Raw genomic sequence first — 57,498 nt, forward strand, 5'->3', positions numbered from 1 at the left:
CCTGATCCTGATGGGTGCCTTTGTGCAGACACCGTGGATCAGCGCCATCGCCACGTCCGGCCTGGTGTTCGGTTCGGTCTACTCGCTGATCATGATCCACCGCGCCTATTTCGGCCCGGCCAAGTCCGACACCGTCCTGCAAGGCATGGACGCGCGCGAACTGATCATGGTGCTCGGCCTTGCGGTGCTGCTGATTTTCATCGGCGTGTACCCGCAACCGTTCCTGGACACTTCTGCCGCAACGATGCATGGCGTGCAGCAGTGGTTCGGCACCGCCTTCTCCCAACTCGCTTCGGCCCGGTAAGAGCGCTATGGAATTCACGATCCAACACTTTATCGCGCTTGCGCCGCTGCTGATTACCAGCCTCACCATCGTGGTGGTGATGCTGGCAATCGCCTGGCGCCGCAATCACTCGCAAACGTTCCTGCTGTCCTGCGCCGGGTTGAACCTGGCCCTGCTGTCGATCATCCCGGCCCTCAAGGTCGCGCCACTGGCGGTCACGCCATTGATGATGGTCGATGACTTCGCGTTGCTGTACATCGCCCTGATTCTGGTGGCGACCCTGGCCTGCGTCACCCTCGCCCACGCCTACCTCGGCGAAGGCGGCACCGGCTACCCGGGCAACAAGGAAGAGCTGTACCTGCTGATCCTGCTGGCTGCGGCCGGCGGTATCGTGCTGGTCAGCGCGCAGCACCTGGCGGGCCTGTTCATCGGCCTGGAACTGCTGTCGATCCCGACCTACGGCCTGGTGGCCTACGCCTTCTTCAACAAGCGCTCCCTGGAAGCCGGCATCAAGTACATGGTGCTGTCGGCTGCCGGTTCCGCGTTCCTGTTGTTTGGTATGGCCCTGCTCTACGCCGAAGCCGGCAGCCTGAGCTTCACCGGTATCGGCCACGCCCTGGCCGCCACCAACAGCCCGGCGCCGATTGCCCAACTGGGACTGGCGATGATGCTGATCGGCCTGGCGTTCAAGCTGTCGCTGGTGCCGTTCCACCTGTGGACCCCAGACGTGTACGAAGGCGCCCCGGCGCCGGTGGCCGCGTTCCTGGCCACTGCATCGAAAGTGGCGGTGTTTGCGGTGATGGTGCGTCTGTTCCAGATCTCCCCCGCCGCCAACACCGGCGTGCTGAGCAACGTACTGACCGTGATCGCCATCGCGTCGATCCTGTTCGGTAACCTGCTGGCCCTGACCCAGAACAACCTCAAGCGTCTGCTGGGTTATTCGTCCATCGCCCACTTCGGCTACCTGCTGATCGCCCTGGTGGCGAGCAAAGGCCTGGCCGTGGAAGCCATCGGCGTGTACCTGGTCACCTACGTGATCACAAGCCTGGGTGCGTTCGGCGTCATCACCTTGATGTCGTCGCCGTACAAAGGCCGTGACGCCGACGCGCTGTACGAATACCGCGGCCTGTTCTGGCGTCGTCCGTACCTGACCGCCGTACTCACCGTGATGATGCTGTCCCTGGCCGGTATTCCGCTGACGGCGGGCTTTATCGGTAAGTTCTACATCGTCGCGACCGGTGTTGAGGCCCACGAATGGTGGCTGGTCGCCTCGTTGGTACTGGGCAGCGCCATCGGCGTGTTCTACTACCTGCGCGTGATGGTCACCCTGTACCTGATCGAGCCAAACCTGCGCCGTGTGGATGCCGAGCTGCACTGGGAACAGAAAGCCGGTGGCGTGATGCTGCTGGCTATCGCCCTGCTCGCATTTTTCCTGGGCGTGTACCCACAACCGTTGCTCACCTTGGTGCAGCACGCGGTGCTGGGCGTTTGATCGCTTAGGTTGATGCAGTAAACAGAACGGCGCCTTTGGGCGCCGTTTTGCGTTTCTGTAGCCTGGCTTTTCCCTTCCCTACTCGCTGAAATTTCCTCTTCAATCTGCCTCCTAATCTGGCATCTTCCCCGCTGGATGCGCCCTTAAGGTGTTTGCGTTTTAAGAAAGTTCCCACAGCTTGGGCGCTTGACCCATAGCGAGTGGGCCACCAAACTATACGCAGGCTACGTACAGAACATGGATGCTCTATTTATCGAACTGCCGGCATTCGAACGGCATCGCAGGGACTATCTGAGCGATGAGCTTTTTCACGGTTTTCAGCAGGAGTTGATGAAAAATCCAGAAGCGGGAGACGTGATCGAAGGAACGGGCGGGTTGAGAAAGGTTCGCTTCGTCGATGAGCGACGAAACAAAGGCAAGCGCGGGGGCCTGCGGGTCATTTACTACTGGTGGTCAGGCGGTACGCAATTCTGGTTATTCACTTTGTACGGCAAACACGAACAGAACGACCTGACACCCCAACACAAGAAAGCCCTTAAACACATGCTGGACAGGGAAATCAAAGCGAGAACACACCATGAAACGTGAAATCTTTTCCGAACTGGTCGAAGGCTTCGACGCCCTGGCTGATGAACGCCAGGGCAAAATCACCCTGCGCACCCACAAAGCGCACCTCAACAAGCTGGCGCCACTGCGCGCTGAGGAGGTAATCGCCGTACGCCAGCAACTCAACCTGTCCCGCTCGGTATTCGCCATGTACCTGCGCACCAACACCCGCACCTTGGAGAACTGGGAGCAAGGCCGGGCCAAGCCGAATGCGCAGGCTGTCACGTTGATACGACTGGTGGCGCGCTTTCCGGAAACCGTGGCGCAACTTGCCGCATTGGGCTGACCGGCAATAGCCGCAAAAAAACGCCCCGAGCATTCGGGGCGTTTTTACAGCGTAAACAGTGTTAGAACGTGATACCCACCTTGAAACCATACTCATCACGCTTGAGCTTGGTGTTGTCGGCCACATAGGAATCGTTATCGAGCTTGTACTCGGTACGGGTGTAGTACAGGCCCGCCATCACTGGCAGGTCGCCCTTCTGGTTCATCAGCAGGCTGACTTCGGCGTAAGGGTTGGTGCGGTCCTTGAGGTCGACAGTGTCGCTGCCGACGCCGTCGACCTTGAGCTTGGCGCGGCCGTCGATGGTGTGGCGGGCGCCGGCTTCAACGCGCAGGGTCATGTCATCGAACTGGTGGTTGTAGCCCAAAGCGGCCTTGGCAAACGGCGACTTGTTGGTGAGCTTCATGTCGTAGCCATTGGTGTCCGGCTCGTAGCGGGTCCAGCTATAGCCACCACCCACGATCACGTCGACAAAATTGCGCGCATCCAGCGCGGCACGCCAGCCGAGGTCGAGGTCGGCCTGGCCTTCCTTGAGTTTGTTATCGCTTTTTTCGCCGTACTTGGCTTCGATACCGGCCTGGTAGATAAAGCCCGACTCGGCGGTGAGCTTATTGCCGAAGTTGTAGAACAGGCCGGCTTCGGGCATGTGGTCTTTGTCGCTTTCGCTACCGCCTTCAAGTTTGAAGTCGTTGTAGCTGCCCATGATCCCGAAGGTGGAAATCGGGTCAGTGGAAGGTGCTGCGAACACCACGCCAGGCGCAGCCACCAGGGCCAGCAACGAGGTGTTCTTGAGGAATTTTCCGAATAGTTTGGACATCGTTTTACATCTCCATTTTAAGGTGGGCAAAATATTCAGGAATCGGTTCGAACCTTGGCTTTTGCAAAAAGTTCGAACGGATTTGCACCAAAATGGAGGAAAAACGATTCAGCGAAGGCTCTATCTCAAGACTCTTCAGGATTCATGCGAATCAGGTGTTCAACGGCTTCGTGAAGTTGAGGCTGCTCCGGCAGCCGAATGCCGAAGGTGTCGCGCAACAGTTCCAGTAACTCATCGACACTCTCCAGCGTGCGCTTTTCGCTCGGTCGATCCAGATAATGAAGGGCATAGCGGGCGTTGGCCAAGGTATGACGTTTACCGGGCGCAAGCAGCGCGGCTTTCAACTGCCCTACGAACGGTGAGCCAGGGTGCGTGGAGACGTACCAGTTGCCGATTTCATAGTCGATGTCGGCCTGGGTTTGCAGGTCGAACACGTACAGGCCGCGCCACTCCTCGCCCACCTGGGCCCATAGTGTGTAGCTGCCTTGATTGAGCGTCAGTCGATAAGGCTCATGAGCGGTGACCTGGGGCGCGTCGGTATCCAGTTGCAACGGACTGCTGGGCACCATGCCGCCAAAACCGACATCGGTGATATAGCGCACGCCGTCGAGGGTCACCAGGCTCAAGCGATGGGTTCGCCCGGTGTGGGCGTCCGGTGGGCCGCCGATCACCACGCGCCCGGTGATGCCACGGGCCTCAAAGCCCAGTTCCAGCAACAGGGCCAAGAACAGCTGGTTCAACTCGTAGCAATAGCCGCCACGCCCCTCATGCAGCACCTTACGCTCGACGCTGGGCAGGTCGATCGGCACCGGTGCATGCATCAGGGTCGAGAGGCTTTCAAAGGCGAAGGTGCACACATGGCGCAGTTGCAGGTCCCGCAGGGTTTGCAGGGTGGGCGGCGGTGGCGAGGCATAGCCCAGGCGTTGCAGGTACAGGCGGCTATTGGCGAGTGTGTGCATGGCGCGATCCTTGGGCGCAGGGCGAGAGCGTCACTATGCCGCGCCTCTGTGTGCGTTGTCATTTTGAATGAACCTTTTGGAGCGCCGGCCTATCCATCTATAACAAGATTGGGAGGCAACATGAGTACCGCAAAAATCTACACCGTCCACTATCAGCTACACGGTAAACCCAAGTCTTTCGTGGTGCGCGCCGAGGTGATGAACAACGCCGAGGCCTGGCATTGGGCGGCCGTCGATGCCGACATTGCCCATGTCAGCCGCATCGGCCGCGTGGGTCACGAGCAGGTGAAAAAGACCACCCGGCCCTGGGCGGAAAAATACGGCATCAGCGACGTCAGCTGGTCCCCGCCCAGATAAACAAAGCCCCGCACATAGGCGGGGCTCGGTTCACTGCTTCAAGTCGCCCAACGGATCGTAGGGCGGCTTTTTTTTCGCTGTCTCCTCGTCCTTTTTGTCCAGCGGCGCAATAGCCGGGCCGATTGGATCGACCTGCGGGTCGGCCACGTCCGGCGAGTCCGGGTCGAAGCCCAGTTCATCCTTGCCACTGGCATGTTCGTTGGAATGGGGGCCATCGGTACGCTTGTTCATCAGGTTCTCCTGTTAAAGCGGGCGGGCTTTGTCGTGGAGGTTTTCCAGGTCTTCTTCGGCGCGCTGCACATCGTCGTCCGGGCCTCGTTCTTTCGGATCATTGGGGCGCAATGCATCATTGTCGCGCTCCTCTTCACCGGGGGTGCGGTGCGGGTCGGGTGTACCAGGCGGTGGCTGTTTATAGTCGGGCATGATGGCTGACCTCATGAAGGGTTCACCGTTTTAGAGAAATCGCCCGCAGCCATCGTTCAACTTCATTGCGCCAGGCATGAGAAGATGAGCGCCCTTTCTGGAGACCTGCCCCGGATGTTCGAGCTCAAACCCTGCGACCCCGCCACCTATCGCCAACAGACCCGCCGCAGCACGCTGATCGTCGCGGTGCTGTTCCTGGCCTTGGCCATGCTGCTGTCGAGCCTGGCGGTGATGCTGTTCGGTGAGCCTGGCGGTGATAATTTTCGCTTCAACGTCGGCGGCGTCTTTGCCGGCGTGTTGATCACCGTCGCGCTGGTACGTGGCCCGTTCTGGACCCAACCCTGGATGGCGTCGGCGGTGTATGGCTGGCAGCTCAAGCGCAGCCTGATGAGCGTGACCAATGTGATGCACAAGGTCAGCGAGCGGGTGCAGGCCAACGACCCGTCAGCCATCAAGCTGTTGCGCTTCTATCACCTGGGGCTGATTCAGATGCACGAACTGGACGCCAACTCCAGCGCCCAGGCGCAACTGGTGGGCGAGATCGAGGCCCACAAGGCAAAGATGCAGGCGCTGGGCATTGATATCGCACAAACCCGGCTGGACCCAGCCTGGCTGGACAGCCTGAAAAGCGCTTAACGCCCCAGGGACACGTCAGTGGGCAATCTGGCCCGCCAGCAAAACACTGCGCTCACGGCAATCGCCGCACCCGCCAGGCCAAACACCCAGGGCGCGGAGGCCACAGGCAGCAACAGGCCCGCCAGCAGCGGCCCGAGGCCGGCACCGATATCGCGCCATACGGCGTTGGACGCCAAGGCAGACACGCGCAGGGTGCCGGGGTTGCGCTCCGCCACCAGGGTGGTCACCAAGGGCAATTGCAGGGCACGCAGCACCAACACCGCTGCCGCGCCGACGATCACCCAATGGCTGCCGAACGCAGCCAGGGCCAGGGCGCTCAGGAACGAAAACCACAACAGCATCGACGTGGCGCCAAAACGCTGGGCCGCACGCCCGCCCAAGGGGCTCAGGAGCAATTCCGACAGGTAGCGCAGGCCCATCAAGCCCCCGGCGATCAGCACCGCATCCCCGCCCATGATTTTCTGCGCCTGGATCGACAGGCCAAAGATAAACAAGCCATCCAGGGCGACACCTTCGATAAACGACCACAGTGCCACTGTGTCCGGCCACTTGAAGCGACGCCCCGGGGTGCTGTGCAAGTCATGACCGGCGGTGGGTAAACCACGGGAGATCCATACCCCCACCAGGCAGCAGACGGCGAGAATCAGGAAGATCGGGCGCGGCCCGGCCCATAACGTCAGCAACCCGCCCAGAGGCAGGGCCAGCATCGGCCCAAAGGCGATCAATGCCCGTGAGCGCCCCGCCCTGCGCGCCGCCCCCTCAGGTTCAGAGGTCGCCAGTACCTGGGTCGACAGGTTCAACGCGGCAAAACACAGGCCCCACACCAGCCGCAAGCCCAGCAGCGCAGCGAAGCCCGACAGCACCGAGTTACCCAGTGCGCACAGCGCTGCCGCGCCGGCGGCGAGCGTGCAGGTCAGGCGGTCGCCGTTGCGTGCATAAAAATTCAGTACATGCCGGTAACCGAAGATGCGTACCAGACGGTTAGCCGCCAACAATACGCCGGCCTGGGCCAGCGTGATGCCGAACGCCTCGGACTCCATTGGCAGCAGCAGGTACAGCAACACATCACTGGGCAGGCAAAACCCGAGCGTCAGTGCCGCGCGGCGCGAGGTGGTATTGGCGGTGCGTTGGGCAAGGCTGGACATAAAACTGAAACATTCAGAAATATTCAGGCCGCCACACTAGCCTTCCCCAGGCCTGTTTTACAAGGGCTGAGTCTTATGTGGATCGGGCTCTGCGTCCACCGGGCAAGCCAAAAAAACGGATATTCCTTACATCTCTTTCGGTACGTCGTTCGCACCCTAGTGCTCTCAAACCCGCCTGAGAACCTTGCCCATGTGCGACCGCCCAGCTCACCTCAAAGACCGTCGAAACTTCCTGCGCCTGGCTGCCGTCAGTACAGGCGCAACGCTACTAGCCGGGGCGCTGCCCTCACTCGCGTACGCAACACCGGCGCCGGCAGAGCGCCCCAAGCCCGCCAACGACCTCAGCCCGCAGCTTGCCTTGCAGCGGTTGATGGAGGGCAACCAACGCTATACCAACGGTGTAACCAGCCGTCACAACTTCATGCACGAACGCGAATTGTTGGTGAACGGGCAAAATCCGTTCGTCGCGGTATTGAGCTGCGCCGATTCGCGGATCGCCCCTGAGTACACGTTCGACACTGCCCTTGGCGACCTCTTCGCGGTACGGGTCGCGGGCAATTTCGTCACCGATAACGGGCTCGCCAGCCTCGAATACGCGGTGGCGGTATTGGGCACGCCCCTGATCATGGTATTGGGGCACGACATGTGTGGCGCCGTCGCGGCGGGGGTCAAGGCCGTCAAGGATAACGCCCGCTTCCCGGGCAAGATCCAGGGCTTGGCCGATACTTTCAAACCCTCGGTGAACAAGGTATTGAAAGCGCCCGGCGACCTGCTGGAAAACGCCATTGCACAAAATGTCACCGACACCATGGCGCGGCTCATGGCTGAATCAAGCCTGCTGGCCGATGCGGTCGCGGCGGGAAAACTGCTGATAGTGGGCGGCGTGTACAAGCTGCACAGCGGCAAGGTGAAAATGCTCCGCTAGGCTTTCTGTAGGAGCGAGCTTGCTCGCGAAGAACGTCAACGATAACGCGGGCATTCTGGTTAACCGCGGTGTCATTGCGTTTTTCGCGAGCAAGCTCGCTCCTACAGGGGGCAATGATCGCTCAAGGCAAGCGGCGCGTCTCAAAAACCACGCCCAGGTCCAGGCGCCCGTCCTTCAGCGGCGGGCACCAGTAATAGCCCCCCGTCAACGGCTTGCTGATGCGATACAGGCCATCGACAATCCCATCTTCCAACCCACTCATGCGTCGCAGCTGCGCTTCGAATGCATCGAATGAATGACCAAACGCGAGGAACATCAACCCCGCCTGGCCATTTTCGGCCCAGGGCATGGAGCGGCGCACCACGAAGGCTTCCGGTGTGAAGCTTTCCTGGGCGGTACGCTTGGTATGGGCCGACTCGGGGGCATCGTCGAGCTCTTCGTTATCGCCATGGCGGCGGCCAATGATGTGGTCACGCTCCTGGGCAGGCAACGCGGCGAACCCGTCAAGGTCGTGCTGCCATTGCTGGATCGCCGCGAAGCTGGCGCCGCTGTCGGTCAGCGCGGCTTCCACAGCGGCATCGTCGTGAGGGTTTTCGGTGCCGTCTTCGTAGTCGGTCAGGTCAAAACCGGTCTTGTAGCGGAAGCCTTCAGTCGACTGCACCAGGCGAAACGCCGGGGCCAGGGCTTTTTCCACGGCCCGGCTGCGCAGCAGCAACTCACCGCGATCCACCCCATGCAGCCATACCCACAGCGCCTGTTGAGTCGACGGGTTTTGAGCGCCAGGGCCGCTGACGGCCGGGAATGAGCGCAGCCCTGGGATCTGGGCACCCAACGCCTTTACCAGCGGCTCACCGAAACCCACCACAGCCGCCGCATCCGTCAACTGCACCAGTGCGTCCAGCGCAGCGGGCACGGCTTGCAGCGAGTCGAGGGCAAAAAACAGATGGCGGGCCTGCAAAGGCACCGGTGCGGCAAGAATGCCCGGCTGGTACTGACTCATGTGAACTCCTTCTGAAAAGCCGCGCAGTTTACCCGGCGGACACCGCGCTGCGAACAAGAATGCGCGCAAGCCTTGCGTTAGAGCCGCTTGTTGGGTGACTCTCTAGTCATGTTTTGCAACTATTCCAGGGGTAGCGACATGACCACCAGCAACCTGCTCGCCCAGCTGTTTCCCACCTCCACCGCGCAGATTCCCGAGCAATTTCGCCTGGCGGCGCCCATTGAGCAACGTGAATACCTGGTCGATGGCCAGTTGCAGGTGTGGAACGGCCCGCTTGCCCGCGTGCAAAGCCCGGTGCAACTGGGTGACGAGCGCGTGCACATCGGCAGCACGCCGCTGCTGGATGCCGACACCGCCCTCACCGCCCTGGATGCTGCCGTGCGCGCCTACGACCGTGGCCAGGGTGCATGGCCGACGATGCGCGTGGTTGAGCGTATCCAGCACGTCGAGGCGTTCCTGCGGCGCATGCGCGAACAGCGCGATGCGGTGGTCAAGCTGCTGATGTGGGAGATCGGCAAAAACCTCAAAGACTCGCAGAAAGAATTCGACCGCACTTGCGACTACATCACCGACACCATCAATGCCCTCAAGGAACTCGACCGGCGCAGCAGCCGCTTTGAGCTGGAGCAGGACACCCTCGGCCAGATCCGCCGCGTGCCCCTGGGCGTGGCGTTGTGCATGGGGCCTTACAACTACCCTTTGAACGAGACCTTCACCACGCTGATCCCAGCGTTGATCATGGGCAATACCGTGGTGTTCAAGCCGGCCAAGCTGGGTGTGCTGTTGATCCGCCCCTTGCTGGAAGCCTTCCGCGACAGCTTCCCGGCCGGGGTGATCAACGTCATCTACGGCAGCGGTCGCGAGACCGTGAGCGCGTTGATGGCCAGCGGCAAGATCGATATCTTTGCGTTTATCGGCACCAACAAGGCCGCCAGTGATTTGAAAAAGCTGCACCCCAAGCCGCACCGTTTGCGCGCTGCACTGGGGCTGGATGCCAAAAACCCCGGCATCGTGCTGCCCGAAGTGGATCTGGACAATGCAGTGAACGAAGCCGTCACCGGCTCGCTGTCGTTCAACGGCCAGCGTTGCACCGCGTTGAAAATCCTGTTCGTGCATGAAGACGTGGTCGAGCGCTTTATCGAGAAATTCAACACCAAGCTGGCGACGCTCAAGCCCGGCATGCCCTGGGAAGACGGCGTAGCGCTGACGCCACTGCCGGAAGTGGGCAAGGTCGATTACCTCAATGAACTGGTGGCCGACGCGGCGCGCCATGGCGCCAAAGTGATGAACCCCGAGGGCGGCAGCAGCCGTGGTTCGTTCTTCTACCCGGCGGTGCTGTACCCGGTGAACCCACAGATGCGCGTCTACCACGAAGAGCAATTCGGCCCGGTGGTGCCGATCGTGCCCTACCGTGACCTGGACACCGTGATCGACTACGTACTGGACTCGGATTTCGGCCAGCAGTTGAGCCTCTTCGGCACCGACCCCGTGGAAGTCGGACGCCTGGTGGACACCTTCGCCAACCAGGTGGGCCGCATCAACATCAACGCCCAATGCCAGCGTGGCCCGGACACCTTCCCCTTCAATGGGCGCAAGAACTCGGCCGAGGGCACGCTGTCGGTACATGACGCCTTGCGCGTGTTCTCGATCCGCACCTTGGTGGCGACCAAGTTTCAGGAGAGTAACAAGGCGTTGGTCAGCGACATTTTGCGCAATCGCGATTCGAGTTTCCTGACCACCGATTACATCTTCTAAAATCACCCCCGTTCCAATGTGCAGACAGGTCAGTGTGGGAGATGGCTTGCCTGCGATGCCGGCACCTCGGTCTTTCAGTCAGGTCGCGGTGATGCTATCGCAGGCAAGCCAGCTCCCACATTTGATCGCGCGCACTCAGATAATCGAGGCCACTTTAATACTGATGAACCTGCCCTTCTTTGCCCGGCGCCTGCTGCGCCCTTTGCTCGACCCCTACCGCCGCTTTCGCCATGCCAAGCTGATCCACGCCGCGCGCGTATCAGTGGGTTTGCTGGCAACCATCCTGCTGACCACCGGCCTCAACCTGCCCCACGGTGAGTGGGCCTCGGTGACCATGCTGATCGTCATCGGCGGGCTGCAGCACCACGGCAATATCGGCAAGAAAGCCGTCGAGCGCGCCTACGGCACCTTGATCGGCGCCAGCGTCGGCTTGCTGCTGGTGGTGCAACAGGCTTACTTCGGCCTGCCGTTGCTCACCTACCTGTTGATGTCAGTGGTATGTGGGTTCTTTTCCTATCACGCCATCGGCAAGGGCGGTTACATCGCGCTGCTGTCGGCGATCACGGTATTTATCGTCGCCGGCCACGGCGACAACCCGATCTCCGATGGCCTGTGGCGCACCGTCGACATCCTGATCGGCATCGTGCTGGCCCTGGCGTTTTCCTTTGCCTTGCCGTTGTACGCCGTGTATTCGTGGCGCTACAACCTGGCCAGCGCTCTGCGTGACTGCGCGCAGATTTATAGCCGGATCATCAATGGCCAATCGGTAACCGACGACGAACACCTCAAGCTGCTCAACCGCTTGAACGGGGCCATGGTGCAGCTGCGTTCGTTGATGCCTTCGGTGTCCAAGGAAGTGCGGATTTCCATGACTGAACTGGATGCGATCCAGCGGCACCTGCGTATGTGCATCAGCACTTTGGAGATTCTGGGCAATACCCGACCGGACCCGCGCGATGAGCAAGCCACGGCAAGAATGCAGGTGATGTTGAAGGCCGAGCATCGGCAGATTCGGGTGCAACTGGTGGGGATGGCGCGGGCGTTGAAGTCGGGGGTGACGGAGCGGTTGGAGCGCACCGGTCATATGGATGGCAGTAAACCGATGCTGGATGCTCCAGTGTACAGTGCGCTAGATGGGTATCGGTTGTTGACAGTGCAATTGGCGGCGAATGTGGATGCGATGCGCGGACGGCTAGCCAAGCATTCATCGCACTGGAATATTTGAGGTTATAAGAATCGGGGGCGGATCCACCTGTGAAGTAGACCCGTCCACTTTTCATGAGTTTTAATTACACGAAATTAACGTTCTCTAATCCAGATATTATCGATATCAAAGTCGTTACCATCGCCACTACTTACATGATTATATAAACTAAGAACAACAACGCCACCAAACGAGCGGGAGTAGACCCCAGTGCCGTTTTTCCATGTCATCTGTCCCGCCGTATCGACACCGCCACCAATCGGCTGGCCATTTACACGCAAATCTATTATTGAACCGAAGGATCCACCCCCCCCTCTGGCACGAACAGAAAACCCTACATCGTACGTTTGACCACCTCGAATTGAAACAAGTTGGGTCATAATCGTATCGTTATAGTTTCTATTTTGATTAGTGAAACATTCGACCACACCATTTCTAACGCCATAATCCCCCACATAAGGCCCTTGAATCGTCCAGCCTTGAAGTGTGTTATCGTTAAAGTCCCAAGAAATATTGAGCTTACTGAGGCGTTCAATCGTTGTGGTGGCTGAAGACGGCTGAGTACCGTATAACCCCATAGCTCTATACCCATAGGTACGAACCTGGGTAAGACTGCGGGAATAGCTCCAATCACCATTTGAATTCACAGGACGGTCAATCAGAAAACTACCGTTCTCATAGATCCTTACTTGTTGATTGGCGGCGGCTTTGCCTAGTAGCCACACACTGCTATCGTACGTGGTGCCATTGTTGTAGAGTTGTCCTTTGGAATCATGAACCGTCAGCGTTACTGGAGTGGCAATTAAGCTTGTTATCGTGTAATTGGTTGTCGGAAACGCGACCGCATTATCCTTACTCTCGCTACCATTGAACTCCACCTCGGCGCTTACAATGATGTTCGCTTTATCCGCCAACCCGGTCAGCCAGCCACGTTGTACCGCTTTGTTCACAAGCCCATTGGCAGCCTCTGTTGATGTGATCAGTGCACCCTCCGCCGTGAGCACATGAAGGGGAGCAACTCCCGCACTGCTGCAGCTTATCCATATACGTTGATCCTTTGCGCTTAAGGCCCATTTAGTCAAAGAAGCCAACCCATTACCGGCAAAAGCGTTCAGGTCCAGCGTACCGCCAGGAACAACATCATTGATCCGTGGCTGCGGCAAACTGGCAGCAGGAATGGTAGTGACCCTCACCGTCTGCACCTGTGACGGAATCGGGTCCGCCACACCCGGCCGCACCACCGAATACTTCAAGCACACCGTACTGTTCACACTGCGATGCAAGACTTTACTCTCAGTCAGGTTGAATGCCACCGTGCCTCCATCCAATCCATTCTCGACCGCCGTATGGTGAGTTCCGTCGGCAAAAATCCATTCCAGCGTGATGCGGTCTTGACCACTCATACCGGTGTAGCGGACGGTCACCGTCGTATTGTGTTCAATCGGCAGCGGGTCCACCGTCACACTTGGCCCGGTATCGGTGGTGCCATTGATAAACGGATGGGGCAATATTCCCGGCAAGGCCTGAATGGTGTAATGGCGGACACCGAACAGCACGGCGGTGTTCTTGTCAGAGCGTTCCGCCAGGCTGACCCAGAACTTGATTGTCAAATCCGCACCGTCCTCCAGCAGCTTGATCTTATCCACGGGGGTGGGCGGGTTGATACCCTTCAACACGCCGTCGTTCGTGACCTCGTTGGCGGTATAGGTGTCTTCAAACACAACGCCTTTGCTTTCGTACGTCATCCACATCAATTGCTCGGCATGGATGAAGCTCCACACTGGGATGTAGGTCCGCGCGGTGGGGCTCAGTTGTGAAAAGTCCAGAATTGGCCCGCTGATACCTTCGATAGTCGGCGTCGGCAACCCTGTCAGCGGCAGCAGCCACAGGGGCACGATCACGGACTCGTACGGTAACGTGCCGCGATGGAAGTGATATTGCACATTGATGGTGTTGCCGCCCTCACGGATCCCGCGGGCGATGGTGCGAGCATCGATCCACACGCTGACTTCATGAGTACTTGGGTCGCCCGCGACATTATCTGCGAAGCTACCGTGATGATCGGCAGTGATCCAGTCCACGGTAATAAAGTCACTGGCCAACATCGGCCGGAATTTCACGATTACCCGTGTGCCGCTTATTGCCGCCAACGGGTTGAGTTCATCGGGAGAGGTGGAGGCGCCCTCGATGATCGGCCGGTCCAACTCCACACCTTTGCCCACGGTGAGCATCAGTACTTCTGAACGCAGCACGACTTTCGGCGGGCCAGTGCGCTCCAGACTGTAGGAAATGCGCAGGCTACCGTTAAGGTTTTTATCAAGAATGTCGCGGCTGACCGGATAGGGCAACTCTTTGCCGGCGGTTGCGTTATTGATCTCGATAGTGCCATCGGCCGAACCGTCAAGACTCGAGCCAATGCACGACCAGTGAAGCGTGTCGCCGTTTTGTGTTCCCAAGTAGGTAAAGGTCACCAGCACATCTTTGCCAGGCACGTCAGCCGGGTCCACGTTGTTACCCATAGCGCCTTGCAAGCGTGGCGCCGGCATGTCGGCGGTGCGCTCACCGACTTGCGCCCCGAGTATCGCCGATGAACGAACCGCCAACGCGCCGCCTCCCAGGATATGGGCGGCGCCGTCATTGGTGGTGTAATGAATCTGGATTGGACCCCGCCCGTTGAATTGCTCTAACTCAGCGGCCTTGACCGTGTAGGTGCCACCTTGCGAACCTGCAAATTGTTCTGTACGAAAGATAGTTGGGCTCCCCCCTCCCGGCGGTACATGGGTGATGTACAACGTTTCCAGCCAGCCGGGGTTATGCGGCTCGTAAGCCGGGATGGTGACCGTGATGTCCTCGCCTACGGGAATCAAACCCAACTCGATAGGGCTGACGCTGGGCACAGGCATTGAAACCTTGGTGCCAACCACGGTAATCGTGATGCTACCGGACTCGCGCGGTAGCGGCGCATCGGTTTCCCAGATAAATGATGCCCGAATTGAGCCCCCCACCAGCGGCTCAATGAGCTTGTTATCAATAGGAATATAGGTAAACCCTCGGTTCAAATCAGGCACAGGTCCCAACAGGATAGTCTCGCTGGTGCCGTCGTCTCGCGTGCAAAGCAAGGAAACGGTGATCTCATACTCGGGTTTAGGCGCTGGAAACTGCCGTTCTGTCAGAGCGATGAGTTCGAAGGTCGAGCCGCTCTGGGTGTCGAAGTCGATCTGTTGCGTGATGGGATCAAGCTCTTTGTCATCCACGAGAAAAATCGGCGCGTCCAACAGGTTGGGGTCTAGTTCGGCTTTGAGGAAATAGGGTTTGGAGTACTGATATTTTTCGCCGGAGAAATTCTCCACCACATCCCGCACACGAAAACGCAGGGTCAATATGCCCCGTTGCCCGCCCTGCGCGATGATCGATTTATCCACAAACACGCGGATCGGCCCCGCTCCGTCCGCTTCATCGGGAGTCACGGTATGCTCAACAAAAATGCCATCCCAGGACAATTCGATCACATCGTTCTTGCGGATGTGTTCGTACGGGTAAATCAGGCAATCGAGGCCTGGCCCGACATCTTTCCACTGCAGGGTAGCGCCTTCTGGTAACCCTTCGACTTCCATCTCCAGCCCGGTATGCCATGGGCTTCCCGGGTCGGTATCGGTGCCACCCGGCCGGGTGGTCTTGATCAGAATAATCTGCGGGGGGGATGTGCTTTCGTTGCCGCTGCCTGCCCGCCGTACTCGACCATAGGTCACCACCTCACCCTCGGGCATACGCTCCTCGGGAATGGCCAGGTTCTGGCGAACCAGGGTGGTATCCTCAACGACATCGTCAGCGGCCGCGTAAACCAAATCGTCAAAGTAGATGGCGAAGTAGTCATTGGAACTAAAAGTGGCCCACTTCTCAAAGGAATAGAGCGCGTAAGGGCGCACATGCCGGATGCCCAAGCCATAGACCGCAACCTCACCGGGCACATGCCGAAGAGGTATATGCGGATAGGCCGAGTAAGGATGGTCCAGGTCCTCCACGCGTTGTGGGCCGGCGGCAATGGATTCTCTCTGGCGAGGCAGGCAGGCGACCGGGGACGAAGCGTCGTCAGTGATAGACCGGTCGCTAGCACTGCCTGGATCAAGAGGGTAACCAGACATGAAGTGTTCTCCTGGCTGAAGGACACGCACAGGAAATTATGCGTGGGGGCCAGGAAGATCAAACAGCGGTGAGGGAAGCCGCGTCTAGCTGTGAGAATTGACAGTGGCGACAAATGGTATAGTGGGTCGAGTGAAAGCGCCGTTAATACAATGCCCGCACATTCACACCTTTTCTTACATATTTTTCACGTTTTATTCACAAGCCGAGACGTAGTGTGAAGCCTCATCCGTTACAAACGTTGCATATCAAGCCCGCCGCCCCAGCGGGCTTTTTTTTGCCTGCTTTTTGGTCAGGAAACGGCCTCATCCTGTAGGAGCGAGCTTGCTCGCGAAGAACGTCAACGATAACGCGGGCATTCTGGTTAACCGCGGTGTCATTACGTTATTCGCGAGCAAGCTCGCTCCTACAGGGGGTTGGGGATGGGTTTCAGCGTGTGGCTTGTTCGCGAATGGCGCGCTGGGTCTCCAGCACCTTGGCCAACGCCGTTTCAGCCTCGGCACTCTGCTGCGGCACCCGAATCGCTGCCGACACCAGCGTGATCAGCTTGGCCATCACCTCGGCATCCGTGGCCGGGCGGCCCAGGCTCATGGAGTTCATCAGCAGGCGCAGTTCGGTGCCGGCCATCACCCCGGAAATGGCCTTGAGGGCAAATTGCAGGCGCACCCCCAGTTCATTGCGCGGCAGATCCGGCAAGGCCAGGGCGAAGGCTTCGAAGAAACGCTGGAACACCGGTTGGTAATGCACCTTGAGGTATTCCTGGATGAACGGCGAAGTGTCGCTGTAGACCCGGCCCAGGAAGCGGATGAACGAGCGCCCTTCCCCGCTGGCCGGGTCGCTGCGCTCCAGGCCCATGGCCGGGGCAAACAGCACGCCCAGGAGCGTGTCGCAATCCAGTGGGCCGTCGGATTCAGCTTCACAGCGCGCCAGCAGTTCCAGGCGCTGCTCGTTGAGGGGCTCCAGGCGTTGCATCAGCAGGGTTTTCATCAGGGAGTCCTTGTCCCCGAAGTGGTAGTTCACCGCTGCCAGGTTGACCTGGGCGCGTTCGGTTATCTGCCGTAGCAACACGGCGTCATAGCCGTACTTGATGAAAAGAGCCTCTGTCGCATCCAGCAGTCGAGTCTTGGTAACGTTTGGAGCGCTGAGTTTCTTCGCGACCATATGGGTTCCACGGCGGAAATATTGTTTTAAAAAATAATTTGATTTTTTTATACCGGGGCGGCCCGTCGAAAGCAAGTAGTGACACTCCGCCATATCTTGCAAAGCCCGTATATTCGGGCTTTTGGGGCAAATCGAAGGTTTTTTAACTGCCTCTGACACCCAGCGAGAAAATCGTTTCAACCGGTAAAACCGCTCTACCTCCGCGGCTGGCGAAGCGTGAGGAAGGCAGTTACTATTCAAACAATATTTTAAAAACAAGAAATAAAACCAGTCCGTAACGCGTACAGGCAGCTTCCGAACTTGTTACAAAGGGTTTCCGGGAGCAAGACCGTACCGTCGAGACTGCAGGCGTAGTCATGATGACACAGACCCCCGCGCACCCAGGTTTGATTTCACTGCAAGGCATCGGCAAGCGCTATCAGCTCGCCGGGCAAGAGTTGAGCATTCTCAATGATGTGTGCCTGTCCATCGCCAGCGGGGACAGCTGCGGCATCCTCGGTGCCTCTGGTTCCGGCAAAAGCACCCTGCTTAATATCCTCGGCCTGCTGGACCTGCCCAACTGCGGCCAATACCACTTTGCCGGCCACGATATTTTCAACGCCACCCCCGATGAGCTGGCGGCGATCCGTAACCAGCAGATCGGTTTCGTGTTCCAGAGCTTCAACCTGCTGCCCCGCCTGAGTGCCCTGGACAACGTCGCGCTGCCCTTGAGTTATCGCGGCGTGTCGCGGCATGAATCGGTGGAACATGCCCAGCGCATGCTCGCACAGGTCGGCCTCGGCGAACGCGCCCATCACCGCCCTGCCGACCTCTCCGGCGGCCAGCGCCAGCGCGTGGCCATTGCCCGCGCCCTGGTTGGCAACCCCTCGGTGATTCTGGCCGACGAACCCACCGGCAACCTCGACAGCACCACCGCCCAAGAGATCATGGACCTGCTGTTGAACCTCAACCGTGAACAACAGGTGACGCTGATCATCGTCACCCACGACCCCCACATTGCCGAGCGCCTGGAGCGCAAGATCCTGGTGCGCAACGGCGTGGTGCATGAGGCCGAGCGCCCATGAGCCTGCGGGTCGAGCAGAGCCTCAGCCAGTTGCTGCACGAAGCTTTTATCAGCCTGCGTACCCTGGGCAAGCGTTCGATCCTGGCGCTCCTGGGGATCGTCATCGGCAGCTCCTCCGTGGTGGCGCTGATCAATATCGGCCACAACGCGGCGGTAGATGCGGCGATGATTTTCAAGGACATGGGCACCGACACCCTCATCGCCCAGTTCCCGCCCAAGGGCGCCAGCAACGTACCGATGCCCACCCAGCTGGACCTAGATGCGGTGCGCCAGGCAGTGCCAGGCATTGCCCATATTGGCGCGCTCAGCCTGTTCAGCGGGCCCATCGTGTTTCATGGGCGCACCACCAATGCCAGCTTTGTCGGCAGTACTGCGGGGATCCAAGACGCCATGCGCCTGGCGCTGCGTGAGGGGCGCTTCCTGTCACCCTTCGATGCCAACGAAACCTACGGGGTGATCGGCGACCAACTCGCCCAGGCCCTCGGCGCGCCGGGCGACCCGCTGCAACTGGGCGACCGTGTGCGTATCAACGACTACCTGTTTCTGGTGGTGGGCATTCTGCACAACCAACCCCGGGCCATGCTGATGCCGGTGCAAGCCAACGAATCGTTGTTTATCCCCGCCGAGGGCATGCGCCGCATCTACGCCACCCCGCAGATCAACAACCTGATCATTCGCGCAGCGCCAGGGCAAGACATGGAACGTATCGCCCGGGACACCGCCGCCGCGCTGCAGCCCCAACTCACCGACCATGACGTCGACATCACGGTGCCCCAGCAAATGATCGATGGCATGACCCGCCAAAGCCGCACCTTTGCCTATCTGCTGCTGGCCCTCGGCGCGATCTCCCTGGTGGGCGGCGGTGTCGGGGTGATGAACGTGATGCTGATGAACGTCTCGGAACGCCGTCGCGAGATTGGCATTCGCATGGCCCTGGGCGCGCGCCAGCGGGACATCCGCAACCTGTTTTTGCTCGAAGCGGTCACCCTCACCGCCGTAGGTGCACTGTGCGGCGCGGTGCTGGGCATGACCGCTGCCTGGCTGTATGCGTGGCTGTCGGGCTGGGCCTTTGCCCTGGCAGTAGCTGCCCTGCCCCTGGGCGTGGGCAGCACGTTGCTGGTGGGTTTGTTCTTTGGCATTTACCCGGCGGTGTCGGCCTCACGCTTGCAGCCGGTCGAGGCCCTGCGCGATGAATAAGTACCTGCTACTGCTGATGTTGATCAGCCTGCCGGGCATGGCCGCCGACGTGGTCATCAACCCCCAGGCACCGAGCACCACCCGCAGCGGCTACGAGCGCAGCGTCTCGCTCAATGCCCAGGCCACCACCATGACCCTGGGCGACGCGGTGTACCTGGGCCTGCGCAATAACCCGGCGATCCGCAGCGCCTACCTGCAACGGGTGGCGCAGAAGTTCGACCTGCGCGTGGCCGAAGACGTGTTCAACCCCAAGCTCACCCTCAACAGCTATTACCGCAGCACCCGCGGCTCCCAGGACAACGCGCGCAACGCCAACGTCGCGCCCACCAGCAGCCTGCTGGGTGAATACGGCACACGCTTGAGCATGGCCTGGACACAGCAGTTGAACAACGCCAACCGCGCCGGCCGCTACCGCAGCGACGGCCTGGACCTGGCGATCATCCAACCGCTGATGCGCGGCGCCGGCTGGGATGCCACCACCGCACCGCTGCGCCTGTCGCGCCTGGCCGAGCAGGCCAACCGCCTGAACCTCAAGGCCACCGTGGCGCAGACCATCAGCCAGATCATCGCCACCTACCGCGAATTGCTGCGCGCCCAGGAACAACTGGTGATCGTGCAGGAAGCCCTCAAGCGCTCCACGACCTTGCTGGAGGTGAACAAGGCGCTGATCAGCGCCGGGCGCATGGCCGAGTTCGAGATCGTGCAGACCGAGGCCGATATCGCCACCCAACAACTAGGCGTGGAAGAAGCCCGCAACCAACTCGACACCAGCCGCCTGGCCTTGCTGCGCCTGCTGGCCCTGGACCTGTCGACACCGGTGCGCGCCACCGAGGCCCTGGAAGCCAGCCCCATGGAGATCGACAAACGCCAGGCCTTCAACCTCGCGCAAAACCAGCAGCCGGAATACCTCGCCGCCCTGCTCGGCAGCCAGCAGGCCGACCTCAACCTGGTGATCGCCAAGGATTCCGGGCGCTGGCAGGTGGACCTGGTGGCCGGCGCCAACCAGATACGCGCCGCCACCAATAACGACGACGGCCATAACAATAACCGCACCTGGGACAGTTACGCCGGGGTGCAAGTGCAGATCCCCATCGGCGATATCAGCACACGCCAGGCCGAAGTACGTGCGCGGGTAAATGTGGAGGACCAGGAAATCCGCATTACCGACGCTCGCCAGGAACTGGAGCGCAACGTCAACAATGTGGTGCGTGACCTTGGCACCCGCTGGCGCCAATATGAAATATCCAAGCGCGCCGTGGAGTTGTCGCGGCGCAAGATCGAGATCGAGCGGGAAAAACTCAGCGCCGGGCGCTCCACCAACTTCCAGGTGCTGAGCTTCGAGACCGACCTGCGCAACGCCGAAAATGCCCAGCTCAATGCGCTGATCGCTTATTTGAACGCCCAGACCCAGCTCGATCTGACCCTGGGCATGACGCTGGAAAGTTGGGAAATCGCCCTCAATGACTACTAATAAAAAATCCCTGCTGGCCATTGCCTTGGCCCTGCTGTTGGCCGGGGCGGCAGTCAGCCTGCTCAGCCAACGCGGCGGCGCCGAGCCTGCGAGCACGGCCGAGCAGTGGCTGGCCGTGAAGCCCGACCCGCTGGTGCACCAGATCGGCCTGGTGGGCAAGATCGAGCCGCAGACCACCGTCACCCTGACGGCACCGTTCGACGGCAATGTGCTGGCCAACCTGGTCGAACAAGGCCAGCGCGTCGAGGCCGGCCAGGTCCTGTTGCGCATGGACCCGGCGACGCTGGAAGTGCAACTGCGCGACGCCCTCTCCGCGCAACTCAAAGCCCGGCGCACCGTGCAGGAAATGCAGGACTGGGGCAGCAGCCCCACCGTCAGCCGTGCCCGTCGCAGTTTACGCACCGCTGAAATGACCGCGGGCAACACCCAACGCAAACTCACCGAGAGCGAAAACCTGTTCAAGCGCGGCATCATCCCGCGCAACGAACTGGACGACCTCAAGCAACAGACTCAACAGCAGCAACTGGACCTGGCGGCGGCGCGCAGTGAGCTGCAACAAGCCCTGGACCAAGGCCAGGGCGAATACCGGCAGATCGCCGAAATGGAGCTGACCAATGCCACGGTGAAGTACGAAGCCCTGCAGAAACTGCTCGAAGGCAAGGAGGTCAAGGCGCCCTTCTCCGGCATCGTGGTACCGGCCCCCGGCAGCACCAACACGGCTCAAGCTGGCGGCAATAACAGCGCGCCGGTACAGGCCGGCAGCAAGGTCAGCCAGGGCCAGGTGCTGTTCGGCCTGGCCAATATCGAACAGTTGAAAATCGTCGCCAAGGTCTCAGAGCTGGATATCAACCAGTTACGTCAGGGCCAGGCCGTTGAAGTGATGGGCGATGGCTTTGACGGCGAGCGGCTGACGGGTTCGGTCAGCGTGGTCAGCGGCTTGGCCATCGCCAGCGACAGCCAGGGCAGCGCGCAGTTTCCGGTGACCTTGTCGATCCCAAAGCTGACACCGCAACAGTTGCAGCGGGTGCGCCTGGGCATGAGTGCTCGCTTGACTATCGTCACCTACAACAATGACCAAGCGATCGTGATTCCCAGCCAGGCGATCCAGGCGGACATGACGGTGGCGTATCGGGCGGCGATGGATCAGCCGGTGCAGCGGGTAAACGTGACCACGGGGCAATCGACGCCCCAGGGGGTTGAGGTGTTTGGGCTAGAGGCGGGGTTTGTGAGGGTCGGGGAAGTCAGTCACTGACACTCGATCCCGGGTGTGCCCTAACTGTAGGAGCGAGCTTGCTCGCGAAAAACGTCAACGATAACGCGTGTTTCCTGAACAAACGCGGTGCCCTCAGGCTCTTCGCAGGCAAGCCAGCTCCTACATCTGGCCCTGTGGCATCCGTTAGATAGTTGTAAGCCTGGCGGCCAGTGCCTTGGCCTGCAGCGCCACATCGGTCACCGCCGTACTTTCCCACCACATCCCCCGCAACGGCGGCCCCATGGCGAACAGTCGCTGGCTGACCTGGCCGCGAGCATCCAGCACCGCCCCTGTTGCATCCGCCGCAATCCCCAGCGCCAACGGCCCAGGCTGGACCAACCCGCGCTTGAGCAATTGCTGCGGCAAAGGCCGGGCCACCCGGCGCCAGTCGTATTCGATGCCGCTGGAATTGATCAGCGCAGCACCCCTAATCTCGGTGATCAGATCCTCGCCACGCAGGCGCACCGCAATGGCAACCCCCTCTTGCGACGGCATCAAGCCCATGAACGACGCCGCATGAATCCGCAGCCGCCCTTCCTCCTGCAAGCGCTCCACCAATTGCGCACTCATTGGCGGCGAACGGTGATGGTGGCTTTCCCACCAGGGGCGCACATGCCGCACAAACTGGCGTTTCTGAGCCTCAGTGGCCTGGCTCCACAGGCGTGCTATATGCACGCGCACCGTGTCCAGCGGTGCCTGCCAATCGATGCCTTGCCCCAACGCGAGCTGGCACTGGCGTCGCACCTCACGCAGCAATTGTCGGGGGCTGCTCAGGCGGTGGTCGGCGGCGAGGAAGTCGTCCCAACTCGGCGGTTGCCGGCGTACATGGGGCAACAAGCCATGGCGCGAAAAAACCTCGACAGGCCCACGATGCCCGGCCTGTTCCAGGGAGACCACGGCATCGACCATGGTCAGGCCCGAGCCGATGATCAGCACCGTCGATTGGGGGTCCAATTGGGTCATTGCGCGTACATCCCAAGGATCCAGCGCAGCGGCGTTTAAACCCGTGGATTCGGTTTGCGGGGTGCGTGCCGCGGGGAACATGCCGGTGGCCAATACCGCACAGGCGCCGCGCAGTTGCTCGCCAGTATCGAGAGTCAATAACGCTGAGGTTGCATCGACTTGAAGGTCCACGGCTTCGGCACGGATATGCTCGACGGTCGATGTGGACCGCGCCTTGGCTTGCGCCAAGCGCTGTTGGGCGTACAGGCCAAAAATCCCACGCGGCGGGAACAGCTCGCTGATGGGCACGTAGTGTTGATGCGACTCGGGCCATCCCCCGGCGCTGATGTAGTCGGTGAGCCACTGAGTGAGGTCGTCGGCATTGTCTGGGTCAACGCTCATGCGTGCGGCATTGCCGTTCAGCGTATGGCCCAATTCGACCGCGCTGTAGGCCTCGCCACGCCCCAGTTCAGCACGCGGTTCAATCACCAGGATGCGCCGCGTACCCCGCAGGCGCAGCAGTTGCACGGCCAGCATCGTACCGCTCAGGCCGCCGCCGATGATCAGTACATCAGCGTTCGGGGTGGATTCATTCATGCCTGCTCGCCCTTACTGCCTGCCCAGGTAAACGTCATGCACATCGCTGCGCGTCAACAACTGCGCAGCCCTGCCGCTCGGGACCGCCCGCCCAGTATCCAGCAAGTAACCCAGGGATGCATAGTTGAGTGCGACATTGATGTTCTGCTCGGTGATCAGGACGTTCACCTGCAAATCGCAGATTGGATCATAAAGGCAGGGTATTGAGGGTGAGCTACAACAGTGGCTTTTTCTATCTCACACCCCGTCAATACTCAAGGTGGCCACCCTGAGTATTGACGCTTAACCAATAAGAGATCGATAACTTACGGTCGATCCAGCACTGTATACTTACGACTTTCGGAAGAGCCAATTTCGTTCCCGTCAGCGTCCGTCACCCAATAACTGGCCACGACGAACTCTTCCTGGAATACCACATCAAACCTCAAAACAGCTTGGTATTCGGGCTCCAAGTGCTCAATCTCAATGACTGAGAACTCAGTTCCATTTCCCTCCACCTGCCAGTATAGCCTCTGCCCTAGAGCCAGCCCTGGATACCGTGCAATAACGATCCGACCTTGACGTCCGGTCACCTCGGGATATTTCACAGTTTCGCCGTGAGACGGTGTGATATTAGGAGCTGGAAACAGTTGATTCTTTGCTAGGTATTTTGATTCCATTAGCGTGCTCTCCATAACAAGATGAAAGCCACCCCATTGTTTATTCGGCATCAAGCAACTGAGCGGCAACACCGACTCTACCCCTCCCATTTAATGGGCATAAGCTGTCAAAGTTCACAGTTGACAAACATAGGTATCCCCTCGCTAAACCACCACATTTCTCACGAAACGTACCGCCGCATCCCCCTCGTTGCGATAAGCATGTGGCTGGTGACTAGGGAACATAAAGAACTCGCCAGCCCCGACAATGTATTCAGTGTCGCCTATGACCAGCGTCAGACTTCCCTCAAATACGAATAGCTGCTCGCTCCAGCCCTCAAGGTCAGGGTCCGGGCAATAGCGATCACCGGGCTCAAGCCGCCATTCCCATAGTTCGACCTCACGCCGTGCCGTGGCCTTGGCCAGCAACACAGCCTTACTACCGGCAATTTCGCCCGCCCAGGCCAGCTCATTGATACGGCTATGATCGCGCACATCCGGCGCCTGAATCAGGTCACTGAACGCCACATCCAACGCTTCGGCGACACGGTCCAGGGTCGACAGGCTGACATTCTTCTCCCCCGCTTCTATCGCCACCAGCATGCGCCGACTGACACCGGATTTTTCCGAGAGCGCGGTCTGGCTCAGGTCGGCGGCATGGCGCAGGCGACGAACGTTCTGGCTGACGTGCTGCAGGACCGAGGCCCGTTGCGGATTTTCTTTGTGCACTATATTGCTCAATAGGTAGGTGTGCGCAGTATACTGCCCAGCGTGCGGCGCATTGTGCGGTCCGTGCTTTCCCCTTGCAAGACCGAGCCGCCATGACTGCCCCGAACTCCCCGTCGCGTTTCAACCGTTTCAGTAAAGCCGAATGCATTCTGGTGGTGATCACCATGATCTGGGGCGGCACCTTTTTGCTGGTTCAGCACGCGATGGCCGTCAGCGGGCCAATGTTCTTTGTCGGCCTGCGCTTCGCGGCGGCGACGATTGTGGTGGGGCTCTTTTCCTTGCGCACCCTGCGCGACCTGACCCTGTTCGAATTGAAGGCCGGGGTGTTTATCGGGGTGGCGATCATGTTCGGCTATGGCTTGCAGACCATTGGCCTGCAAACCATCTTGAGCAGTCAGTCGGCGTTTATCACCGCCTTGTATGTACCCTTCGTGCCGCTGTTGCAGTGGCTGGTATTGGGCCGTCGCCCCGGGTTGATGCCCAGCATCGGCATCATGCTGGCGTTTGCCGGGTTGATGCTGTTGACCGGCCCGGCGGGGGCTTCGTTGAACTTCAGCCCAGGTGAAATCGCCACGCTGATCGGTGCAGTGGCAATAGCGGCCGAGATCATCTTGATCAGTGCATTTGCCGGCCAGGTGGATATTCGTCGGGTGACCGTGGTGCAACTGGCCACCGCTTCGGTGCTGTCGTTCATGATGGTGGTGCCCATGGGCGAGGCGTTGCCGGGCTTTTCCTGGCTGCTGCTGTTCAGTGCAGTGGGCCTGGGCTTGACCAGTGCGGTGATCCAGGTGGCGATGAACTGGGCCCAGCAAAGTGTGTCGCCAACCCGGGCGACGTTGATTTATGCCGGTGAGCCGGTGTGGGCAGGCGTTGTGGGGCGAATCGCCGGGGAGCGGTTCCCACCGATTGCGATGTTGGGGGCGGTGCTGATTGTGGTGGCGGTGATTGTGAGTGAATTGAAGACGAAGGGGCAGAAGGCCGTTGAGTTGGCAGAGGCGTTGGAGGAGGAGCAGCAGGGGTAGCTTGCGATCAACGGTAACCACGATGCGAAGCGAGCCGCTCTTGATCTTGCTCTTGCCCTTGATCTGCTTTTGATCTTAAGCGCCCCGTCAAACCACGCTGGCCGGAATTCGACAGGGATTTGGGGGGTAAACCGGCAGGGATGCCGGTTTAGCCGCCCCGCGCCATGGATGGCGCGTGGCGGCGGCCCCCCAAATCACTGGCGGATTACGGGCACACCGAGCCTAAGCGAGGTGCCGAGTGGTGGGGCAAGAGCCCTTTGGTTACTTTGGGGCTCTTTTCCAAAGTGACCCGCCGTCAGGCGGAACCCTAAGTGGCCGTTACCGCAGCAATGGATATGTACACAATCCAACTGTGTTGACTGCAAGGCCGCTTTCGCGAGCAAGCCCGCTCCCACAGTTGGATCGAGGGGTGTCAGGTAGATAGGCGTAGGCTGGGAGGCCGCCATCGCAGGCAAGCCAACTCCCCCAATTGGATCGTGGGGTGTCAGGGAGATAAGCATCGACTGTCAGGCCGTCACGGGAGCAAGCTCCCTCGCCACAGGTACGGCGTCGCTGCAAATAACTTTGGGCAACACCGGCTCCCACAGAGGTCTGCATTTCAATTCAAGGGCAGGTCCAAACAGTGCCAAATGGGAAGTTTCAGCCTACCTTGTAGGATCCTGCCACATCTTGGCGTTTGGTGATCGTGAAAGCGGCACGTATGATGCATCCCAAACTCCCGCAGATTAGAAGCCTATGTCCCTGATAGTTCTACTGCTTCTGCCTTTTATCGGCAGCTGTCTGGCGGCCTTGCTGCCGCATAACGCACGTAACACCGAATCCCTGTTGGCCGGCCTTGTGGCACTGGTCGGTACTATTCAAGTCGCCCTGCTCTACCCCCAGATCGCCCACGGTGGCGTGATCCGCGAAGAATTCATGTGGTTGCCCAGCCTGGGGCTGAACTTCGTGTTGCGCATGGATGGGTTTGCCTGGCTGTTCTCGATGCTGGTGCTGGGCATCGGCACGCTGGTGTCGCTGTATGCGCGTTATTACATGTCACCGGACGACCCGGTGCCGCGTTTCTTTGCGTTTTTCCTGGCGTTCATGGGCGCCATGCTGGGCCTGGTGATCTCCGGCAACCTGATCCAGATCGTGTTTTTCTGGGAACTGACCAGCCTGTTCTCGTTCCTGCTGATCGGTTATTGGCACCACCGTGCCGATGCGCGCCGTGGTGCGTACATGGCGCTGATGGTCACCGGCGCAGGTGGCTTGTGCCTGTTGGCGGGTGTAATGCTGCTGGGGCATATCGTCGGCAGCTATGACCTGGACCAGGTGCTGGCGGCGGGCGATCAGATTCGCGCGCATTCGCTATACCCGATCATGCTCGCCCTGGTGCTGATCGGCGCCTTGAGCAAAAGCGCGCAATTCCCCTTTCATTTCTGGCTGCCCCACGCCATGGCGGCACCGACGCCGGTTTCGGCTTATCTGCATTCGGCGACGATGGTGAAGGCCGGCGTGTTCCTGCTGGCCCGCCTGTGGCCATCGCTGTCCGGCAGCGAAGAATGGTTCTGGATCGTCGGCGGTGCCGGCGCCCTCACGCTCCTCCTCGGCGCTTACTGCGCTATGTTTCAAAACGATCTCAAAGGCCTGCTGGCCTATTCCACCATCAGCCACCTCGGGCTGATCACCTTGCTGCTGGGCCTTAACAGCCCACTGGCCGCTGTTGCCGCCGTCTTCCACATTCTCAACCACGCCACCTTCAAGGCTTCGCTGTTCATGGCCGCGGGCATCATCGACCACGAAAGCGGCACGCGGGATATCCGCAAGCTCAGTGGGCTGGTGCGCCTGATCCCGTTTACCGCGACTCTGGCGATGGTCGCCAGTGCGTCCATGGCCGGGGTGCCGTTGCTCAATGGTTTCCTGTCCAAAGAGATGTTCTTTGCCGAAACCGTGTTTATCTCGTCGACCCAATGGGTGGAAATCGCCCTGCCGCTGATCGCGACCATCGCCGGTACGTTCAGCGTGGCCTATGCCTTGCGCTTTACCGTGGATGTGTTCTTCGGCCCGCCCGCCACCGATTTGCCGCACACGCCCCACGAGCCGCCGCGCTGGATGCGCGCACCGGTCGAGCTGCTGGTGTTCACCTGCTTGCTGGTGGGGATTTTCCCGGCCCAGGTGGTCGGCTCGATCCTCGCCGCTGCCGCCCTGCCGGTGGTGGGTGGTACGTTGCCGGAATATAGCCTGGCGATCTGGCACGGCTGGAACGCGCCGATGATCATGAGTCTGGTGGCGATGACCGGCGGCGTAGTGCTGTACCTGCTGCTGCGCAAGCAACTCAAGCGTGGCCGCTTCGAATACCCACCGCTGATCGGCTACTTCAACGGCAAGCGCGGTTTCGAGCGCTGCCTGGTGGTGATGATGCGCGGCGTGCGCCGGATCGAGAAACGCATCAGCACCAAGCGCCTGCAAACCCAGTTGTTCCTGTTGGTGCTGCTGGCGGTGATCGGCGCGATGATCCCGATGCTCAACAGTGGCCTCAGTTGGGGCGACCGCCCGAAAATCCCGGGCTCCATCGTCTTCGTCACCCTATGGTTGCTGGCGATTGCCTGCGCACTGGGTGCCGCCTGGCAAGCCAAGTACCACCGGCTGGCGGCCCTGACCATGGTCAGCGTGTGCGGCCTGATGACCTGCGTCACCTTCGTATGGTTCTCGGCACCGGACCTGGCCCTCACCCAACTGGTGGTGGAAGTGGTCACCACCGTGCTGATCCTGCTGGGCCTGCGCTGGCTGCCACGGCGGATCGAAGAAGTCTCGCCACTGCCCAGTTCGCTGCGCAAGGCGCGCATCCGCCGCCTGCGTGACTTGCTGCTGTCCACCGCAGTCGGCGGCGGCATGGCGCTGTTGTCCTACGCGATGCTGACCCGCCAGACGCCCAACGATATCTCCTCGTTCTACTTAAGCCGTGCCCTGCCCGAAGGCGGCGGCAGCAATGTGGTGAATGTGATGCTGGTGGACTTCCGGGGCTTCGACACCCTGGGCGAAATCACCGTACTCGGCGCCGTGGCGTTGACTGTTTACGCCCTGCTGCGCCGCTTCCGTCCGTCCAAGGAAAGCATGGAGTTGCCGCCCCAACAACGCCAACTGGCGCCGGACGTGGCGACCGACCTGGTCAACCCACGCCAGGCCAGCGACACCGCCCTGGGCTTCATGATGGTGCCGGCGGTGCTGGTGCGCCTGCTGCTGCCGATTGCGCTGGTGGTGTCGTTCTACCTGTTCATGCGTGGCCACAATCAACCGGGTGGTGGCTTCGTCGCCGGGCTGGTGATGTCGGTGGCGTTTATCCTGCAATACATGGTCGCCGGTACGCAGTGGGTCGAGGCGCAGATGAGCCTGCGGCCGATGCGCTGGATGGGCTTCGGCCTGCTGTCGGCCACCTTGACCGGGCTGGGTGCGCTGTTGGCCGGGTACCCGTTCCTCACCACACATACCTGGCATTTGGGCCTGCCGCTACTGGGCGACATCCATATCGCCAGTGCGCTGTTCTTTGACGTCGGCGTGTACGCCATGGTCGTGGGCTCGACCCTGTTGATGCTTACCGCCCTCGGCCACCAGTCGGTGCGCGCGCATAAACCGAGCAACCAGCCCAAAGTGGTTGCTGCAACCGAAGGAGCCGCCTGATGGAAGAAGTCATCGCAATAGCCATTGGGGTCCTGGCGGCCTCCGGCGTCTGGTTGATCCTGCGGCCTCGGACATTCCAGGTGGTCATGGGTTTGTGCCTGCTGTCCTACGGCGTCAACCTGTTCATCTTCAGCATGGGCAGCCTGTTTATCGGCAAGGAGCCGATCATCAAGGACGGCGTGCCCCAAGACCTGCTCAACTACACCGACCCACTGCCTCAGGCCCTGGTGCTCACGGCCATCGTCATCAGCTTCGCCATGACCGCATTGTTCCTGGTGGTGCTGCTGGCATCCCGAGGCCTGACCGGCACTGACCATGTGGACGGCCGGGAGCCCAAGGAATGACGTGGATGAATCAACTGATCGTCGCGCCGATCCTGCTGCCGCTGCTCACCGCCGGGCTGATGCTGATGCTGGGCGAGAAACGCCGCCCGCTCAAAGCCCAGATCAATCTGTGCTCCAGCCTCGTCGGCCTGGGCGTTGCCGTGCTGCTGTTGTACTGGACGCAACAAGGCGGCCCCGGCTCCATTGGCGTGTACCTGCCGGGCAACTGGCAGGTGCCGTTCGGCATCGTGCTGGTGGTGGATCAACTGTCGGCGATGATGCTAGTGCTTACCGGGGTGATCGGCGTCAGTGCGCTGCTGTTCGCCATGGCGCGCTGGGACCGTGCGGGCACCAGCTTCCATGCCCTGTTCCAGATCCAGCTGATGGGGCTGTATGGCGCCTTCCTCACCGCCGACCTGTTCAACCTGTTCGTGTTCTTCGAGGTGCTGCTGGCCGCCTCCTACGGCCTGATGCTGCACGGTTCCGGCCGCGCGCGGGTGTCGTCGGGGCTGCATTACATTGCGATCAACCTGCTGGCGTCGTCGCTGTTCCTGATTGGCGCGGCGATGATCTACGGCGTCACCGGTACGCTGAATTTCGCCGACCTGGCGCTGAAGATCCCGCTGGTGCCGGAGGCCGATCGCGGCCTGTTGCATGCCGGTGCGGCGATCCTGGCGACGGCGTTCCTGGCCAAGGCCGGCATGTGGCCGCTGAACTTCTGGCTGGCGCCCGCCTACTCCTCGGCCAGCGCACCGGTGGCGGCGATGTTCGCGATCATGACCAAGGTCGGCGTGTACACCGTGCTGCGCCTGTGGACCCTGCTGTTCTCCGGCCAGGCCGGCGCCTCGGCGCTGTTTGGCGGCGACTGGCTGGTGTACGGCGGCATGGCGACCATCATTTGCGCGGCACTGGCGATGGTGGCGGCGCAGCGCCTGGAGCGCATGGCCAGCCTGAGCATCCTGGTGTCGGCGGGGATCCTGCTGTCAGCGGTCGGGTTCGCCCAGCCGAGCCTGACCGCTGGGGCGTTGTTCTATCTGGTCAGCTCCACCCTGGCACTGAGTGCGCTGTTTTTGCTGGCGGAATTGATCGAGCGTTCGCGCTCGGCCAACGATCTGCCGCTGGATGAAGAGATCGATGCGCTGCCCAAGGCCATGGAATCGCTGCATCCGCGTCCCGGCGTGAACCTGGACGATGAGCAAAAAGCGGTGATCGGCCAGGTCATCCCCTGGACCATGGCCTTTCTCGGCTTGAGCTTTATCGCCTGTGCGCTGCTGATTATCGGCATGCCACCGCTGTCCGGGTTTATCGGCAAGCTCAGCCTGTTGAGCGCGCTGATCAACCCACTGGGCTTGGGCAACGCCGTGGATGAGTCAATCCGCCCAGCGGCCTGGGGCCTGGTGGCGCTGCTGATTCTCTCTGGCCTGGCCTCGCTCATTGCGTTCGCCCGCCTCGGCATCCAGCGCTTCTGGACCCCGGAAGAACGCCCATCACCGCTGCTGCGCCGCTACGAGTGTGTGCCGATCTTTCTGCTGCTGGGGTTGAGCATCGCGCTGACCTTCAAGGCCGAGGCGCTGATGCGCTACACCCAAGCCACCGCCGACAGCCTGAACAACCCGGAACACTACGTGATGGCAGTGCTCGCGACCCGGCCAGTGCCCAGCCCTGAAGCCAAGGCCGCCGCCCTGGAGGTGCAACCATGAAGCGTCTGTTCCCGGCCCCCTGGCTGTCGTTGGCGTTGTGGGTATTGTGGCTGGTGCTGAACCTGTCGATCAGCCCCGGCAACCTGCTGCTGGGCGCACTGCTGGGCTTTCTTGCGCCGCTGATGATGGCGCCGCTGCGCCCGCTGCCGATCCGCATCCGCCGCCCTGGGGTGATCATCCGCCTGTTCTTCCGGGTTGGCCTCGACGTGATCATCTCCAACCTGCACGTGGCCTGGGGCGTACTCAACTGCGGCTCACGCCCACCGCGCTCGCGCTTTATCAAGATCCCCCTGGACCTGCGCGACGCCAACGGCCTGGCCGTGCTGGCGATGATCACCAGCGTGACCCCCGGCACCGTGTGGTCGGAACTGGCCCTGGACCGTAGCATCCTGCTGCTGCACGTCTTCGACCTGGATGACGAGGCCTCGTTTATCCAGCAATTCAAGCACGCCTACGAACGGCCCCTGATGGAGATCTTCGAATGAGCGCCCTGCTCGCCAATGCGATCCTGTTCAGCCTGTTCCTGTTCTCCCTGGCCATGGTGCTGACCCTGGTGCGCCTGTTCAAGGGCCCCTCGGCCCAGGACCGGGTACTGGCGCTGGACTACCTGTACATCCTGGCGATGCTGATGATGCTCACCTTGGGTATCCGCTATGCCAGTGACACTTACTTTGAAGCGGCGCTATTGATCGCGCTGTTCGGCTTCGTCGGTTCGTTCGCCCTGGCCAAATTCCTGCTGCGTGGCGAGGTGATTGAATGATGCCGTTATGGGTTGAGATTATCGTGGCGGCGTTGCTGTTGCTCAGCAGCCTGTTTGCCTTGATCGGCGCGATTGGCTTGCTGCGGATGAAGGCGTTTTTCCAACGCATGCACCCGCCGGCACTGGCCTCGACGTTGGGGGCCTGGAGCGTGGCGCTGGCGTCGATCATCTACTTTTCAACGCTCAAATCCGGGCCGGTGTTGCACGGCTGGTTGATTCCGATTTTGCTCGCGATCACCGTGCCGGTCACCACACTGCTGTTGGCGCGAACGGCCCTGTTCCGCAAACGCATGGCCGGCGATGACGTCCCCGCCGAAGTCAGCAGCCGCCGCTGATTCTTCAGGCGAATGCAGTAAAAATGTGGGAGCTGGCTTGCCTGCGATAGCGGTTTATCAGTCACAGCATCATTGACTGAAATTCCGCTATCGCAGGCAAGCCAGCTCCCACATTTGGTTTGGCGCCAGGCAATCGAGCGGATACGCGCCGCCCATTGCGCCAGCTCAGCATCATCTCGGTACGCGCCACACAGGGAAGCGACCGGTCGATCAGCAAAGCGGTTCTTGGTGGGTAACCATTACCGCAGCTGGCACCTGATCCATCTAGGCATTGACGCCCAGCCAGAAATTTCCGACAGCGTTTTAGGGTTGCCCCTCGGAAGATGCCTGCCTAATCTTCGGCGGTCGCTGCACATTCAGCGACCGGGTTTCGCAGCCTGATTAAACTCTAGGTGACTCCAATATTCTGGGAGCTTCGCCATGATTAAAGACAGTTCGAATCCGCCGTTGGATTCACCCTCGCTTCACGCTTGTGCTCATCGAGCGATTAATCATCATTTGAATCCGTCTTCAACACCTAGGTCAGCTGATGACGGGCAAGGTCTTTTTGCTGTACGTGAAGGATTGGATGCCGAGACATTACTGGTCAATGCTTCGGAGGACCTCGCATCAGTTCATGCACTGGCAAGCCACTTGGCTTTTGAGATCGACGGCAATCCTCGCAGCGTCGCCCTGGGGATTTGTCGGATGCTGGAGGGGATCCAGTTAATGGTGGATAAAACACTAAGCCTCAAAGACCATCCATCTCACATATAAATCTGAAACCGAAGAGCTCGCAAAGTGGGCACGGTAAAAAATGTGGGAGCTGGCTTGCCTGCGATTGCGGCGGGTCAGCCAACATTTTCGGTAACTGACACTCCGCCATCGCAGGCAAGCCAGCTCCCACAGTGGATCGAGTGAAACGTTAAACAGTGTGCAAAAAAACGCCCCGAACCAGTCGGGGCGTTTTTCATTCAGCGTGCAGCTATCAACGGTCAGTCAGCCAACCGCCACGTCGTCCCACCCTTGCCGTCTTCCAACACCACACCCATCGCGGTCAGTTGGTCGCGGATACGGTCGGATTCCGCCCAGTCTTTATTGCTGCGAGCCGCCAGACGCGCCTGGATCAGTGCATCTACCTCAGCGGCATCCACACGTCCTTCAGCGCCCGCTTGCAGGAAGTCATCGGCTTGCATCTGCAACACGCCCAGCACGCTGGCCAGTTCTTTCAGGCGTGCCGCCAGGCCCGCCGCTGCGTCGATATCGGTCTCGCGCAAGCGGTTGATCTCGCGCACCATTTCAAACAGTACGGCGCAGGCTTCCGGGGTGCCGAAGTCGTCGTTCATCACTTCGGTGAAGCGTGCCACGAAGGCTTCGCCGCCAGCAGGCGCCACCGCGGGCAGGCCTTTCAACGCGTGGTAGAAACGCTCCAGGGCACCCTTGGCGTCCTTGAGGTTGTCTTCGGAGTAGTTGATGGCGCTGCGGTAGTGGCTGGACACCAGCAGGTAGCGCACCACTTCCGGGTGGTACTTTTCCAGCACGTCGCGGATGGTGAAGAAGTTGTTCAAGGACTTGGACATCTTCTCGCCATTGATGCGGATCATGCCGCAGTGCATCCAGGCATTGGCGTAAGTCTTGCCAGTGGCAGCTTCGCTCTGGGCGATTTCGTTTTCGTGGTGCGGGAACTCCAGGTCGCTGCCGCCGCCATGAATGTCGAAGGTCTCGCCCAGGCAGCAGGTGGACATTACCGAGCACTCGATGTGCCAACCCGGACGCCCGGCGCCCCAAGGCGACTCCCAGCTCGGCTCGCCCGGCTTGGTGGCTTTCCACAGCACGAAGTCGAGCGGGTCCTGCTTGGCTTCGTCGACTTCGATACGCGCGCCGATGCGCAGGTCTTCGATCTTTTTACGCGACAGCTTGCCGTAGCCCATGAACTTGGCGACGCGGTAGTACACGTCGCCGTTGCCTGGGGCGTAGGCGTAGCCCTTGTCGATCAAGGTCTGGATCATCGCGTGCATGCCCGGGATGTGGTCCGTGGCACGCGGTTCCATGTCCGGCTTGAGGATGTTGAGGCGCGCCTCGTCCTCGTGCATGGCGGCGATCATGCGCTCGGTCAGCGCGTCGAACGACTCGCCGTTCTCGTTGGCACGGTTGATGATCTTGTCGTCGATGTCGGTGATGTTGCGCACGTACGTCAAGTCATAGCCGCTGAAACGCAACCAGCGGGTCACCAGGTCGAAGGCAACCATGCTGCGGCCGTGGCCGATGTGGCAGTAGTCGTACACGGTCATGCCGCACACGTACATGCGCACCTTGTTGCCGTCCAGCGGCTTGAAGACTTCTTTGGTCTTGCTGAGCGTGTTGTAGATCGTTAGCACGATGTTTCCCTTAAATCACTGGCCCCACGAATCTCGCAAGGTCACGGTACGGTTGAATACCGGAGCACCAGGTTTCGAGTCCTTGATATCTGCGCAGAAGTAGCCTTCGCGCTCGAACTGGAAACGGTCTTCCGGCTGTGCGTCGCCAAGCGATGGCTCGGCACGACAACCAGTGAGTACTTGCAGGGAGTCAGGGTTGATGTTGTCGAGGAAACTCGCGCTGTCTTCAGCTTTTTCAGGGTTTGGCGAGCGGAACAGGCGATCGTACAGGCGCACTTCGCACTCGATGCTGGCAGCGGCCGGCACCCAGTGGACCACGCCCTTGACCTTGCGGCCTTCAGGGTTCTTGCCCAGGGTATCCGGGTCGTACGAGCAACGTAGCTCGACGATGTTGCCATCGGCGTCCTTGATCGCTTCGTCAGCACGGATCACGTAGCTGCCGCGCAGGCGCACTTCGCCGTTCGGCTCCAGGCGCTTGTAGCCTTTTGGCGGCTCTTCCATGAAGTCGTCACCGTCGATGTAGATTTCGCGGGCGAACGGCAATTTGCGCACGCCCAGCTCTTCTTTCTGCGGGTGACGCGGCAGTTCGAGGTTCTCGACCTGGCCTTCCGGGTAGTTGGTGATCACGACTTTCAATGGACGCAGCACGCACATGGCGCGCGGGGCGTTGGCATCCAGGTCCTGGCGGATGCTGAATTCCAGCATGCCGAAATCGACCACACCGTCGGAACGGTTGGTGCCGACCATGTCGCAGAAGTTGCGGATCGACGCCGGGGTGTAGCCACGGCGGCGGAAGCCCGACAGCGTGGACATGCGCGGGTCGTCCCAGCCATGCACGTGTTTTTCATCCACCAGTTGCTTGAGCTTGCGCTTGCTGGTGATGGTGTAGTTCAGGTTCAGGCGGCTGAACTCGTACTGACGCGGGTGCGCGGGTACCGGCAGGCTGTCCAGGAACCACTCGTACAGCGGGCGATGGCTCTCGAACTCCAGGGTGCAGATGGAGTGGGTGATGCCTTCAATGGCGTCCGACTGACCGTGGGTGAAGTCGTAGTTGGGGTAGATGCACCACTTGTCACCGGTCTGGTGGTGATGGGCATGGCGGATGCGGTACATGATCGGGTCGCGCAGGTTCATGTTCGGCGAGGCCATGTCGATCTTGGCGCGCAGCACGCGGGCGCCGTCCGGGAATTCGCCGGCGCGCATACGGTTGAACCAGTCCAGGTTCTCTTCCACCGAACGGTCGCGGAACGGGCTGTTCTTGCCTGGCTCGGTCAGCGTGCCACGGTATTCCTTGGCCTGTTCCGGGGTCAGGTCGTCCACGTAGGCCTTGCCGGCCTTGATCAGCTCGACGGCCCAGTCGAACAACTGGTCGAAATACTTGGAGGCATAGCGCACTTCACCGGACCATTCGAAGCCCAGCCACTTGATGTCGCTTTCGATGGCGTCGATGTATTCCTGGTCTTCCTTGGCCGGGTTGGTGTCGTCGAAACGCAGGTGCGTGACGCCACCGAACTCCTGGGCCAGGCCGAAGTTCACACAGATCGACTTGGCGTGGCCGATGTGCAGGTAGCCGTTGGGCTCAGGCGGGAAACGGGTGACGATCTGCGTGTGCTTGCCCGAATCCAGGTCCGCCTGGATGATCGGGCGCAGGAAATTGACCGGGACGGCAGGTCCGGCCTTGGTATTCGAGGTAGGGTCGACAGTGGGCTTGCTCATAGGATCCTTGAACAGACAGGTGCGTGGCCAGGTGGGGCCAGATAAAACAAAGGGCTCATAATAGCCGAAGCAGTCAAGACACATACAGAGCGCGGCCAATTAATTGCCCGGGCGGTAAAAAACCACCTCGAAATTCCCGCAGGGCAGGCTAAACTGCGCGCCTTGGCCGTCGTTTAGCCAGACAGGTAAGGTGCCCAGGCGCCCACACCCACGAATTCCCTGAAAAGAGTAGTGAACATGACTCAAGTCAAACTGACCACCAACCACGGTGACATCGTCATCGAGCTGAACGCCGATAAAGCGCCGATCACCGTCGCCAACTTCATCGAATACGTCAAAGCCGGCCACTACGAAAACACCGTTTTCCACCGTGTCATCGGCAACTTCATGATCCAGGGCGGCGGTTTCGAGCCAGGCATGAAAGAAAAGAAAGACAAGCGTCCAAGCATCCAGAACGAAGCGGACAACGGCCTTTCCAACGACAAGTACACCGTCGCCATGGCCCGTACCATGGAGCCGCATTCGGCCTCCGCGCAGTTCTTCATCAACGTCGCCGACAACGCTTTCCTGAACCACAGCGGCAAGAACGTGCAGGGCTGGGGCTACGCAGTGTTCGGTAAAGTCACCGCAGGCACCGACGTTGTCGACAAGATCAAAGGCGTGTCGACCACCTCCAAGGCCGGTCACCAGGACGTTCCAGCCGAAGACGTGATCGTCGAGAAAGCCGAGATCATCGAAGCGTGATATTGCTGATTTCAGACTTGCATCTGGAAGAGGAACGCCCGGACATCACCCGGGCGTTTCTGGATCTGCTCCACGGCCGCGCCCGTGGCGCCCAGGCGTTGTACATTCTGGGGGACTTCTTCGAAGCCTGGATTGGCGACGATGGCATGACCCCCTTCCAGCGCTCCATCTGCGAGGCTCTGCGCGAGCTGAGCGACAGCGGCACCCCGATTTTCATCATGCACGGCAACCGCGATTTCCTGATCGGCAAGGCATTCTGCAAAGCGGCAGGCGCCACCTTGCTCAAGGACCCGACGGTCGTGCAACTGTATGGCGAACCCGTGCTGTTGATGCACGGCGACAGCCTCTGTACCCGCGACCTCGGCTATATGAAGCTGCGGCGCATTCTGCGTAACCCGGTTGTGCTGTTTATCCTGCGCCACCTGCCCTTGGGCACACGCCACAAACTGGCGCGCAAGCTGCGCAGCGAGAGCAGCGCCCAGGTGCGCATGAAGGCCAATGACATTGTCGATGTCACGCCTGAAGAAGTGCCACGGGTGATGCAGCAGTTTGGCGTGCGCACCCTGGTCCACGGCCATACCCACCGCCCCGCCATCCATAAGTTGCATATCGGCGACCAGGCGGCCAAGCGCATTGTGCTGGGGGACTGGGACAAGCAAGGCTGGGCGTTGCAGGTGGATGAGCAAGGGTTTCAGCTGGCGGCGTTTGACTTCGTCAACCCGCAGTTGGCGCTGCCTGGCGCATAACCTGCGACACAACACCGATCAACCTGTGGGAGCTGGCTTGCCTGCGATGCAGACACCTCGGTGTATCAGATGCACCGAGGTGATGCTATCGCAGGCAAGCCAGCTCCCACACAAGCCAGCTCCCACAGGGACCGCGCTGACCTTATGATCAGTGCCCCGACGCCGCAGGCCCGGCCTTTGCCGTGAACGGCGGCTTGGCCAGCCACACCAGCAACATCAAGCCCATGAACATCCACCCCAGCAACGTGAAGTAATCCACGGTGGACATCATGTACGCCTGGCTGGTGAGAATCTGGTCCAGTTGGGTATAGGCCTTCTGCCCTGCCCCACCCAGCGCCTGCAACGCATCGCGGGTGGTCGAGTCGTAGACGGTCATGTTCTCGCTCATGTAGGCATGGTGCTGGTCGGCCCGGCGGATCCAGATCCAGGTGGTCAGCGAAGCCGCAAAGCTGCCGCCCAAGGTACGCAGGAAGGTCGCCAGCCCAGCGCCGTCAGCAATCTGGTGCGGCGGCAGGTCGGACATCAGGATGCTCAAGGTCGGCATGAAGAACAGCGCCACGCCGATGCCCATGAACAGTTGCACCATGGCGATGTGGGTGAAGTCCACTTCGTTGGTGAAACCGGCGCGCATGAAGCAGCTCAAGCCAATCGCCAGGAACGCCAGGCCCGCCAGCAGGCGCAGGTCGAACTTGTGCGCGTACTTGCCCACGAACGGCGACATCAACACCGGCAAAATCCCGATGGGCGCCACCGCCAGCCCGGCCCAGGTGGCGGTGTAGCCCATCTGGGTTTGCAGCCATTGCGGCAGGATCAGGTTGATGCCGAAAAAGCCCGCATAACCGAGGATCAACACAATGGTGCCGATCCGGAAGTTACGGTGCGCGAACAACCGCAGGTTGACCACCGGGTGCTTGTCGGTCATCTCCCAGATCACGAACACCGCCAGGGCAATCACCGAAATGGCCGCACCAATGATGATGAAGTTGGACTCGAACCAGTCCAGGTCATTGCCCTTGTCGAGGATGATCTGCAAGGCCCCCACACCGACGATCAGGCTCAGCAGCCCAACATAGTCCATCGGCTGATAGCTGGTGACCACCGGGCGTTTCTTCAGCTGCGCACGCACCACCATCACCGCAAAAATCCCGATGGGCACGTTGATGAAAAAGATCCACGGCCAGCTGTAACTGTCGGTGATCCAGCCACCAAGGATGGGACCTGCAATCGGCGCTACCACCGTGACCATCGCCAATAACGCCAAGGCCATGCCGCGCTTGGCGGGTGGATAGACCGCAATCAACAGCGTCTGCGTCATCGGGTACAACGGCCCGGCGACCAAGCCTTGCAGCACGCGAAAGCCGATCAACTCAGGCATCGAGGTGGAGATACCGCACAGGAACGACGCCAGCACAAACAGCAGGGTCGCCCACAAAAACAGCTTCACCTCGCCAAAGCGCCGGCTCAACCAACCGGTGAGCGGCAAGGCGATGGCGTTGCTCACCGCAAACGAAGTGATCACCCAGGTGCCCTGCTCCGAACTCACCCCCAGGTTGCCAGAGATAGTCGGCAACGCCACGTTGGCGATGGTGGTGTCGAGCACCTGCATAAAGGTCGCCAGCGACAGGCCAATAGTGGCCATCAACAGGCTGGGTGGCGTGAACGAGGCGTTATTGCTCATCAGCGTTGCGCAGCCTTGGGAGCGGCGACGCTGTTGTCATGAATCAACTGGTTGATCATGGCATCGGCTTCGGCCAATTGGCGGTCATACACGTTGGTGGTGAACGAGGCTTTTTGCGGCGCCTGTTGCGCCAGCACCGGGCCGCTCTGGTCGTGCAGGTCGACGTTGACCACGGTGCTCAAGCCCACGCGCAGCGGGTGCTTGGCCAGCTCTTCGGCGTTGATGTGGATACGCACCGGTACACGCTGCACGATCTTGATCCAGTTGCCGGTGGCGTTCTGTGCAGGCAGCAAGGCGAACGCGCTGCCGGTGCCGGCGCCGAGGCTGTCGACGGTGCCGCTGTACTTCACGTCGCTGCCGTAGATGTCCGACTCGATATCCACCGGCTGGCCGATGCGCATATCGCGAAGTTGGGTTTCCTTGAAGTTGGCGTCGATCCACAGCTGGTCCAGCGGGATCACCGCCATCAACGCAGTACCCGGCTGCACGCGCTGGCCCAGTTGCACGGTGCGCTTGGCTACATAGCCGGTGACCGGTGCGATCAAGGTGCTGCGCGCATTGGTCAGATAGGCCTGGCGCAGTTGCGCGGCGGCCGCTTGCACATCGGGATGGGACGAAATCACCGTGTCATCCACCAGGGCATTGGTGGTTTTGAGTTGTTGCTCAAGGTTGGTCAAGGCGTTCTTGGCAGCGGTCAGGCTGTCGCGGGCGTGAGACAGTTCTTCCTGGGAAATCGCGCCACCCTGGGCCAAGGTCTTACGGCGGTTGTAGTTGTCCTGGGCGGTTTGCACATCGGCTTTCTGCGCATTGACCTGGGCTTTCATACCATCGACGTTGCTGTACAGGCCGCGTACCTGGCGCACGGTGCGGGCCAGGTTGGCCTGGGCACTTTGCAGGCCGACGGCGGCGTCGTTGGGGTCGAAGTTGATCAGCACCTGGCCTTCGTGCACCAGGTCGCCATCGTCGGCGCCAATGCTGACCACGGTGCCGGTGACCAGCGGGGTGATTTCCACCACGTTGCCGTTCACATAGGCGTCATCGGTGCTTTCATTGAAGCGCCCGTAGAACTCATACCAGGCCCACACGCCCACCACACTCAGGATGACGATCAGCGCCAGGCCGATCAGCATCACTTTGCGTTTGCGCGGGTTGGTGTCTTTGGGTTGTTCGGTTGCGTTGTTGCTGTCGGCAGTGGCCATGACAAATACCTCAAATTATTCCGTGCGTGTAGCTGGGGTGGTCGCGGTCACGCTGTTGGCGTGGTACCCGCCACCCAGGGCCTGCATCAATTGAATCGACAGGTCGATCTGCGCCGCATTCAGGGTGGCCAGCTGACGTTGGGCCTGCAGCAACTGCTGCTCGATGCTGAGCACATCCAGGTAGTTACCGATGCCTGAGCTGTAGCGTTGCACCCCGGTGTCGTAGGACTGCTGAGCGATGTCGGCGGCGTGTTGCTGGGCCTGGATCTGCCGCCCGGTGTCGCGCAGTTGGGACAGGCTGTTGCCGATATCACCCAAGGCTTGCACCAGGGTTTTGTTGTACTGGGCCACGGCCAGGTCGTAGTCGGCGTCGCGGGCATCGAGATCAGCACGCAGACGGCCGCCGTCAAAGATCGGCAGCGAAATCGTCGGCGCAATGTTGAAGAAGCGGCTGGCCGAACCGAACATCGCATCGCCCAGCAACGACTCGGCACCGGCACTCGCGCTCAGGTTGAGGTTGGGGTAGAAGCGGGTCTTGCTGGCATCGATGTTCTTGCTCGCGGCCTCTACGCGCCAGCGTGCGGCAACCAGGTCCGGGCGACGGCCGAGCAGCTCGGCAGGCAACACCGCCGGCACGGCCACGGCGCTGGGCTTGAGCACCGCTGGGCGAGCCAACTCGTCACCACGGTCCGGGCCTTTACCCAGCAACACAGCCAACGCGATCTTGGCGCTTTGCAGCTGTTTTTCCGCGTCAATCAGTTGCGACTGGGAGCTGGCTTCCAGGCTCTCGGTCTGCTGGTACTGGTATTCGCTGTCGATACCGGAACTCAGGCGGCGCTTGCTCAGGTCGAGCATCTGGCGGGTACGCTTGAGGTCATCGACGGCCAGGTCACGCACGATATGGGCCTGGCCCAGGTCGCTGTAGGCCTTGGCCACGTTGGCCGCCAGGGTCAGGCGTGCGGCCTGCTGGTCGACTTCGGCAGCACGGGCCTCGCCCAACGCGGCTTCCCACGCGGCGCGCTGGCCGCCCCAGAGATCGAAGTTGTAGTTGAAGCTGGCGCCGATGTTACGCACCGTCGAATAGGCATCGCCCTGCCCGCGAGGGTCCTGATCCTTGGCCAAGCGCGAACGGCTCACGCCGGCGCTGGCATCCAGGGTCGGCATGCGCGCCGCGTTGGCGGCATAGGCCGCCGCTTCGGCCTGGTGGGCGCGGGCGTCGGCCACTTGCATGTCGGGGCTGTTTTGCAGGGCTTCCTGGATCAGGCCGTCAAGCTGAGGGTCGCCCAGGCTTTTCCACCAGTCAGCGGCCGGCCAGGCGGCGCTCGACAGCGTCACGCCGCTCAGGGATTTGCCGGTGTGCAGGGTATTGGCGTCGAGGCGCTGGCCCTGGGTGCCCAGGCCGCTGTAATTGGCGCAACCGGCCAACGTCATCGCCGCCAGCACCAGGCTGAATGCGCGTGTGTTCATGATCTACCTACCCGCTGGATCGTGATGGGATCACCCGCAGCGATCAGCATTTTCTTCAGGATCCGCTCCAGGGTTTCCAGCTCGCCCGGCTCAAGCACACCGGCCAACTGGTTGAGCGCCTTGGCGCCAATGTTCGGCAGCATGTCTGCCAGGCGTTGGCCCTCAGTGGTCAGCACCAACTGCACCTGGCGCCGATCCAGCTCGGAGCGCTTGCGGCTGAGCAGGTCTTTTTGCTCCAGCCGGTCGAGCATGCGCGTCATCGAGCCGCTGTCCAGGGACAGGTTGCGGCACAGCTCCGCCGGAGTATCGACGCCGAACTGGGCCATTATGATCAACACCTTGAACTGCGCGGCGGTGATGCCGTGGGGCTCCATATGGGTGTCGATGATGCGGTCCTTGAGGATCGCAGCGCGGCCCAGCAACAGGCCGAGGTGGCAGTTGTGGAAGTTGTCAGGGGTGAAGTGAGGCATCGAAAGTCACCTTATTACTGCCTAGGCAGTGAATGTGTGACGAGATGTTACTGCTTAGGCAGCGAATGTCAAATTGAATAATTAGGTTGCTTGGTAGTTGAGGGATGAGCGGTGGGTTCTAAGGATTGCCTGATGGGCAACCGCGCCAGTGCTGCTTAACGTAAGTCGCTTCTTGACTTACTCGTATAGCCACGCTCATGAAGTGTTTAAAATCGCGTTTTGCCGTGCTTTGCTTTATCACCACGTTGACGCTGGGGTACTCGACGCTAGCTCTTGCGGGGAGTTGCGCTGCCATAACCACCGAGATCGATAACCTCAACTTCGGCGCTAGTTTGACAAACGACGCTCTGAACATTCCCGCCGACACGCCTGACGGCACGGTGGTCTATCAAGAAACTGCGCAAGGGATCCATCACACCTGGAAGTGCACAATGGCGTCAATGTATGGCATTCTGCTTAATCCCGCGCTGGGCGCCGTAACCGGCAATGCATCGCTCTTTCCCCTTGGCAAATCAGGACTCTCCTTCCGCATCTGGATGAATGCCATTGGCGGTTATCAATGGAATTTACACCCTATCGCAGCGAACAGCCCGAACTCCAACTACGTATTGAGCGCGGGGGAGATAAGGCTGGAAATCGTCAAGACCGGCCCATTAGCGGAAAACACCAAGATTGCTGCAGGCCACCTGGCCAACTTCCAAGACGACGACCTGATCCTGAAAACCTTCAACCTGACTAACCCAATCGTACTGAACACCGCCTCCTGCCAGACACCCTCCGTCCCCGTCGCCATGGGCGACGATTATCAGCTCCAGGACTTTGACAACGTTGGCGCCACACCCCGTAAGGTGCGCTTCAACATCGGCCTGAACCAGTGCCAGGCCGGCATCAAAAAGGTCACCTATTCGCTCAAGGCCACCACGTCCGTCATCGATGCGGCCAAAGGAATCGTCGCACTCAACAGCAGCTCCACCGCCGCCGGCATCGGCCTGCAATTGCTCAATGACACCGGGCAACCCATCGCACTGGATACCACCTACCCGTTTGACGCCTTCACCACCACCGGCACCAAATTCCAGATTCCCTTGTCGGCGGCTTATTACCGCTTGCCCACCGGCAACCTGAAGGCAGGCAGCGCCAACACCGACGTCACCTTCATTGTGAACTACCTGTAGCAAACTCAGGATCGTCTGATTTCCCCCACACCCGGCCAGCCCTAGAGTGCCGGGATGAGATTAAAGAACTACCTCCACCAGATCAGCCCAGTCCTGTCCAACCCCAACGCCGCACGCCGGCTGTTGCGCGTTTTTGCGCTGGTGCTGCTGGTGGGGATTCTCGGTGGCGTGTACAGCTTCCTGCTGTTTACCTTCAACAATGAAATCTCCCAGCGGCGCAGCTACATGAGCAGCGCCATAGCCGAGGCGCATACCTTTTTCACTACCCGTGAAGCGCTGCTGGAAAGCTTGAGCCTGTCGGCCACGCGCAAGACCGAAATGAACGCGCCGGTATCCGATGAAGAAATCCGCCTGCTGCTGGGGCAAACACCGGGCCAGCAATGGAGCATCTGGCTGACCCAGCGCATGCGTGACTATCTGAAGGCCAAGCAACTCAACCTGCTGTATGTCGGCACCGAGGGCTGTGTACTGCGGTTGTATAGTGCCGCACCGGTCACCACCGTGTTTTCCAAGGCCATGCTCAATCAACTGGCCGCCCTCCAGACGTCAAAAACCCTTCAAGAGTTATGGCTTACCCATGCGTCCAATGGGCATTCGCGGCTGTACATCTTCATTCGCCTGGACGAGCGCGATGTGCACTCCGGCTGGCTCGGCCTGGAAATGGACGACCGCGAAGTCTCCAGCGCCTTGAACGACCACAGTGCCGGCGAGTTCACCATGTTCAACGCCCAGGGCATGGCGCTGTTCAGCAATAGCCACAGCCCCCCGCCCGGACAGAACCTGCGACTGCTGCGGCAACAGGACTTCTTCGGGTTTGTCGGCACCGGCTGGTTGCCCGAACAGTTGGTGTTGCGCAAGCAGTTGAAGTCCTCGGATTGGCAACTCACCTACTCCATTGACTTGATCGCCGTGGTGCGAGCGCTATGGCCGCAACTATTCGGTGCGCTGGCGTTCTGCCTGCTGAGTATCAGCCTGGTGTGCCTGCTGATCCGCCGCCTGGAACACCGCTTCATTACTCCGGCGCTGCATCGTATCCAGGCGCTGGTGGAAAGCGAGCTGTTCAGCCGCGACGTGATCCAGACTGCGCCCGTGGCGCTGTGCGTATTGCGCCGCACCGATGGCCAGGTGGTGCTGGATAACACCCTCGCCCGACAATGGCTGGGCGAGTGCGGCGAGCAATTGGGCCCGGGCTGGATACGCAATGCCTTCGACCCCACGTCGCCCTGCCTCACGGATTACTTCGAGACCGCCGATGGCCGTCACCTGTACTTGAGCTGTGCCCCGACCCGTTACAAAGGTGAGGACGTGTTGTTGTGTGCGTTCAGCGACATCAGTGCGCGCACTCAGATCGAAGCGGCGCTGCAACAGGCGCGCCAATCGGCAGACGCCGCCAACGAAGCCAAGACCCTGTTCCTGGCCACCATGAGCCACGAAATCCGCACGCCGCTCTATGGCGTGCTCGGCACCCTGGAGCTGCTCGGCCGCACGCATCTGGATACCCAGCAGAAAAGCTACTTGCGCGCCATCGAAGGCTCGTCCGCGACCTTGCTGCAGTTGATCTGCGATGTGCTGGACGTGTCGAAGATCGAGGCCGGGCAACTGGCGCTGGAGCTGAGCGAATTCTCTGTGCAGGCCCTGGTGCAGGAGGTGGTGCAGGGCTATGCCGCCGCCGCGCAGAGCAAAGGCTTGCAACTGTACGCCTGCCTCGACCCACAACTGCCGGAGCCGTTGCTGGGGGATGTCAGCCGACTGCGGCAGATCCTCAACAACCTGCTAAGCAATGCCGTCAAGTTCACCGACGCCGGGCGCGTGGTGTTGCGAGTCCAGGTGCTCAGCCGCGAAGGCGAGCGGGTGTGCCTGCAATGGCAGGTCTCGGACACCGGCAAGGGGATTGCCCATCAAGATCAGGCGTTTATTTTCGACCCCTTCTACCAGACCGAGGGCAACAACAACGTGGTCGCCGGTACCGGCCTGGGCCTACCCATTTGCCTGCGCCTGACCCACTTGATGAATGGCACTTTGCGCATGGTCAGCGAGCCGGGCCTGGGCAGTAGTTTTTCCCTGACGGTGCCGCTGGAGCAGCCCTCATCCAGCTTGCCGCCAGCCCTGCCGCAGGCATTGGCGGCGGACGTTGTGTATGTGGTCTCGCCCGTGCTTGAACTGGCGCAAAACCTCAGCGGCTGGCTGCGCCGCTGGGGCGCCCGGCCGCACATCGGCCTGCCGACGAGCCTGGCATTGGAGGCCGATGGCGTATTGCTTGAGCTGTACCCGGATGCGCCGGATTCGCGCCCGCGCCTGGCTTGGCATGGGCCGCGAGTGACCGCGCGCGGGGACGGCGCGCACGAGCCGCAGTTCAGCGGCGACGGCTGGCATGTCAACCTCAACGACCTGAAGGCGATCCAGCAAGCGCTGCGCCATGCCCAAGGTGGCCGGCCCGCCCTGCCCCAACCGGCCTGCGAACCGCACGAGCTGCGCCCGCTGGGGCTGCATATCCTGGTAGCCGAAGACAACGTCATCAACCAACTGATCCTGCGCGACCAGCTCGAAGAGCTGGGGTGCAGCGTGACCCTGACCCGCGACGGTGAGGAAGCCTTGTTACGCTGGCAGGACGGCGGCTTCGACATCGTGCTCACCGACGTCAACATGCCCAGGCTCAACGGCTACGACCTGGCCAAAGCCCTGCGCGAGCTGGGTTGTACAACGCCCATCATCGGCGCCACCGCCAACGCCCTGCGCGGTGAAGAGGCCCTGTGCCTGGCTGCTGGCATGAACCATTGCCTGATCAAACCTTTTACGCTGCGAGCCTTGTTCACCGCCCTGGCTCCCTACGAACGAGCCTCCTATGAAGCCCTGTAGCATTCTGATTGTCGAAGATCACCCCTTCCAGCACCTGTATTTGCAGAACCTGTTCAACACCTTGGGCGAGTTTGACCTGGCGTTTGCCAGAGACGGTGAAGCCGCCCTGGCCTGCCTGAAAAGCCGCGACTTCGACCTGGTGCTGACGGACCTGCTGATGCCCGGCATGGACGGTGTGCAATTTATCCAGAGCCTGGCCGAGCAAACCTCGCGACCAGCACTGGCGATCATGAGTGCGGCGTCGCGCCGTATGCTGATGGGCGCCAGCCTGGTGGCGAGCAACCTGCAAGTGAAGGTCATCGGGCTGATTTCCAAGCCGGTCAATGCCGCCGCCCTGCGCTGCCTGATTGATCAACTGCAGGGGCTGCGCCAGACCCCACTCGCTGAAATCCACCCCGGCATCGACCGCCAGAGCCTGCTCGATGCCTTGGATAACGACGAACTGCAAGCCTGGTTCCAACCCAAGAAGGCCCTGGACAACGGCCGCATCGTCGCCGCCGAAGCCCTGGTGCGCTGGATTCACCCCGACCACGGCACCTTGCTGCCCGGCGCGTTCCTGCCGGCGTTGATTGCCTTCGGCCTCGAAGAACGCCTGTTGTGGCGGGTGCTGGAACAGGCGATGGTGGCTCAGGCCCAGTGGCGCCAACACGGCTATGACATTCCCGTGTCGATCAACCTGCCCACTCACCTGCTCAACAGCCACGACCTGCCCGATCGCATTCTCGCTTTCGTACTGGAACACCAAGGTTTGCCCGCGCGCATCTGCTTTGAGTTGATGGAATGCTCGGTCCCGGATGACATCAGCAATTTCTACGCCGGCGCATGCCGCTTGCGGATCAAGGGCTTCGGCCTGTCTCAGGATGATTTTGGCAAGGGTTACAGCTCGTACATGAACCTGGTGTCGGCGCCCTTCACCGAGTTGAAAATCGACCGGGCGCTGGTGCAGGGCTGCAACGCCAACGAAGAACTGGCCCAGGCGCTGACCAGCATTGTCAGCCTTGGCCGCCAATTGGGGCTGACGGTGGTGGCCGAAGGCGTGGAAACCGCGCAAGAACTTGCACTGTTGCGTAAGATCGACTGCACTCAGGTACAAGGTTTCCTGATTTCCCACGCCGTGTCTTCGGATCAGTTCCAGCAATTGCTGACCCATGACGGGCCGGCGAACGTGTATTGATCCGCGCAAGCGTGTGGCCGAACGTCGCTTGCTATAGAGGTCATCGTGTTCACAAGCAGCCCCCTCACCTTCGCCCAGGCGCAGTAATGCACCCGCCCAACGCTTTCCTGGAAAAACTCGCCAGCAGTTCCTCGCGTCTGAATAAAGGCCTGCTGGTGCTCGGCGCCCTGGTGCCGCTGTTACTGGGTATCAGCTACCTGGGCGTGCTGCGCATGCTCGAGGAGCAGCGCGACACCCTGGATTTTCACTTCGCCCGCTTGATGGAAAACATCCGAGAACAGGAAGTGTTCCTGCGCGATGCCGCACAGGAAAGCGCCAAGGGTGAAATCAAACTCTCGACGTTCCTGACGCCCCCTATGCAAAGACCGCTGCCCGAAGAGGGGCCGAACGTCTATGAAGGCCGCGCCTTGCCATTCTCCTTGCCTTACAGCTTGAAGATCAATCCGGACAAGATCGCCATCGACCAATACCCCAAGGTCTTCGCGCTGGGTAACTACCTGGCCGCCTACTACAGTGCGTTCTGGGCGACCGCGCACTATCAGTCGCCCCAGGTGATACTGCTCAATGGCCCGCACAACTTTGATGTGATAGTACCTTCTACGGGCCGATTGCGCGGGGCAGGGCCGACACCGGTGGACACGTTGGTCGAAGTGATGACCCAACTGAACCAGCGTCTGGAAACACACAACACCGTGCCGACAGACCATCAGGTGCACTGGGCGCCCTACCCCATGGCCCCGGATGACGCGGCACCGACACTGCTGGCTTACGTCGAAATCAACCTGCCTGGGGAGTCCTCCAGTATCGAGGGCGCCAGTCCTCAGGTGGTCCTGGGCTCACTGCTGAACCTTTGGCAAATCAATAACATCGAGCGGTTGATGCAGTGGCGGATCTACGACGACTTCACCTTGGTCACTCCTGCGGGCCAAGTGTTGACCGGCGCTCTGAAAGACCGGCAAGTGCTGGGCAAGGGCTTGAATCTCAACCGTGACGGGCTGGTGTTCAAGCTCACCAGCCCTGGCGAACAACACTGGACCGCGATCTACGTCATCAGCCTGCGCAGCTTCCTCAACTACGCGCTATGGCCGTTGCTGGGCCTGGTGGCGGTGGTCGTGACAGTGCTCGGCTGCGGTCGGGCGGTCAACCGTTGGTACACCGCCCGGGTGATCCTGCCGGCACAAAGCGCCCACGCCAGCATTGCCGAAAGCGAGGCATTCAGCCGTGCGGTGATCGACACTGCACCGACGGGCCTGTGTGTAATCCGCCGCAGTGATCACCAGGTACTTCTGCAAAACCAGCGGGCTCAAACCTGGCATGACAGCCACCGATTGATCAGCCTGCTCAAGTCGCACACCGCGGCCGGCCAGGCCGACCTCGAGATTAACGGGCGCCACCTGCACGTCGACTTCGTGCCCACGCGCTACCAGGGCCAGGATGCCTGGCTGTGTGCATTGCATGATGTGACCCGGCATATCGAAGATGCCGCCGCCCTGGAGGAAGCGCGCCAAACCGCCGACTCCGCCAACCAGGCCAAGAGTCGCTTCCTCGCCACCATGAGCCATGAGATCCGCACGCCGCTGTATGGCGTGCTCGGCACCCTGGAACTGCTCGGCCTGACCGCCCTCGACCCACGCCAGCAGGATTACCTGCACACCATCCAGCGCTCGTCCGCCACTTTGTTTCAACTGATCAGCGATGTGCTGGACGTGTCGAAGATCGAAGCCGGTCAAATGACCCTGGAACTTCAGAACCTCTGCCCGTTGGAGTTGACCGAAGACAGCGTGCGCACCTACAGCGCCTTTGCCCAGGCCAAGGGCTTGCAACTGTACGCCTGCATCGACGCAACCTTGCCGGACAGGCTACGCGGCGACCCGCTGCGCATTCGCCAGATCCTCAATAACCTGTTGAGCAATGCGATCAAGTTCACCGATAACGGACGCGTTGTGCTGCGGGTGCAGGTGTTGGAAAACGCGCAGGTGCAGTGGCAAGTCAGCGACACCGGCGTGGGCATTTCCCAGGCCCAGCAACAGCGCTTGTTCGACCCTTTCTACCAGGTCAACGATGCCACCAGCCAAGCCGGCGCGGGATTGGGCCTGGCCATCTGCAAGTGGCTGTGTGAGTTGATGCAGGGCAAGTTGAGGGTGGTCAGCGAGCCCGGATTGGGCAGCAGCTTTACCCTGCAACTGGCCCTGGAAACTGTGCCCGGCAGCCTGGCCGATTGCCCCACCTTCGCACCCGGCATCCCGGCGGTGTATGTACGTGCGCCGGTAGCTGAACTGGCGCAACACCTGATCGACTGGCTGGCGCGGTTTGGCCTGGACAGCCGCGCAGTCACCGCTGACGCGCCGCCGCCCTCGGCGCTACTGGTTGACCTTGCGCCACTCGCCAATCCCCCCGCCTGGCTCGGCCCTCACGTCATCGCGACACCGGGCGGGCCCAACCCGCCGCAATTGTCAGGTTCGGCCTGGGCCGTCGATGCCCACGATGTGCGCGCGATTGCCAACGCGATTGTCCTGGCACACCACAATGCCGACGCGCACAGCCCACCCGCGTACCGCGCAAAACCCCGACACCTGAACCTGCGGGTGCTGGTGGCCGAAGACAATGTGATCAACTCGGCGGTGATCAAGGAACAACTCGAAGCGCTGGGTTGTTCGGTGGTGGTGGCGGCAAATGGCGAACAAGCCCTGGCGCAGTGGCTGCCCGGGCGTTACGACCTGGTGTTGACCGATGTGAATATGCCAGTCATGAACGGCTACCAGTTGGCCGAGGCGCTGCGCCAGCAGGATAAAACCCTGCCGATCATCGGCATCACCGCCAACGCCCTGCGCGAGGAAGGCGAACGCTGCGCCGCTGCCGGTATGCAAGCGTGGTTGGTCAAGCCGCTGAACCTGGCAACCTTGCGCGCCGAACTGGAAAAACATTGCCAGATCGTCCTGCCGCCAGTGGTCGAACAACCCACACTGTCACCAAAAATGCGTGCGCTGTTTGTCACCACCCTGCGCCATGATGTGCAGGCCACCTTGGCCGCCCTGGGACGCGGTGATGCCAATGCCGTCGCGCAGCAACTGCACAGCATGGCCGGGGCCGTGGGCTCGGTGCAGCTTCAGGCAATGGCGACCGCGTTTATCGAATTGGAATGCCGCCTGACCGGCATGGCCGTCACCCCCGCCCTCGCCCTGGAAGTGCGGCAGAACCTGGCGCGATTGAACGCTTTGCTCGATACCCTTGAATAATTTCACTCTGGAATATCAACCCATGGATACCCTCAACGTTGTCATCGCCGATGATCACCCCATCGTACTGGTCGGGGTGCGTGAACTGATCGAGCGTGACCCGCGCTTTCGCGTGGTGGGCGAGGCCGTGTGTTCCAATGAACTGGTCAACTTGCTGGCGTCCGGGCCGGTGGACCTGGTGGTCACCGACTTCAACATGCCCGGCGATTCGCCCTATGGTGATGGCCTCAAGTTGGTGGAGTACCTGACTCGGCACTTTCCCAGCATACGGGTGGTGGTGCTGACGATGATTTCCAACCCATTGATCCTGACGCGCCTGCAAGAGCTCGGTGTCTTGGCCGTTATTCAAAAAAACCAGTTGCACGACGAAATCCAGGCCGCGCTCCAAGCTATTGCCCGTGGTAACCCTATTCGCCAACACCGGCCACAACCGATCTCCGTCGTGGATGACGGGGCGGATCTGGATGAACGCTTCACGCGGTTGTCTCCCAAGGAACATGAAATTTTGCGGTTGTTTGTCTCGGGACAGAGTGTCAACGAGATTGCGCGTGGGCTGAACAGAAGTGCCAAGACCATCAGCACCCAAAAAGTATCGGCGATGCGAAAGCTTGAAGTAAGCAGTGATCAGGACTTATTGACCTATTGCATAGAGCGCAACTTATTCAACTAAAAAAAGCCTCGTACATCATTGAACTTTCTGGTTTCTAAGGATCGTCTGATTTTCCACTAAGCGCTGGCGCCTTATCGTGTGTGCTTCACCACCAACAATGGAATAGCACCATGAAAACGTTCACTCGAGCACTGCTGGCCCTTTCGATTTTCGCTGCCGCGGGCAATGCGCTGGCCGAAGGCGAAACAACTACCCCGGTTAAAGCGGGCAGCGGCACCATCAACTTCACTGGCACCATCAACAACGATGCCTGCTCCGTTGAAGGCGCCGGCGCCAACAAGACCATTTCGGTGAACATGGGTGAAGTGTCGATCAAGGACATGGGCACCTCCACCGCGCCAAAAGGCAGCGGCACCCTGAGCGCCGAGAACTTCGAGATGAAGATCAACTGCAACGCCGGTACCAAGGTGGCCATGCTCTTTGAACCGACCTCTGGCAAAGGCAGCGGCCTGGTGACTGGCACTGGCGTGCTGAAAGTCATCGACGGCCTGGGCGCCGCCAAGAATATCGGTATTGCCTTGCTGGACAGCAATGGCGCGCTGATCGACCTGAAATCGCCAACCACCGCGAAGATTGAAAGCAACCTGCAGGACAGCAACGCCTCGCTGAAATTCTCGGCTGCCTATGTCACCACCGCCGATCCGAAACTGGCCGTGGCCGGTCGTGGCGACGCCACCCTGCCGTTCACCCTGCAATACGAATAACCCGCACGAGCATTACGGGTCCGTGCAGGGCCTGACCGGCCCTGCACCTTCATTCATTTTGCGCGGTAGTCATCATGTTTTATCGTCAATCATTGTCCTTCTGCGCAGGCCTGTTGGGCCTGCTGGTGGCCAGCCAGGCCATGGCCGGTATCTCCTTGAGCAGCACGCGCCTGGTGTTCGACGGCAAGCACAAGGAAGCCGGCATCACTGTACGTAACAGCGGTGAAGACGTGCTGATCCAGTCCTGGATCGACGCCGACAGCAGCGAGGCCACCTCGGTACCCTTTGCCGTCACCCCGCCCTTGGTGCGGGTGAGCAACGACGAACAGCAACTGTTGCGGGTGATCTATGAGGGCACGGGCATGCCCACCGACCGCGAGTCGGTGATGTGGCTCAACGTGCAGGAGATTCCCAAGGCGTCGAAGACCCAGAACACCTTGCAGCTCGCCGTGCGCCAGCGCATCAAAGTGTTCTTCCGCCCTGCCGGGCTCAAGGCCGAGGCCTACCTGGCACCCGCCACATTGAAATGGCGCCTGATTGAGCGTGGCGGCAAAAGCCTGCTGGTGGCGAACAATCCTGGTTTGTATCACGTGTCCATTGCCGAAATCACCCTGACCTCGGGAGCACTGCGCGAGCAACCATTTGATTCATTGATGATTGCGCCCGGCGAGCAAAAAGAGTTCGCCCTGAAACACTTCACGCCGGGGCAGACACCCAACTTGTTATTTCGCAGCATTAACGATTACGGCGCGCAAGATCGCTATAGCGCGCAACTTTCCAACTCGGCCGATGTGCAGGCCAGTGCAATTAAAGACACCCCTTAATACGCCCGTTTATTCAACGGTCGCACTTTCACTGTATTTATCTTCGCTCCGTTAGTTCGTATCGGAGGTGATATAGGGTTCCTGCATGTTTGTATTCAAGTACCAAGGATTGGCACCGCTGTCGGTTGCCCTGGTCTTCAGCAACGCCTGCCTGGCCGACGGCGAAGAACAATTCAATACCTCGTTCCTGCAGGGCGCAGCCTCCGCCGTAGACGTACAAGCGCTGCTCGCCAGCAGCACTGTGCTGCCCGGCAACTACCGGGTCGACCTGTACGGCAACGACACCCTGGTGGGCCGGCGCGATATCGACTTTCGCCACAACCCCGCCACGGGCAAAACCGAGGCCTGCCTGACCCTTGAGATGGTGCAGCAATTGGGAGTCGACATCGCCAGACTGCAAGCGGCCGGCAAACTGGCCGCCGATGACCCCAGCGCCTGCATCAACTTACCCGCCTTGATCAACCAGGCCAGCGTGCGCTACGACGTGCCGCGCCTGCGCTTATTGGTCAGCGTGCCACAGAGCGCCATGGAGCGCGGCCGCCGTGGGTATGTAGACCCGGCCTTGTGGGACGACGGTGTGCCCGCAGCGTTCATCAACTACCAGTTGAGCAGCAGCCGCAACAGCAACCAGGGTGAAACTACGCTCTCCAACAACATCGGCCTGCGCAACGGTATCAACCTGGGCGGCTGGCGGCTGCGTAACGAATCGAACTTCAACAGCAGCACCGGTCGCCCCAGTACGTTCAAAAGCAACCGCAGCTACCTGCAGCATGACGTCACTGTGTTGAAGGGCCAGTTCAGCGCCGGGGACATTTTCTCCGACGCCGACCTGTTCGACAGCGTGCGTTATCGCGGCTTGAAACTGGCCTCCGACGACGGCATGCGCGCCGACAGCGAGCGCGGCTATGCGCCGATCATTCGCGGGGTTGCCCAGTCCAGCGCGACCGTAGAAATACGCCAGAACAACTACATGCTCTATACAACGAACGTACCGCCGGGCCCGTTCGAAATCAGCGACATTTACCCCAGCGGCTCCAACGGCGACCTGGAAGTGACGATCATCGAAGCCGATGGCCGACGCCGGGTCACGGTGCAGGCGTTTTCCAGCTTGCCGATCATGGTGCGCCAGGGCCAACTCAAATACAGCGTGTCGGCCGGGCAGTACAACAGCAACAATGCTGACCAGAAGTCGCCGCAGTTTGTCAGCAGCACCCTGGCCTACGGCATCAGCAGCAACCTGTCCGGGATCGTCGGCGCCCAGGCCACAGAGAACTTCCAAGCCATGTCCATCGGCGCCGGGCGCAACACCGCCATCGGCGCGGTTTCCCTGGACGTGACCCATTCGGTCAGCCGTACCTTTGGCCAGGCGGTCACGGGCAACAGCGTGCGGGCCTTGTATGCCAAGACGTTTACCGGCACCGACACCAGCTTCACCCTCGCCGCTTATCGCTATTCCACCGAGGGTTACCGCACCCTCAGCGATCACGTCGAGGAACTGAGCCATGAAGGCGAGAAGCGCACCGGCAACTCGAAAACCCGTACCGATCTCACCATCAACCAGAGCCTTGGCCGCAACCAGCAATATGGCACCCTTTATGTGAACGCCAGTGACCAGCGTTATTGGGGCCGCGGGGGTTCGCAAAGCTTGTCGGCGGGCTACAGCAATTATTGGGGTGAAGTGAATTACAACCTTGGCGCAACCTACACCAAGGATGTCGGCAACTACGGGCCGGCGAACAACGACACCCTGGTCAACCTGTCGCTGTCCTTCCCCCTGGGCTCAAAACCCCGTGCGCCGCGGGCGTTTGTCTCCGCCAGCACGCAGAAGGCCAGCGACACCACGCAAGTGGGCATCAACGGCTACCTGTCCGAAGACAGCGACACCTATTACTCGGTGCAAGGCGGTAACAGCAGCACCGGCGGCAGTACCGGCTCGGCCAACCTCAGCACCCGCACCTCGGTGATGGATATCAGCGCCGGCTACAGCCAGGGGCGCGGCTATAACTCGCAGAACCTTAACCTGGCCGGTTCCGTGGTGGGCCACGCGGGCGGGATCAACCTGGGGCAAACGGTGGGTGAGACCTTTGCGCTGGCGCAGGTGGAAGGTGTGGAAGGGGCGAAAATCGGTAGCTTTTCCGGCGCCAAGACCGGCAGCAATGGCTTTGCAGTGGTGCCTAACGCACAGCCTTATCGCGTCAACTGGATCAGCCTGGACACCCGTGACCTGGGCACCGATATCGAGATCGATAACGCCACTCAGCAAGTCGTGCCGCGACGCGGTGCGGTGGTACTGGCGCGCTATGCCAGCAAGACCGGGCGCCGCGTGCAGTTTGCCTTGTTCGATGCCCAGCACCAGCCGATTCCGTTTGGCGCGGCGCTGGAGGACAGCACGGGCAAGCAGATCGCAATTGCCGACCCTGGTGGCAAGGCCCTGGCGTTGGTTGAGGCCGACACGGGCACCCTGATGATCAGTTGGCAGGGGCAACGGTGCGAGGCGCCTTATGCGTTACCACAACGTGATAAGGCGCTGAATTATGAGCGGATTGAGCTGACTTGCCGTCCTTAGTTCGCCGGCCTTGTAGGAGCGAGCTTGCTCGCGAAAAACTCACGGGCGCCGCGTGCATTCAGGATGCACGCGTTATCGTTGACGTTCTTCGCGAGCAAGCTCGCTCCTACATTTTTTGACCGGGCAAGGCTTAGAAGTCGCGTTTGTAGAAGATATCCAATGAACTGGCCACACCCGTCGCCACTTCCAAGTACACCTTCTTGCTCAGCAAATAACGCAACGCAATGGTGTTAGCCGGCTCGAACACCCCTACCCCATAACGCAAACTGAGCTTCTCGTTGATCTTGCCGCTGGCCACCACCGCCGTACTGTTGCCAGTGCCTTGGGTGTCCAGATCAAAATCCTGAATCCCCAGCTTATTGGCGATATCCGTGGTCACCCCGGCGCTGCCCATCAAGCCCAGGCCCAGGGCGGCTTCGGCGAGCATGTTGTTGTCTTCGCCGGTGTTGGTGCGCGAACGGCCCAGCACCAGGTACGACAGCGCATCTTCCTGGGCCATGGCCGGCTCGGAGAAGATCTGCGTGGTGGGCTGTTCGGCGCTGCCGCTCAGGCGTATACCGGCGGTCACGGTGCGGGACGATTCGACCACCACGCGCACGGCTTCGATGTCCAGGAACGGCTGGTCCAGCGGCCCGGCGAACAGCAGCCGTGCGCGACGCACGTTGAGGCGCTGGCCGTAAGCGCGGTAGCGGCCGTCGTTGAGCCACAGCTCGCCGCGGGTGTCCATGTTGTCGCCGATGTGCACATGGCCCTGGACCTTGGCGGTGAGGCCGAAGCCGGCGAAGTTGAGCTGGTCTTCGCCTACCTCCACGTCGATATCCATGGCCATGGCTATCGGCGCTTTGCCCTCTTCGGTCTGGCTGCCGATGATCACGGTGTCGTCGGAGACCTTGACGGTCGAAGGCGGTAGCTCACGCACGGTGATATCGCCACGGGGGATATGGACTTTGCCGGCAATCGCCAGTTTGTCGTCCTTGAGGCTGATTTTCAGGTCGGGCGCCACTTCCAGCTTGGCGTAGGGCTCCACGGTGACCGGCAGTTGCG

At 60.6% G+C, this 57,498-nt stretch carries 50 protein-coding genes (2 of these 50 cut by a window edge); 31 read left to right on the forward strand and 19 right to left on the reverse strand.

The genetic code is table 11. The features are described from left to right. The 4 genes from nuoM to V8689_RS16865 all read left to right on the forward strand — a co-directional run. On the forward strand, positions 1–304 hold the 3' portion of the coding sequence (gene nuoM, locus V8689_RS16850; RefSeq protein WP_014718913.1) for an NADH-quinone oxidoreductase subunit M. 1,229 nt of this gene lie to the left of the window's left edge; 304 of the gene's 1,533 nt are visible here — the last part of the coding sequence; its start codon lies beyond the left edge, outside the window; its stop codon occupies positions 302–304. 7 nt (positions 305–311) lie between these two features. Beyond that, a complete protein-coding gene (gene nuoN, locus V8689_RS16855; protein WP_003192122.1) occupies positions 312–1,775 on the forward strand; it encodes an NADH-quinone oxidoreductase subunit NuoN in 1,464 nt (487 codons plus the stop codon). Positions 1,776–2,012: 237 nt separating this feature from the next. Then, the gene (locus V8689_RS16860; protein ID WP_003192123.1) at positions 2,013–2,363 is read left to right on the forward strand and encodes a toxin; all 351 of its coding nucleotides are present in this window, start codon (positions 2,013–2,015) and stop codon (positions 2,361–2,363) included. After that, complete coding sequence (locus V8689_RS16865; protein WP_032896658.1) at positions 2,353–2,667, forward strand: helix-turn-helix domain-containing protein; 315 nt, start codon at positions 2,353–2,355, stop codon at positions 2,665–2,667. Before V8689_RS16860 ends, V8689_RS16865 begins: the two co-directional genes overlap by 11 nt. Before the next feature lie 61 nt (positions 2,668–2,728). On the opposite strand, the gene V8689_RS16870 is transcribed toward V8689_RS16865, so the two are convergent. Together V8689_RS16870 and V8689_RS16875 are read right to left on the reverse strand one after the other, a co-directional pair. Then, positions 2,729–3,481 (reverse strand): outer membrane beta-barrel protein, encoded by a 753-nt coding sequence (locus V8689_RS16870; protein ID WP_056783659.1) that lies wholly within the window; start codon positions 3,479–3,481, stop codon positions 2,729–2,731. A gap of 125 nt (positions 3,482–3,606) precedes the next feature. Further along, a complete protein-coding gene (locus V8689_RS16875; RefSeq protein ID WP_056783656.1) occupies positions 3,607–4,440 on the reverse strand; it encodes an arylamine N-acetyltransferase family protein in 834 nt (277 codons plus the stop codon). Positions 4,441–4,560: 120 nt separating this feature from the next. Here V8689_RS16875 and V8689_RS16880 point away from each other — a divergent pair, with 120 nt between their 5' ends. Further along, positions 4,561–4,797 carry a DUF6555 family protein gene (locus tag V8689_RS16880; protein ID WP_003192128.1) on the forward strand — a complete coding sequence of 79 codons (237 nt, stop codon included), beginning with the start codon at positions 4,561–4,563 and terminating at the stop codon, positions 4,795–4,797. A gap of 30 nt (positions 4,798–4,827) precedes the next feature. Here the strand turns inward: V8689_RS16880 and V8689_RS16885 are convergent, their stop codons facing one another. Beyond that, the gene (locus V8689_RS16885) at positions 4,828–5,028 is read right to left on the reverse strand and encodes a DUF6021 family protein (RefSeq protein WP_032896653.1); all 201 of its coding nucleotides are present in this window, start codon (positions 5,026–5,028) and stop codon (positions 4,828–4,830) included. A 12-nt stretch (positions 5,029–5,040) separates the two neighbouring features. Further along, positions 5,041–5,220, reverse strand: a complete 180-nt coding sequence (locus V8689_RS16890) for a hypothetical protein (protein WP_003192131.1) — start codon at positions 5,218–5,220, stop codon at positions 5,041–5,043. A 114-nt stretch (positions 5,221–5,334) separates the two neighbouring features. Here V8689_RS16890 and V8689_RS16895 point away from each other — a divergent pair, with 114 nt between their 5' ends. After that, positions 5,335–5,856, forward strand: coding sequence for a DUF3087 family protein (locus V8689_RS16895; protein ID WP_056783654.1), 522 nt, complete (start codon positions 5,335–5,337; stop codon positions 5,854–5,856). Here V8689_RS16895 and V8689_RS16900 read toward each other — a convergent pair. Continuing rightward, positions 5,853–7,001, reverse strand: a complete 1,149-nt coding sequence (locus V8689_RS16900; RefSeq protein ID WP_056783651.1) for an MFS transporter — start codon at positions 6,999–7,001, stop codon at positions 5,853–5,855. The two genes, V8689_RS16895 and V8689_RS16900, sit on opposite strands and share 4 nt — an antisense overlap. Positions 7,002–7,191: 190 nt before the next feature. Between V8689_RS16900 and V8689_RS16905 the strand changes: the two genes are divergently transcribed. Then, positions 7,192–7,926 (forward strand): carbonic anhydrase, encoded by a 735-nt coding sequence (locus tag V8689_RS16905; protein ID WP_056783650.1) that lies wholly within the window; start codon positions 7,192–7,194, stop codon positions 7,924–7,926. A 121-nt stretch (positions 7,927–8,047) separates the two neighbouring features. Here the strand turns inward: V8689_RS16905 and V8689_RS16910 are convergent, their stop codons facing one another. Beyond that, the gene (locus V8689_RS16910) at positions 8,048–8,926 is read right to left on the reverse strand and encodes a Dyp-type peroxidase (RefSeq protein WP_056783646.1); all 879 of its coding nucleotides are present in this window, start codon (positions 8,924–8,926) and stop codon (positions 8,048–8,050) included. 138 nt (positions 8,927–9,064) lie between these two features. On the opposite strand from V8689_RS16910, the gene V8689_RS16915 reads away from it, so the two are divergent. Beyond that, a complete protein-coding gene (locus tag V8689_RS16915) occupies positions 9,065–10,681 on the forward strand; it encodes an NADP-dependent glyceraldehyde-3-phosphate dehydrogenase (protein WP_056783643.1) in 1,617 nt (538 codons plus the stop codon). 163 nt (positions 10,682–10,844) lie between these two features. Next, complete coding sequence (locus tag V8689_RS16920) at positions 10,845–11,906, forward strand: FUSC family protein (RefSeq protein ID WP_056783640.1); 1,062 nt, start codon at positions 10,845–10,847, stop codon at positions 11,904–11,906. 74 nt (positions 11,907–11,980) lie between these two features. Here V8689_RS16920 and V8689_RS16925 read toward each other — a convergent pair whose 3' ends face one another. After that, complete coding sequence (locus tag V8689_RS16925; RefSeq protein ID WP_434520574.1) at positions 11,981–16,027, reverse strand: YncE family protein; 4,047 nt, start codon at positions 16,025–16,027, stop codon at positions 11,981–11,983. Positions 16,028–16,454: 427 nt separating this feature from the next. Further along, positions 16,455–17,186, reverse strand: a complete 732-nt coding sequence (locus V8689_RS16930) for a TetR/AcrR family transcriptional regulator (protein ID WP_032880606.1) — start codon at positions 17,184–17,186, stop codon at positions 16,455–16,457. Between the two features lie 356 nt (positions 17,187–17,542). On the opposite strand from V8689_RS16930, the gene V8689_RS16935 reads away from it, so the two are divergent. Genes V8689_RS16935 through V8689_RS16950 form a run of 4 tightly spaced genes read left to right on the forward strand, consistent with a single transcriptional unit; the run spans position 17,543 to position 22,169 of the window. Continuing rightward, positions 17,543–18,250 (forward strand): ABC transporter ATP-binding protein, encoded by a 708-nt coding sequence (locus V8689_RS16935; protein WP_056787811.1) that lies wholly within the window; start codon positions 17,543–17,545, stop codon positions 18,248–18,250. Further along, positions 18,247–19,446, forward strand: coding sequence for an ABC transporter permease (locus V8689_RS16940; RefSeq protein ID WP_056787814.1), 1,200 nt, complete (start codon positions 18,247–18,249; stop codon positions 19,444–19,446). The genes V8689_RS16935 and V8689_RS16940 overlap by 4 nt, the downstream gene beginning before the upstream one ends. Beyond that, the gene (locus V8689_RS16945; RefSeq protein WP_056787817.1) at positions 19,439–20,917 is read left to right on the forward strand and encodes a TolC family protein; all 1,479 of its coding nucleotides are present in this window, start codon (positions 19,439–19,441) and stop codon (positions 20,915–20,917) included. Before V8689_RS16940 ends, V8689_RS16945 begins: the two co-directional genes overlap by 8 nt. Further along, entirely contained in the window at positions 20,907–22,169 is a 1,263-nt protein-coding gene (locus V8689_RS16950; protein WP_056787820.1) for an efflux RND transporter periplasmic adaptor subunit, read from the forward strand. Before V8689_RS16945 ends, V8689_RS16950 begins: the two co-directional genes overlap by 11 nt. A gap of 144 nt (positions 22,170–22,313) precedes the next feature. Here the strand turns inward: V8689_RS16950 and V8689_RS16955 are convergent, their stop codons facing one another. The 4 genes from V8689_RS16955 to V8689_RS16970 form a co-directional block, all read right to left on the reverse strand. Further along, positions 22,314–23,708, reverse strand: coding sequence for an FAD/NAD(P)-binding protein (locus V8689_RS16955; protein ID WP_056787823.1), 1,395 nt, complete (start codon positions 23,706–23,708; stop codon positions 22,314–22,316). A gap of 12 nt (positions 23,709–23,720) precedes the next feature. Further along, entirely contained in the window at positions 23,721–23,876 is a 156-nt protein-coding gene (locus V8689_RS16960) for a hypothetical protein (RefSeq protein WP_155717238.1), read from the reverse strand. 137 nt (positions 23,877–24,013) lie between these two features. Then, entirely contained in the window at positions 24,014–24,367 is a 354-nt protein-coding gene (locus tag V8689_RS16965) for a hypothetical protein (RefSeq protein WP_056787826.1), read from the reverse strand. Positions 24,368–24,511: 144 nt separating this feature from the next. After that, on the reverse strand, positions 24,512–25,075 hold the full coding sequence (locus tag V8689_RS16970) for a helix-turn-helix domain-containing protein (RefSeq protein WP_056787829.1): 564 nt from the start codon (positions 25,073–25,075) through the stop codon (positions 24,512–24,514). Between the two features lie 92 nt (positions 25,076–25,167). Here V8689_RS16970 and V8689_RS16975 point away from each other — a divergent pair, with 92 nt between their 5' ends. From V8689_RS16975 to V8689_RS17010, 8 genes are all read left to right on the forward strand, one after another. After that, positions 25,168–26,097, forward strand: coding sequence for a DMT family transporter (locus tag V8689_RS16975; protein WP_056787832.1), 930 nt, complete (start codon positions 25,168–25,170; stop codon positions 26,095–26,097). 735 nt (positions 26,098–26,832) lie between these two features. Beyond that, on the forward strand, positions 26,833–29,754 hold the full coding sequence (locus V8689_RS16980; RefSeq protein ID WP_056787834.1) for a monovalent cation/H+ antiporter subunit A: 2,922 nt from the start codon (positions 26,833–26,835) through the stop codon (positions 29,752–29,754). Beyond that, on the forward strand, positions 29,754–30,098 hold the full coding sequence (locus V8689_RS16985) for a Na+/H+ antiporter subunit C (RefSeq protein ID WP_003192163.1): 345 nt from the start codon (positions 29,754–29,756) through the stop codon (positions 30,096–30,098). The genes V8689_RS16980 and V8689_RS16985 overlap by 1 nt, the downstream gene beginning before the upstream one ends. Then, positions 30,095–31,777 carry a monovalent cation/H+ antiporter subunit D gene (locus tag V8689_RS16990; protein ID WP_056787837.1) on the forward strand — a complete coding sequence of 561 codons (1,683 nt, stop codon included), beginning with the start codon at positions 30,095–30,097 and terminating at the stop codon, positions 31,775–31,777. Before V8689_RS16985 ends, V8689_RS16990 begins: the two co-directional genes overlap by 4 nt. Continuing rightward, positions 31,774–32,262 (forward strand): Na+/H+ antiporter subunit E, encoded by a 489-nt coding sequence (locus V8689_RS16995; protein ID WP_056787842.1) that lies wholly within the window; start codon positions 31,774–31,776, stop codon positions 32,260–32,262. The genes V8689_RS16990 and V8689_RS16995 overlap by 4 nt, the downstream gene beginning before the upstream one ends. Next, a complete protein-coding gene (locus tag V8689_RS17000; protein ID WP_003192168.1) occupies positions 32,259–32,537 on the forward strand; it encodes a K+/H+ antiporter subunit F in 279 nt (92 codons plus the stop codon). Before V8689_RS16995 ends, V8689_RS17000 begins: the two co-directional genes overlap by 4 nt. Beyond that, on the forward strand, positions 32,534–32,872 hold the full coding sequence (locus V8689_RS17005; protein ID WP_056787846.1) for a Na+/H+ antiporter subunit G: 339 nt from the start codon (positions 32,534–32,536) through the stop codon (positions 32,870–32,872). The genes V8689_RS17000 and V8689_RS17005 overlap by 4 nt, the downstream gene beginning before the upstream one ends. A 420-nt stretch (positions 32,873–33,292) precedes the next feature. Beyond that, positions 33,293–33,628 (forward strand): DUF6124 family protein, encoded by a 336-nt coding sequence (locus V8689_RS17010; protein ID WP_081089300.1) that lies wholly within the window; start codon positions 33,293–33,295, stop codon positions 33,626–33,628. A gap of 218 nt (positions 33,629–33,846) precedes the next feature. Here V8689_RS17010 and cysS read toward each other — a convergent pair whose 3' ends face one another. Then, a complete protein-coding gene (cysS, locus tag V8689_RS17015) occupies positions 33,847–35,229 on the reverse strand; it encodes a cysteine--tRNA ligase (RefSeq protein ID WP_056787848.1) in 1,383 nt (460 codons plus the stop codon). 15 nt (positions 35,230–35,244) lie between these two features. Next, the gene (locus V8689_RS17020) at positions 35,245–36,945 is read right to left on the reverse strand and encodes a glutamine--tRNA ligase/YqeY domain fusion protein (protein WP_056787852.1); all 1,701 of its coding nucleotides are present in this window, start codon (positions 36,943–36,945) and stop codon (positions 35,245–35,247) included. Between the two features lie 237 nt (positions 36,946–37,182). Here V8689_RS17020 and V8689_RS17025 point away from each other — a divergent pair, with 237 nt between their 5' ends. Both V8689_RS17025 and lpxH read left to right on the forward strand, forming a co-directional pair. Next, positions 37,183–37,689 (forward strand): peptidylprolyl isomerase, encoded by a 507-nt coding sequence (locus V8689_RS17025; RefSeq protein ID WP_032896616.1) that lies wholly within the window; start codon positions 37,183–37,185, stop codon positions 37,687–37,689. Further along, complete coding sequence (gene lpxH, locus V8689_RS17030; protein ID WP_056787854.1) at positions 37,686–38,435, forward strand: UDP-2,3-diacylglucosamine diphosphatase; 750 nt, start codon at positions 37,686–37,688, stop codon at positions 38,433–38,435. Before V8689_RS17025 ends, lpxH begins: the two co-directional genes overlap by 4 nt. A gap of 148 nt (positions 38,436–38,583) precedes the next feature. Here lpxH and V8689_RS17035 read toward each other — a convergent pair whose 3' ends face one another. From V8689_RS17035 to V8689_RS17050, 4 genes are read right to left on the reverse strand one after another with little or no spacing between them, the layout of a single operon-like run. Beyond that, positions 38,584–40,113 (reverse strand): DHA2 family efflux MFS transporter permease subunit, encoded by a 1,530-nt coding sequence (locus tag V8689_RS17035; RefSeq protein WP_003192178.1) that lies wholly within the window; start codon positions 40,111–40,113, stop codon positions 38,584–38,586. Beyond that, positions 40,113–41,312 (reverse strand): efflux RND transporter periplasmic adaptor subunit, encoded by a 1,200-nt coding sequence (locus V8689_RS17040; RefSeq protein WP_034127907.1) that lies wholly within the window; start codon positions 41,310–41,312, stop codon positions 40,113–40,115. Before V8689_RS17040 ends, V8689_RS17035 begins: the two co-directional genes overlap by 1 nt. 15 nt (positions 41,313–41,327) lie before the next feature. Beyond that, a complete protein-coding gene (locus V8689_RS17045) occupies positions 41,328–42,779 on the reverse strand; it encodes an efflux transporter outer membrane subunit (protein ID WP_056787858.1) in 1,452 nt (483 codons plus the stop codon). Further along, complete coding sequence (locus V8689_RS17050) at positions 42,776–43,249, reverse strand: MarR family winged helix-turn-helix transcriptional regulator (protein WP_056787861.1); 474 nt, start codon at positions 43,247–43,249, stop codon at positions 42,776–42,778. Before V8689_RS17050 ends, V8689_RS17045 begins: the two co-directional genes overlap by 4 nt. 197 nt (positions 43,250–43,446) lie before the next feature. Here V8689_RS17050 and V8689_RS17055 point away from each other — a divergent pair, with 197 nt between their 5' ends. The 8 genes from V8689_RS17055 (at position 43,447) to V8689_RS17090 (ending at position 56,454) form a co-directional block, all read left to right on the forward strand. Then, positions 43,447–44,424 (forward strand): fimbrial protein, encoded by a 978-nt coding sequence (locus V8689_RS17055; RefSeq protein WP_056787864.1) that lies wholly within the window; start codon positions 43,447–43,449, stop codon positions 44,422–44,424. Between the two features lie 54 nt (positions 44,425–44,478). After that, positions 44,479–47,280 carry an ATP-binding protein gene (locus V8689_RS17060; protein WP_056787867.1) on the forward strand — a complete coding sequence of 934 codons (2,802 nt, stop codon included), beginning with the start codon at positions 44,479–44,481 and terminating at the stop codon, positions 47,278–47,280. Beyond that, positions 47,267–48,454, forward strand: a complete 1,188-nt coding sequence (locus tag V8689_RS17065) for an EAL domain-containing response regulator (RefSeq protein WP_056787871.1) — start codon at positions 47,267–47,269, stop codon at positions 48,452–48,454. The genes V8689_RS17060 and V8689_RS17065 overlap by 14 nt, the downstream gene beginning before the upstream one ends. An 86-nt stretch (positions 48,455–48,540) precedes the next feature. Next, positions 48,541–51,690 (forward strand): hybrid sensor histidine kinase/response regulator, encoded by a 3,150-nt coding sequence (locus V8689_RS17070; protein ID WP_056787873.1) that lies wholly within the window; start codon positions 48,541–48,543, stop codon positions 51,688–51,690. Positions 51,691–51,712: 22 nt separating this feature from the next. After that, on the forward strand, positions 51,713–52,360 hold the full coding sequence (locus V8689_RS17075; protein WP_056787877.1) for a response regulator: 648 nt from the start codon (positions 51,713–51,715) through the stop codon (positions 52,358–52,360). 110 nt (positions 52,361–52,470) lie between these two features. After that, a complete protein-coding gene (locus tag V8689_RS17080; RefSeq protein WP_056787880.1) occupies positions 52,471–53,064 on the forward strand; it encodes a fimbrial protein in 594 nt (197 codons plus the stop codon). A 74-nt stretch (positions 53,065–53,138) separates the two neighbouring features. Beyond that, positions 53,139–53,888: a fimbrial biogenesis chaperone gene (locus V8689_RS17085; protein WP_056787883.1), complete on the forward strand. Its 750-nt coding sequence runs from the start codon at positions 53,139–53,141 to the stop codon at positions 53,886–53,888. Positions 53,889–53,973: 85 nt separating this feature from the next. Continuing rightward, complete coding sequence (locus V8689_RS17090) at positions 53,974–56,454, forward strand: fimbria/pilus outer membrane usher protein (RefSeq protein WP_056787886.1); 2,481 nt, start codon at positions 53,974–53,976, stop codon at positions 56,452–56,454. 130 nt (positions 56,455–56,584) lie between these two features. Here V8689_RS17090 and V8689_RS17095 read toward each other — a convergent pair whose 3' ends face one another. After that, positions 56,585–57,498 carry the 3' portion of a translocation/assembly module TamB domain-containing protein gene (locus tag V8689_RS17095; protein WP_081089302.1) on the reverse strand. The gene runs 2,773 nt beyond the window's last position, so only the last 914 of its 3,687 coding nucleotides appear in the window; the start codon falls outside the window, past its right edge — the gene reads right to left on this strand; its stop codon occupies positions 56,585–56,587.

The sequence above is a fragment of the Pseudomonas sp. AK181 genome, assembly GCF_051122975.1.
Taxonomy (GTDB): Bacteria; Pseudomonadota; Gammaproteobacteria; order Pseudomonadales; family Pseudomonadaceae; genus Aquipseudomonas; species Aquipseudomonas lactis.

What these genes read in the sequence shown, in the direction of transcription:
- V8689_RS16910 (WP_056783646.1), bottom strand. Translation starts at nt 8,926, where the DNA reads ATGAGTCAGTACCAGCCGGGCATTCTTGCCGCACCGGTGCCTTTGCAG.
- V8689_RS17090 (WP_056787886.1), top strand. Translation starts at nt 53,974, where the DNA reads ATGTTTGTATTCAAGTACCAAGGATTGGCACCGCTGTCGGTTGCCCTG.
- V8689_RS17045 (WP_056787858.1), bottom strand. Translation starts at nt 42,779, where the DNA reads ATGAACACACGCGCATTCAGCCTGGTGCTGGCGGCGATGACGTTGGCC.
- V8689_RS16985 (WP_003192163.1), top strand. Translation starts at nt 29,754, where the DNA reads ATGGAAGAAGTCATCGCAATAGCCATTGGGGTCCTGGCGGCCTCCGGC.
- V8689_RS16890 (WP_003192131.1), bottom strand. Translation starts at nt 5,220, where the DNA reads ATGCCCGACTATAAACAGCCACCGCCTGGTACACCCGACCCGCACCGC.
- V8689_RS17055 (WP_056787864.1), top strand. Translation starts at nt 43,447, where the DNA reads ATGAAGTGTTTAAAATCGCGTTTTGCCGTGCTTTGCTTTATCACCACG.
- V8689_RS17035 (WP_003192178.1), bottom strand. Translation starts at nt 40,113, where the DNA reads ATGAGCAATAACGCCTCGTTCACGCCACCCAGCCTGTTGATGGCCACT.
- V8689_RS17040 (WP_034127907.1), bottom strand. Translation starts at nt 41,312, where the DNA reads ATGGCCACTGCCGACAGCAACAACGCAACCGAACAACCCAAAGACACC.
- V8689_RS16905 (WP_056783650.1), top strand. Translation starts at nt 7,192, where the DNA reads ATGTGCGACCGCCCAGCTCACCTCAAAGACCGTCGAAACTTCCTGCGC.
- V8689_RS17060 (WP_056787867.1), top strand. Translation starts at nt 44,479, where the DNA reads ATGAGATTAAAGAACTACCTCCACCAGATCAGCCCAGTCCTGTCCAAC.
- V8689_RS16980 (WP_056787834.1), top strand. Translation starts at nt 26,833, where the DNA reads ATGTCCCTGATAGTTCTACTGCTTCTGCCTTTTATCGGCAGCTGTCTG.
- V8689_RS17065 (WP_056787871.1), top strand. Translation starts at nt 47,267, where the DNA reads ATGAAGCCCTGTAGCATTCTGATTGTCGAAGATCACCCCTTCCAGCAC.
- V8689_RS16955 (WP_056787823.1), bottom strand. Translation starts at nt 23,708, where the DNA reads ATGAATGAATCCACCCCGAACGCTGATGTACTGATCATCGGCGGCGGC.
- V8689_RS16950 (WP_056787820.1), top strand. Translation starts at nt 20,907, where the DNA reads ATGACTACTAATAAAAAATCCCTGCTGGCCATTGCCTTGGCCCTGCTG.
- V8689_RS16895 (WP_056783654.1), top strand. Translation starts at nt 5,335, where the DNA reads ATGTTCGAGCTCAAACCCTGCGACCCCGCCACCTATCGCCAACAGACC.
- V8689_RS17025 (WP_032896616.1), top strand. Translation starts at nt 37,183, where the DNA reads ATGACTCAAGTCAAACTGACCACCAACCACGGTGACATCGTCATCGAG.
- V8689_RS16995 (WP_056787842.1), top strand. Translation starts at nt 31,774, where the DNA reads ATGAAGCGTCTGTTCCCGGCCCCCTGGCTGTCGTTGGCGTTGTGGGTA.
- V8689_RS17085 (WP_056787883.1), top strand. Translation starts at nt 53,139, where the DNA reads ATGTTTTATCGTCAATCATTGTCCTTCTGCGCAGGCCTGTTGGGCCTG.
- V8689_RS17080 (WP_056787880.1), top strand. Translation starts at nt 52,471, where the DNA reads ATGAAAACGTTCACTCGAGCACTGCTGGCCCTTTCGATTTTCGCTGCC.
- V8689_RS16920 (WP_056783640.1), top strand. Translation starts at nt 10,845, where the DNA reads ATGAACCTGCCCTTCTTTGCCCGGCGCCTGCTGCGCCCTTTGCTCGAC.
- V8689_RS17050 (WP_056787861.1), bottom strand. Translation starts at nt 43,249, where the DNA reads ATGCCTCACTTCACCCCTGACAACTTCCACAACTGCCACCTCGGCCTG.
- V8689_RS16940 (WP_056787814.1), top strand. Translation starts at nt 18,247, where the DNA reads ATGAGCCTGCGGGTCGAGCAGAGCCTCAGCCAGTTGCTGCACGAAGCT.
- V8689_RS17005 (WP_056787846.1), top strand. Translation starts at nt 32,534, where the DNA reads ATGATGCCGTTATGGGTTGAGATTATCGTGGCGGCGTTGCTGTTGCTC.
- V8689_RS16865 (WP_032896658.1), top strand. Translation starts at nt 2,353, where the DNA reads ATGAAACGTGAAATCTTTTCCGAACTGGTCGAAGGCTTCGACGCCCTG.
- V8689_RS16990 (WP_056787837.1), top strand. Translation starts at nt 30,095, where the DNA reads ATGACGTGGATGAATCAACTGATCGTCGCGCCGATCCTGCTGCCGCTG.
- V8689_RS16860 (WP_003192123.1), top strand. Translation starts at nt 2,013, where the DNA reads ATGGATGCTCTATTTATCGAACTGCCGGCATTCGAACGGCATCGCAGG.
- V8689_RS16870 (WP_056783659.1), bottom strand. Translation starts at nt 3,481, where the DNA reads ATGTCCAAACTATTCGGAAAATTCCTCAAGAACACCTCGTTGCTGGCC.
- V8689_RS17010 (WP_081089300.1), top strand. Translation starts at nt 33,293, where the DNA reads ATGATTAAAGACAGTTCGAATCCGCCGTTGGATTCACCCTCGCTTCAC.
- V8689_RS16900 (WP_056783651.1), bottom strand. Translation starts at nt 7,001, where the DNA reads ATGTCCAGCCTTGCCCAACGCACCGCCAATACCACCTCGCGCCGCGCG.
- V8689_RS17000 (WP_003192168.1), top strand. Translation starts at nt 32,259, where the DNA reads ATGAGCGCCCTGCTCGCCAATGCGATCCTGTTCAGCCTGTTCCTGTTC.
- V8689_RS16925 (WP_434520574.1), bottom strand. Translation starts at nt 16,027, where the DNA reads ATGTCTGGTTACCCTCTTGATCCAGGCAGTGCTAGCGACCGGTCTATC.
- V8689_RS16880 (WP_003192128.1), top strand. Translation starts at nt 4,561, where the DNA reads ATGAGTACCGCAAAAATCTACACCGTCCACTATCAGCTACACGGTAAA.
- V8689_RS16885 (WP_032896653.1), bottom strand. Translation starts at nt 5,028, where the DNA reads ATGAACAAGCGTACCGATGGCCCCCATTCCAACGAACATGCCAGTGGC.
- V8689_RS16875 (WP_056783656.1), bottom strand. Translation starts at nt 4,440, where the DNA reads ATGCACACACTCGCCAATAGCCGCCTGTACCTGCAACGCCTGGGCTAT.
- V8689_RS17070 (WP_056787873.1), top strand. Translation starts at nt 48,541, where the DNA reads ATGCACCCGCCCAACGCTTTCCTGGAAAAACTCGCCAGCAGTTCCTCG.
- V8689_RS16975 (WP_056787832.1), top strand. Translation starts at nt 25,168, where the DNA reads ATGACTGCCCCGAACTCCCCGTCGCGTTTCAACCGTTTCAGTAAAGCC.
- V8689_RS16930 (WP_032880606.1), bottom strand. Translation starts at nt 17,186, where the DNA reads ATGGTCGCGAAGAAACTCAGCGCTCCAAACGTTACCAAGACTCGACTG.
- V8689_RS17075 (WP_056787877.1), top strand. Translation starts at nt 51,713, where the DNA reads ATGGATACCCTCAACGTTGTCATCGCCGATGATCACCCCATCGTACTG.
- nuoN (WP_003192122.1), top strand. Translation starts at nt 312, where the DNA reads ATGGAATTCACGATCCAACACTTTATCGCGCTTGCGCCGCTGCTGATT.
- V8689_RS16965 (WP_056787826.1), bottom strand. Translation starts at nt 24,367, where the DNA reads ATGGAATCAAAATACCTAGCAAAGAATCAACTGTTTCCAGCTCCTAAT.
- V8689_RS16935 (WP_056787811.1), top strand. Translation starts at nt 17,543, where the DNA reads ATGATGACACAGACCCCCGCGCACCCAGGTTTGATTTCACTGCAAGGC.
- V8689_RS16945 (WP_056787817.1), top strand. Translation starts at nt 19,439, where the DNA reads ATGAATAAGTACCTGCTACTGCTGATGTTGATCAGCCTGCCGGGCATG.
- V8689_RS16915 (WP_056783643.1), top strand. Translation starts at nt 9,065, where the DNA reads ATGACCACCAGCAACCTGCTCGCCCAGCTGTTTCCCACCTCCACCGCG.
- V8689_RS17020 (WP_056787852.1), bottom strand. Translation starts at nt 36,945, where the DNA reads ATGAGCAAGCCCACTGTCGACCCTACCTCGAATACCAAGGCCGGACCT.